This window comes from Gammaproteobacteria bacterium, from assembly GCA_015709635.1.
In the GTDB taxonomy this organism is placed as follows: domain Bacteria; phylum Pseudomonadota; class Gammaproteobacteria; order Burkholderiales; family Nitrosomonadaceae; genus Nitrosomonas.
The window spans coordinates 288,356-346,026 of the sequence record CP054180.1 but is presented as its reverse complement, the minus strand read 5'-3'; the positions used below and the strand labels follow the sequence as shown (position 1 = coordinate 346,026).

General features: G+C 49.1%; 48 protein-coding genes, 1 tRNA gene and 1 pseudogene (2 of these 50 running past the window's edge). 21 read left to right on the top strand and 29 right to left on the bottom strand.

The window, feature by feature from the left end; all coding sequences use genetic code 11:
* The 3 genes from HRU78_01580 to HRU78_01570 form a co-directional block, all read right to left on the bottom strand.
* On the bottom strand, positions 1 to 477 hold the start of the coding sequence (locus tag HRU78_01580; GenBank protein ID QOJ22494.1) for a glycosyltransferase family 2 protein. It extends 849 nt beyond the left edge of the window; 477 of the gene's 1,326 nt are visible here — the first part of the coding sequence; its start codon is at positions 475 to 477; its stop codon lies off the left edge, out of view.
* 3 nt (positions 478 to 480) lie between these two features.
* A complete protein-coding gene (locus tag HRU78_01575) occupies positions 481 to 1,863 on the bottom strand; it encodes a GGDEF domain-containing protein (protein QOJ22493.1) in 1,383 nt (460 codons plus the stop codon).
* A gap of 643 nt (positions 1,864 to 2,506) precedes the next feature.
* Positions 2,507 to 2,593: transfer RNA gene (locus HRU78_01570), tRNA-Leu, on the bottom strand.
* 109 nt (positions 2,594 to 2,702) lie between these two features.
* Here HRU78_01570 and queA point away from each other — a divergent pair.
* The 5 genes from queA (at position 2,703) to secF (ending at position 8,432) form a co-directional block, all read left to right on the top strand.
* The gene (gene queA, locus HRU78_01565; GenBank protein ID QOJ24862.1) at positions 2,703 to 3,737 is read left to right on the top strand and encodes a tRNA preQ1(34) S-adenosylmethionine ribosyltransferase-isomerase QueA; all 1,035 of its coding nucleotides are present in this window, start codon (positions 2,703 to 2,705) and stop codon (positions 3,735 to 3,737) included.
* A complete protein-coding gene (gene tgt / locus HRU78_01560; protein QOJ22492.1) occupies positions 3,734 to 4,819 on the top strand; it encodes a tRNA guanosine(34) transglycosylase Tgt in 1,086 nt (361 codons plus the stop codon). Before queA ends, tgt begins: the two co-directional genes overlap by 4 nt.
* Positions 4,820 to 4,866: 47 nt before the next feature.
* Complete coding sequence (gene yajC, locus HRU78_01555; GenBank protein ID QOJ22491.1) at positions 4,867 to 5,310, top strand: preprotein translocase subunit YajC; 444 nt, start codon at positions 4,867 to 4,869, stop codon at positions 5,308 to 5,310.
* Positions 5,311 to 5,411: 101 nt separating this feature from the next.
* A complete protein-coding gene (gene secD / locus HRU78_01550) occupies positions 5,412 to 7,466 on the top strand; it encodes a protein translocase subunit SecD (protein QOJ22490.1) in 2,055 nt (684 codons plus the stop codon).
* Between the two features lie 27 nt (positions 7,467 to 7,493).
* Entirely contained in the window at positions 7,494 to 8,432 is a 939-nt protein-coding gene (gene secF, locus HRU78_01545; GenBank protein ID QOJ22489.1) for a protein translocase subunit SecF, read from the top strand.
* A 154-nt stretch (positions 8,433 to 8,586) separates the two neighbouring features.
* Here secF and HRU78_01540 read toward each other — a convergent pair whose 3' ends face one another.
* The 10 genes from HRU78_01540 to HRU78_01495 all read right to left on the bottom strand — a co-directional run bounded on the left by HRU78_01540 (position 8,587) and on the right by HRU78_01495 (position 18,118).
* A complete protein-coding gene (locus tag HRU78_01540; GenBank protein QOJ22488.1) occupies positions 8,587 to 9,159 on the bottom strand; it encodes a hypothetical protein in 573 nt (190 codons plus the stop codon).
* Positions 9,160 to 9,224: 65 nt separating this feature from the next.
* Positions 9,225 to 9,809 carry a hypothetical protein gene (locus HRU78_01535; protein QOJ22487.1) on the bottom strand — a complete coding sequence of 195 codons (585 nt, stop codon included), beginning with the start codon at positions 9,807 to 9,809 and terminating at the stop codon, positions 9,225 to 9,227.
* A gap of 161 nt (positions 9,810 to 9,970) precedes the next feature.
* A complete protein-coding gene (locus HRU78_01530) occupies positions 9,971 to 11,233 on the bottom strand; it encodes a methane monooxygenase/ammonia monooxygenase subunit B (protein QOJ22486.1) in 1,263 nt (420 codons plus the stop codon).
* Positions 11,233 to 12,057 carry a methane monooxygenase/ammonia monooxygenase subunit A gene (locus tag HRU78_01525; protein QOJ22485.1) on the bottom strand — a complete coding sequence of 275 codons (825 nt, stop codon included), beginning with the start codon at positions 12,055 to 12,057 and terminating at the stop codon, positions 11,233 to 11,235. Before HRU78_01525 ends, HRU78_01530 begins: the two co-directional genes overlap by 1 nt.
* Before the next feature lie 167 nt (positions 12,058 to 12,224).
* Positions 12,225 to 13,031 carry a methane monooxygenase/ammonia monooxygenase subunit C gene (locus HRU78_01520; protein QOJ22484.1) on the bottom strand — a complete coding sequence of 269 codons (807 nt, stop codon included), beginning with the start codon at positions 13,029 to 13,031 and terminating at the stop codon, positions 12,225 to 12,227.
* Positions 13,032 to 13,386: 355 nt separating this feature from the next.
* Positions 13,387 to 13,815: a response regulator gene (locus HRU78_01515; protein ID QOJ22483.1), complete on the bottom strand. Its 429-nt coding sequence runs from the start codon at positions 13,813 to 13,815 to the stop codon at positions 13,387 to 13,389.
* Between the two features lie 24 nt (positions 13,816 to 13,839).
* On the bottom strand, positions 13,840 to 15,297 hold the full coding sequence (locus HRU78_01510; GenBank protein ID QOJ22482.1) for a TrkH family potassium uptake protein: 1,458 nt from the start codon (positions 15,295 to 15,297) through the stop codon (positions 13,840 to 13,842).
* A gap of 11 nt (positions 15,298 to 15,308) precedes the next feature.
* Positions 15,309 to 16,760: a Trk system potassium transporter TrkA gene (gene trkA, locus HRU78_01505; protein ID QOJ22481.1), complete on the bottom strand. Its 1,452-nt coding sequence runs from the start codon at positions 16,758 to 16,760 to the stop codon at positions 15,309 to 15,311.
* A 9-nt stretch (positions 16,761 to 16,769) separates the two neighbouring features.
* Positions 16,770 to 17,558 carry an inositol monophosphatase gene (locus tag HRU78_01500; GenBank protein QOJ22480.1) on the bottom strand — a complete coding sequence of 263 codons (789 nt, stop codon included), beginning with the start codon at positions 17,556 to 17,558 and terminating at the stop codon, positions 16,770 to 16,772.
* Positions 17,559 to 17,560: 2 nt separating this feature from the next.
* Positions 17,561 to 18,118, bottom strand: a complete 558-nt coding sequence (locus tag HRU78_01495; GenBank protein ID QOJ22479.1) for a thioredoxin family protein — start codon at positions 18,116 to 18,118, stop codon at positions 17,561 to 17,563.
* Positions 18,119 to 18,279: 161 nt separating this feature from the next.
* Here HRU78_01495 and HRU78_01490 point away from each other — a divergent pair, with 161 nt between their 5' ends.
* From HRU78_01490 to HRU78_01480, 3 genes are all read left to right on the top strand, one after another.
* Positions 18,280 to 19,026, top strand: a complete 747-nt coding sequence (locus tag HRU78_01490) for a 16S rRNA (uracil(1498)-N(3))-methyltransferase (GenBank protein ID QOJ22478.1) — start codon at positions 18,280 to 18,282, stop codon at positions 19,024 to 19,026.
* Positions 19,027 to 19,064: 38 nt separating this feature from the next.
* A complete protein-coding gene (argA, locus tag HRU78_01485; GenBank protein QOJ22477.1) occupies positions 19,065 to 20,381 on the top strand; it encodes an amino-acid N-acetyltransferase in 1,317 nt (438 codons plus the stop codon).
* 253 nt (positions 20,382 to 20,634) lie between these two features.
* Entirely contained in the window at positions 20,635 to 20,913 is a 279-nt protein-coding gene (locus tag HRU78_01480; protein QOJ22476.1) for an oxidative damage protection protein, read from the top strand.
* Between the two features lie 69 nt (positions 20,914 to 20,982).
* Here the strand turns inward: HRU78_01480 and HRU78_01475 are convergent, their stop codons facing one another.
* The 13 genes from HRU78_01475 to def form a co-directional block, all read right to left on the bottom strand.
* On the bottom strand, positions 20,983 to 21,630 hold the full coding sequence (locus HRU78_01475; GenBank protein ID QOJ22475.1) for an S-adenosylmethionine-binding protein: 648 nt from the start codon (positions 21,628 to 21,630) through the stop codon (positions 20,983 to 20,985).
* A 2-nt stretch (positions 21,631 to 21,632) separates the two neighbouring features.
* A complete protein-coding gene (locus tag HRU78_01470; protein QOJ22474.1) occupies positions 21,633 to 22,223 on the bottom strand; it encodes a restriction endonuclease in 591 nt (196 codons plus the stop codon).
* A gap of 179 nt (positions 22,224 to 22,402) precedes the next feature.
* Positions 22,403 to 23,467 (bottom strand): fructose-bisphosphate aldolase class II, encoded by a 1,065-nt coding sequence (locus HRU78_01465; protein QOJ22473.1) that lies wholly within the window; start codon positions 23,465 to 23,467, stop codon positions 22,403 to 22,405.
* Positions 23,468 to 23,596: 129 nt separating this feature from the next.
* On the bottom strand, positions 23,597 to 25,048 hold the full coding sequence (gene pyk, locus HRU78_01460; protein ID QOJ22472.1) for a pyruvate kinase: 1,452 nt from the start codon (positions 25,046 to 25,048) through the stop codon (positions 23,597 to 23,599).
* Positions 25,049 to 25,063: 15 nt separating this feature from the next.
* Positions 25,064 to 26,242, bottom strand: a complete 1,179-nt coding sequence (locus HRU78_01455) for a phosphoglycerate kinase (GenBank protein ID QOJ22471.1) — start codon at positions 26,240 to 26,242, stop codon at positions 25,064 to 25,066.
* Between the two features lie 135 nt (positions 26,243 to 26,377).
* Positions 26,378 to 27,376, bottom strand: coding sequence for a type I glyceraldehyde-3-phosphate dehydrogenase (gene gap / locus HRU78_01450; GenBank protein QOJ22470.1), 999 nt, complete (start codon positions 27,374 to 27,376; stop codon positions 26,378 to 26,380).
* A gap of 80 nt (positions 27,377 to 27,456) precedes the next feature.
* A complete protein-coding gene (tkt, locus tag HRU78_01445) occupies positions 27,457 to 29,472 on the bottom strand; it encodes a transketolase (protein ID QOJ22469.1) in 2,016 nt (671 codons plus the stop codon).
* Positions 29,473 to 29,662: 190 nt separating this feature from the next.
* On the bottom strand, positions 29,663 to 30,925 hold the full coding sequence (locus tag HRU78_01440; GenBank protein QOJ22468.1) for a sigma-54-dependent Fis family transcriptional regulator: 1,263 nt from the start codon (positions 30,923 to 30,925) through the stop codon (positions 29,663 to 29,665).
* Between the two features lie 141 nt (positions 30,926 to 31,066).
* A complete protein-coding gene (locus HRU78_01435) occupies positions 31,067 to 33,259 on the bottom strand; it encodes a HAMP domain-containing protein (protein ID QOJ22467.1) in 2,193 nt (730 codons plus the stop codon).
* Positions 33,259 to 33,888, bottom strand: a complete 630-nt coding sequence (locus HRU78_01430; GenBank protein ID QOJ22466.1) for a DUF4390 domain-containing protein — start codon at positions 33,886 to 33,888, stop codon at positions 33,259 to 33,261. Before HRU78_01430 ends, HRU78_01435 begins: the two co-directional genes overlap by 1 nt.
* Positions 33,866 to 35,143: a 16S rRNA (cytosine(967)-C(5))-methyltransferase RsmB gene (gene rsmB / locus HRU78_01425; protein ID QOJ24861.1), complete on the bottom strand. Its 1,278-nt coding sequence runs from the start codon at positions 35,141 to 35,143 to the stop codon at positions 33,866 to 33,868. Before rsmB ends, HRU78_01430 begins: the two co-directional genes overlap by 23 nt.
* Positions 35,136 to 36,092 carry a methionyl-tRNA formyltransferase gene (locus HRU78_01420; protein QOJ22465.1) on the bottom strand — a complete coding sequence of 319 codons (957 nt, stop codon included), beginning with the start codon at positions 36,090 to 36,092 and terminating at the stop codon, positions 35,136 to 35,138. Before HRU78_01420 ends, rsmB begins: the two co-directional genes overlap by 8 nt.
* A gap of 116 nt (positions 36,093 to 36,208) precedes the next feature.
* Positions 36,209 to 36,712 (bottom strand): peptide deformylase, encoded by a 504-nt coding sequence (gene def, locus HRU78_01415; protein QOJ22464.1) that lies wholly within the window; start codon positions 36,710 to 36,712, stop codon positions 36,209 to 36,211.
* 96 nt (positions 36,713 to 36,808) lie between these two features.
* Between def and HRU78_01410 the strand changes: the two genes are divergently transcribed.
* The 4 genes from HRU78_01410 (at position 36,809) to HRU78_01395 (ending at position 42,170) form a co-directional block, all read left to right on the top strand.
* On the top strand, positions 36,809 to 37,846 hold the full coding sequence (locus tag HRU78_01410) for a LysM peptidoglycan-binding domain-containing protein (protein ID QOJ22463.1): 1,038 nt from the start codon (positions 36,809 to 36,811) through the stop codon (positions 37,844 to 37,846).
* A gap of 17 nt (positions 37,847 to 37,863) precedes the next feature.
* Positions 37,864 to 38,964: a DNA-protecting protein DprA gene (dprA, locus tag HRU78_01405; GenBank protein QOJ22462.1), complete on the top strand. Its 1,101-nt coding sequence runs from the start codon at positions 37,864 to 37,866 to the stop codon at positions 38,962 to 38,964.
* Between the two features lie 61 nt (positions 38,965 to 39,025).
* Positions 39,026 to 39,484: a DUF494 domain-containing protein gene (locus tag HRU78_01400; GenBank protein QOJ22461.1), complete on the top strand. Its 459-nt coding sequence runs from the start codon at positions 39,026 to 39,028 to the stop codon at positions 39,482 to 39,484.
* Between the two features lie 175 nt (positions 39,485 to 39,659).
* Entirely contained in the window at positions 39,660 to 42,170 is a 2,511-nt protein-coding gene (locus HRU78_01395; GenBank protein ID QOJ22460.1) for a DNA topoisomerase III, read from the top strand.
* Between the two features lie 195 nt (positions 42,171 to 42,365).
* Here the strand turns inward: HRU78_01395 and HRU78_01390 are convergent, their stop codons facing one another.
* The gene (locus HRU78_01390; GenBank protein ID QOJ22459.1) at positions 42,366 to 42,614 is read right to left on the bottom strand and encodes a hypothetical protein; all 249 of its coding nucleotides are present in this window, start codon (positions 42,612 to 42,614) and stop codon (positions 42,366 to 42,368) included.
* Between the two features lie 205 nt (positions 42,615 to 42,819).
* Here HRU78_01390 and HRU78_01385 point away from each other — a divergent pair.
* The 5 genes and pseudogenes from HRU78_01385 to pyrF all read left to right on the top strand — a co-directional run bounded on the left by HRU78_01385 (position 42,820) and on the right by pyrF (position 48,320).
* A pseudogene (locus tag HRU78_01385) lies at positions 42,820 to 44,859 on the top strand (bifunctional 3-phosphoshikimate 1-carboxyvinyltransferase/cytidylate kinase).
* A 134-nt stretch (positions 44,860 to 44,993) separates the two neighbouring features.
* On the top strand, positions 44,994 to 46,706 hold the full coding sequence (gene rpsA / locus HRU78_01380; GenBank protein ID QOJ22458.1) for a 30S ribosomal protein S1: 1,713 nt from the start codon (positions 44,994 to 44,996) through the stop codon (positions 46,704 to 46,706).
* Between the two features lie 9 nt (positions 46,707 to 46,715).
* Positions 46,716 to 47,006, top strand: a complete 291-nt coding sequence (locus HRU78_01375; GenBank protein ID QOJ22457.1) for an integration host factor subunit beta — start codon at positions 46,716 to 46,718, stop codon at positions 47,004 to 47,006.
* 393 nt (positions 47,007 to 47,399) lie between these two features.
* Positions 47,400 to 47,609 (top strand): LapA family protein, encoded by a 210-nt coding sequence (locus tag HRU78_01370; protein QOJ22456.1) that lies wholly within the window; start codon positions 47,400 to 47,402, stop codon positions 47,607 to 47,609.
* A 15-nt stretch (positions 47,610 to 47,624) separates the two neighbouring features.
* Complete coding sequence (pyrF, locus tag HRU78_01365; GenBank protein ID QOJ22455.1) at positions 47,625 to 48,320, top strand: orotidine-5'-phosphate decarboxylase; 696 nt, start codon at positions 47,625 to 47,627, stop codon at positions 48,318 to 48,320.
* Between the two features lie 73 nt (positions 48,321 to 48,393).
* Here pyrF and HRU78_01360 read toward each other — a convergent pair whose 3' ends face one another.
* Both HRU78_01360 and HRU78_01355 read right to left on the bottom strand, forming a co-directional pair.
* Positions 48,394 to 49,929 carry a methyltransferase regulatory domain-containing protein gene (locus HRU78_01360; GenBank protein QOJ22454.1) on the bottom strand — a complete coding sequence of 512 codons (1,536 nt, stop codon included), beginning with the start codon at positions 49,927 to 49,929 and terminating at the stop codon, positions 48,394 to 48,396.
* Positions 49,930 to 50,251: 322 nt separating this feature from the next.
* Complete coding sequence (locus HRU78_01355; protein QOJ22453.1) at positions 50,252 to 52,639, bottom strand: hypothetical protein; 2,388 nt, start codon at positions 52,637 to 52,639, stop codon at positions 50,252 to 50,254.
* A gap of 619 nt (positions 52,640 to 53,258) precedes the next feature.
* Here HRU78_01355 and HRU78_01350 point away from each other — a divergent pair.
* The 4 genes from HRU78_01350 to HRU78_01335 form a co-directional block, all read left to right on the top strand.
* On the top strand, positions 53,259 to 54,017 hold the full coding sequence (locus HRU78_01350) for an ABC transporter permease (GenBank protein QOJ24860.1): 759 nt from the start codon (positions 53,259 to 53,261) through the stop codon (positions 54,015 to 54,017).
* The gene (locus HRU78_01345) at positions 54,007 to 55,293 is read left to right on the top strand and encodes an ABC transporter ATP-binding protein (protein QOJ22452.1); all 1,287 of its coding nucleotides are present in this window, start codon (positions 54,007 to 54,009) and stop codon (positions 55,291 to 55,293) included. The genes HRU78_01350 and HRU78_01345 overlap by 11 nt, the downstream gene beginning before the upstream one ends.
* Positions 55,277 to 57,100 (top strand): GNAT family N-acetyltransferase, encoded by a 1,824-nt coding sequence (locus tag HRU78_01340; protein QOJ22451.1) that lies wholly within the window; start codon positions 55,277 to 55,279, stop codon positions 57,098 to 57,100. The genes HRU78_01345 and HRU78_01340 overlap by 17 nt, the downstream gene beginning before the upstream one ends.
* Positions 57,101 to 57,305: 205 nt before the next feature.
* A protein-coding gene (locus tag HRU78_01335; protein ID QOJ22450.1) for a glycosyltransferase family 4 protein crosses the window boundary here: on the top strand, positions 57,306 to 57,671 show its 5' end (the start). It continues 804 nt past the right edge of the window; 366 of the gene's 1,170 nt are visible here — the first part of the coding sequence; its start codon is at positions 57,306 to 57,308; the stop codon falls past the right edge of the window.

The window sequence follows — 57,671 nt, the reverse complement described above, 5'->3', positions numbered from 1 at the left end:
TGCAAAAAAAATCTCACCCTGCGCCCGGTTCAAGCCGGCATTCAATGACGAGACTCTGCCGCCGCGTTGAATTTTTGGGATAATGATCAACGAGCGCTTGGTGTAATTCGCAGTCACGGGTGTGAGTTCCTTCAACGCTTGATAGGTCGCGATATTTTTTTGCACGCCATCGACCATCGCAATGACTTCAATATGTCCCGGATAAATTTGCTCCAGCAAAGAAATCACCGTACCTTGCACCGCCTTTCCTTCCGCGTAACAGGTAATCGCACAAGTAACCTTAGGATAATACGGAAGGGACACCGGTGCCTCTGCCGATTTCCTGAACAAATAGCGGAAAACGCTCATCCAATTGAGAAAATACAGCGGCAATTCAAAAAACAGTACGAACGGAATCAGCATGAATACATACTGCACATCTTGATAACGCGATGTAGCAAGAAGGAAAAACGACCATGCCTGATGCAAACTATCCATGAACTATAGTAATTCACCGGAAAGACGCGCCAGAAGAAGCTCGGCATTTTCCTTGCCGGTAATATTTTGCGAAGAAATGCTGATAAAGCGGAAATCCAATTTATGCTCACTTTCTTCCAGCAGTACTTTCATGCTGTTCTCAATACGCCGGTGAAAACCGATCAACCCCTGTTCATCGGTATTCGGTAACAGCAGCCACAGCATGTTCTCTGCCGTTCGCGTGGAAAGATCGGGGGTACGCAACAAGCTTCGCAAACGTTGCGCAAAGGATTCGAGCATTTGCAGCAAGCGCGCATGGTTAAACAGCTCCACCAAATCCGGCAAATTGGCAAAATAGATGCCGAATAAACTGAAGTGCACATTGGGATAACGCTGCGACGTCACCATCATCCAATCGAGGTCATGAATAAACAGCTCGCGGGAAACGAAGTCGAGTTGATCGAACCCCGAAGACAAATCGAATACTTCACCGCGAAAAGCAATCGTCCTGCCTTTATCGCTCAAGCGCCAGCTGTGCACCTCATTCAGAATGAGATCACCGGGCTTCATCTCTTTTTCACACATCGCGCAGCGCACCTGCACATCGCCTTCTATGAAAGTTTGGCTGCACGATTGACAGCGATAGTTTTCGATCGGCCGGTCATAATCGCTGCCGATATGCCGCAGATGCGTATGGCACTTGGGGCAAACCAAGGTACCGCTATGCATGAATCTATCCTGCACATCGACGCAGCCACAGGTGAAGCAATGCAAAGAAGCTTGCAGTTTGATGTCTATCGACAGACAGTTGGGACATACATCGATAAAACTCAAATGCGCCGAGCGGCAATAAGCGCATTCGCGCTGCCGGTCAAGCATCATCAAAGCTTCGATTATTTTGCTATTGGCGAGATTACGCAACCATTCGAAAGAATCGGATCCGTCCTGACTCAACGCTTCCAGCAACGGATAACGGTAGAAACGCGGATACTGCCACTCATGGTGCGGCTGCAGAATAAAATCCGGGCGCAGCCATAAATATTTGATCAGCCGCCCTTGGTGTGTGATATAGGTCTCATTACTCTTCAGCGATTTCTGCAAATCTTCAACTTGATTGACCGCTTCCAGCAAAACCGATGGTTGCGGTAATTGACCGTCCAGTAGCAAATTATCGAACGGGGCAACCGGATCGGTTGCAAAACACAATGATGCAAAAATTTCGTTATCTCTGCGTATTTTTGCGAGAACTGAAGAAATGAATTGTTTATCTTTCCCTACGATGACAAACGCGGAGGGATTGACTCTATTTTGTTCCCAATCTGAAAAATCACTGAAATGGCAAACTTCGAAATGATCTTTGTAATGATCCGGTAAGTCGTTCTTTTCTCGGGAGAAGAAAATAAGCATCGTTAGCTTTGAATAATCTTAAACTATTTATCTGGCTGATTACGCAAGAAATATTTAAGATTAATTATATATCATTATCTTATACAAACAATCTAGCGCATTTTCTTACCATTATACTCAAATATTCCTACATGGATATTTTGAATAAAGCAAATATTCGGCTTTATTTCGATGGATTGAAAAGAAAATTTTTCTGATATGCGATGCAAAAAATACTCATGCAATTGCAGCCACAACTCATCGTGTCTCTTGGCTGATAATTTTTTCCTTGACATTGCAAATAATCCACAGCCCGGGATGATTATAAAAATTCTTTCCAACAATTTCGCATTAGGATGAGAAATATCCCGTAACTATATGATAAGTGTCACATAATGATTATGTCAGATAATGAGCAAAATCAAAAAAATCCTTAGGAATAGGTAAGTTAAGAACACAAATCAGACAACTATTCACAAAGTTATCCACAATACTTTCAGATAATGAATACTGTGCTTTAAGAAGCAAGAAAAATGTTGGCTATGAAACCGGTGCTTCCGGTGAGAATCGACACTTGGTTAACTAAGTTAACTAAACCAAGATGAACATGTCGTTTGCCTGCAATTTTACCGCACGTTCAATGATTTTTTTGATCACTTCAGAGTGGTGCCGAGAGGGGGAATCGAACCCCCATGATGTCACCATCGCGGGATTTTGAGTCCCGTGCGTCTACCAATTCCGCCATCTCGGCCAAACAATTTGACTGTTTTTGAATAAACAGAAGGCGCAATTATTACTGAAAACCAGTGGTACAGCAAGCCGCATGGGCGGAAAACATCCGTCACCTGTATAATACCGGCATGAAGACTCAGGATTTTGATTTCCACCTGCCCACCGAACTGATCGCACAATACCCCACCGAGCAACGTACCGGCAGCCGCTTACTCTATCTTGATAGCAACAATAATCGCTGGCAGGATACGTTATTTTCCAATCTGCCCGATTACCTGCGTGCCGGGGATGTAATGGTGTTTAACGATACGCAAGTGATCAAAGCACGCTTATTCGGCAAGAAAAACAGTGGCGGAAAAGTAGAAGTCATGGTGGAACGGATACTCGATGACCGCCATGTTTTAGCGGCTATCCGTGCCAGCCATGCCCCCAAACCGGATTCTACCCTCCTGCTAGCGAGTGCCATACCGGTAACCGTCATTACGCGCGAGCAGGAATTTTATACCTTGCGCTTCGAACATGAAAAAACGGTTGCGGAATTACTCAAACGCTACGGCCAACTGCCGTTACCCCCTTACATCAGCCGCCCGGCAACGGCGGCGGACGAGGCGCGTTATCAAACCGTGTACGCAAGGAATACGGGGGCTGTCGCAGCGCCGACAGCCGGGCTGCATTTTGATACCGGCATGATGGATCACCTGCGTGCGATGGGTGTTATCACCACCTACGTCACATTGCATGTCGGCGCAGGCACATTTCAACCGGTGCGGGTCGAAAACATCGCCGATCACGCCATGCACGGCGAAACCTACCATATCCCTCAGAACACCGTGGACGCAATCCGGCAAGCCAGACAGGCAGGCAAGCGCATTCTGGCTGTCGGTACGACATCGCTGCGGGCGCTGGAATCTTGCGCTGCGCTGCATCACGGTGAATTGGTCGCAGGCTATGGCGATACGCGGATTTTCATTACTCCGGGATATCATTTCCAAGTGGTCGAGCGCTTATTGACCAACTTCCATTTACCCTGCTCGACATTACTGATGCTGGTTTGCGCTTTTGCCGGTATGGACAATATCCAGCGTGCTTATCAGCATGCGGTGGACGAACGCTACCGTTTTTTCAGTTATGGAGACGCTATGTTGATTGATAAAGAATCATGAAATTCCAGCTGCATTGCACCGATAAAGCAGCGCGCCGCGGCACGCTGACCTTGGCGCACGGTACGGTTGAGACACCGGTTTTCATGCCGGTGGGCACCTACGGTGCAGTCAAAAGCATGCCGCCTGCCGCGCTGCAAGCGACACAGGCACAGATTATTTTAGGTAATACCTTCCACCTGTGGCTGCGCCCCGGACTGGAGGTTATCGAAGCGCATAACGGATTGCACGATTTCATGAGCTGGCACGGTCCGATACTGACCGACTCGGGCGGATTTCAAGTTTTCAGCCTGGGTGAGCTGCGCAAAATTACCGAACAAGGTGTTCATTTCAAATCACCCGTCAATGGGGATAACTGCTTTTTATCGCCGGAAGAATCGATGCGGATTCAACGCACGCTCAATTCCGATATCGTGATGATCTTTGATGAATGCACGCCTTATCCGGCGGATGAAACCACTGCGCGGTTATCGATGGAACTCAGTCTGCGCTGGGCGGAACGCTCCAAACAAGCACATCTCGGCAATCCGAACGCCTTGTTCGGCATCGTGCAAGGCGGCATGCATGAGCATCTGCGTGATCAGTCATTCACCGGTTTGCAGTCCATCGGTTTTGACGGTTACGCGATCGGCGGATTATCCGTCGGCGAACCCAAGGCGGATATGCAGCGCATCCTGACCCATACGGCGCCGCTGCTGCCCGTCGATAAGCCGCGTTATTTGATGGGTGTCGGTACACCGGCAGATATCGTGCATGCCGTAGCACAAGGCATCGATATGTTCGACTGCGTGCTGCCGACGCGCAATGCCCGCAATGGCTGGTTGTATACCCGCCATGGCATCATCAAATTGCGCAACAGCCGTTACCGGTTGGATACGTCGCCACCCGACGAACACTGCGGTTGTTATACCTGCCGGCATTTCAGCCGCGCCTATTTGCACCATCTGCAGCGCATTAATGAAATGCTGGGCGCGCATTTAAATACCGTCCACAATCTGTTTTATTATCAGCAATTGATGGCGGAAATCCGTAGCGCCATAGAAAACAATCAATTTGAAGAATATGCACAAGAATTTCTGGCCTAGGGGGTCATCATGCTAATATGTACCCTTTTTAGAAAAGGGAGAGTTTTATGCTGATTAATGATGCATTTGCCCAAGCCGCTTCGTCGGCACAAGACACTGCAGACTGGATGAGTTTGTTGCCGATGTTCGGAATATTGTTGTTATTTTATTTCCTGCTGATCCGCCCCCAGGCCAAGCGCGCAAAAGAGCAAAAACAAATGGTGGATGGCTTGCAACGAGGTGACGAAGTCATCACCAACGGCGGTATTCTTGGCCAAGTTCTTAATGTCAGCGAAAACTATGTCATTATCGAAATAGCACCTGCCACTGAAGTCACCATTCTGAAGTCTTCGGTGCAGACTTTGCTGCCGAAAGGAACGCTCAGAAGTATCGAGCCAAAAGGAAAAACACAAAAAACCAAAACAACCAAAACAATCGCCGCACAGGAAAACACCGAAGCGGCAACTACCGAAGCCTCAGCCGGCAGTGATACTGAAGCTGAAAAAAAATAGTGCAAAGAAAAACTGCGCAAGCAGAAAAAATACCGGTTGCACTACCCGACATTGCATGTCTTTCTTATCCTTGATCATTTATAAATAGTTAACTGACACCCATGAACCGCTACGCACTTTGGCAATACTTGATTATTGCGGTTTCACTGCTGCTCGGCCTGCTTTACACTCTGCCGAATTTTTTCGGCGAATCGCCCGCGGTACAGATTTCCCCTTTACGGATTTCCGCAAGCACTGACACCGCCTTGTTGCAACGAGTCGAAGACACATTGAAACAGGCCAATCTTGAAACGGACGGAACACTCCTGGAAGAAGGAAGCGTCAAGGTACGTTTCGCCGATACGGATTCTCAAATCAAAGCCAAAGATTTGTTGGAATCCACTCTTGGCAGTGACTATATCATCGCGCTGAATTTGCTGCCTAATTCCCCGCAATGGCTGACGAATCTGGGCGCTTTACCGATGTATTTGGGCTTGGATTTGCGCGGTGGCGTGCACTTCATGCTGGCAGTCGATATGGAAGGCGCGCTCGAGAAATCGCTGGATCGTTACAGCGCGGATATCCGTGCCCGATTGCGTGAACAAAAAATCTCGTACGCCGGACTTGAAAAACATGCCAAGAAGCTGACCCTGAAATTTCGCGATGCCGAGTCACGCGCAAAAGCCGAGGCTGAATTAAAGTCGAATTACCCGGATCTTGGTTTAAAGGAAGAGAATCTCGACAACCGCTATCACCTGGTCGCGACGATTAAAACCGAAGCACTCGCCCGCATGCAAGAATCGGCCGTGCTGCAAAACATTACTACACTGCGCAACCGCGTCAATGAATTAGGTGTTGCGGAACCGATTATTCAGAAAGCCGGAGTGGATCGCGTCATCGTGCAATTGCCGGGCGTACAGGATACCGCCAAGGCAAAAGATATTCTGGGGCGAACAGCTACGCTGGAAATTCGCATGGTCGATGACGAAAATGATCTCGATGCGGCACTGCGTGGCAGAGTACCGATGGGTACCGAGCTCTATGAAGAACGCGGCGGCAGTCCATTACTCGTCAAAAAACAAGTATTGCTGACAGGCGAGCACATCACCGATGCACAACCCGGTTTCGACAAGGATAACCAGCCCGCAGTGCATCTCAACTTGGACAATAGCGGATCACGTGTTTTCAAGCAATTGACACGGGAAAATATTGGTAAAAGGATGGCCATTCTGCTGATAGAAAAAAATCAAGCGGAGGTCATTACCGCACCGGTCATTCGTGAAGAAATTGGCGGCGGTCGCGTACAAATCAGCGGCCGCATGAGCAGCAAAGAAGCACGTGATGTCGCGTTACTGCTGCGTGCCGGCGCACTGGCGGCACCGATGGACATTATTGAAGAGCGTACCGTGGGTCCGAGTCTGGGTGCTGAAAATATTGCCCGGGGCTTTAACTCAACCTTATACGGATTCCTGGCGGTAGCCTTCTTCGTTGCGATTTATTACACGGCATTCGGTGTCATCTCGGTTATCGCACTGGCCATGAATTTATTGTTGCTGGTCGGTTTATTATCCATTCTGCAGGCCACATTGACATTGCCCGGAATGGCCGCATTGGCGCTTACGGTGGGTATGGCGATTGATGCCAATGTGCTGATTAACGAAAGGATCCGCGATGAATTACGCAGCGGTGCTTCACCGCAACTCGCCATTCACGCCGGATTTGAGCGCGCATTCGGCACCATCGTGGATTCCAACGTGACTACTTTGATTGCCGGTATCGCGTTATTTGCATTCGGTTCCGGTCCGGTCAAAGGATTTGCGGTTGTGCTGTGTTTGGGAATTTTGACTTCTGTGTTCACGGCAACTTTTGTAACCCGCGGATTCGTCAACTTGATATACGGAAGCCGCCGCAGATTGGATCGCGTTCCGGTTGGAACAATCTGGATACCGAAACAAAATCCGGTAACCGAGAAAATAAAGCCTGAAGCGATCAATACTCAAAGAAATGTGGCTGCGATTAGTGAAAATATTGAGCCGCAAGCAAGTCGTCAACCAGAAACTGAAACTGAGCCTGCGCACGAAACTGGCAGCAATGCCGCAGCCGAATCTGGTGGAAAAATTTCGGGTAAAACAAAAAGTAAACGCAAATCCTCTGATGCCAAACAATCCAAAAACTGATTGGGCAGATTTATAAGGAAGTAGATCATGGAATTTTTCAGATTTAATCACAATATCCCCTTCATGCGATGGAGGCATGTCGGAGCCGTCATTTCAATCGTGACGTTCCTTCTGTCTGTTTATTTTATCGCCGCAAAAGGACTCAACCTTGGCGTCGACTTCACTGGCGGAACGGTATTGGAAGTCAGCTATAGCCAAACAGCTGATCTTGAAAAAGTTAGAGATGTACTGGCCGGCCTCGATATGCCCGATGCCAGTGTGCAAAATTTCGGCACCTCTCGTGATGTTCTTATCCGCTTACCGATTAAACCCGGTATTTCCAGTGCTCAACTATCGGAAACCGTTATGGCGGCACTGAAGCAAGTGGATTCAGCCGTGGCAATGAAACGAGTGGAATTTGTCGGTCCGCAAGTCGGCAGTGAATTACTGGAAAACGGAGCGCTTGCTCTGCTATTTGTATCACTGGGCATCGTCGCATATCTCGCTATGCGATTCGAATGGAAATTCGGTGTGGCGGGCATTATCGCCAACTTACATGACGTTGTTATCATCGTTGGTTGCTTTGCATTCTTTCAATGGGAATTCTCACTAACGGTATTAGCCGCAATCTTGGCCATACTGGGCTATTCCGTTAACGAATCGGTGGTGATCTTTGATCGCATTCGAGAAAATTTCCGCAAATATCGCAAGGCATCACTGACTGAGATCATCGACAGCGCTATCACACAAACGATGTCGCGCACGGTTATTACGCACGGATGTACGCAAATAGTCGTCATTGCCATGCTCTTGTTCGGCGGCGAAGTGCTTTACTATTTCGCACTGGCATTAACTATCGGTATCTTGTTCGGAATTTATTCGTCTATCATGGTTGGCAGCTCGATCATCATGCTGCTGCAAGTTAAGCGCGAAGATCTCGTCAAGATGGAGAAAAAGCCTCTGGAAAACGATGGTGCCGTTGTATAGAAGTGCTTTTACATTCTGACAACAAAAGAGAATTAATAGCTGATAGCGTTGCGCAAAGAAGTATTACTTTGAGCTAGAAATTGTATTCTGAATTTCTGATGATAAAGGCGGAATAAGATATCTTGTTCCGCCTTTTTTTCTTGATTGACGCTATTTAAGCAGCTGCCGCCGGTTTACGCTTACGCAAGAAGAAGAAAGCGGCAACAGCGATGACCAGTATCACCGGTGCAATGATCGCCACTTTCGGAGTCGGACGGCCTTCCCCTACCGAGAACGGAAAGCGCGATACATAGTCCTGCGCTCCACCTGTCACCGTCACCAGCCCTACAAACTTGCCCTTTTCCGGAAAGACATGCTCTACGGCAATCGATGCCGATGGGTAGACTTTCGGTGGTAAATGAAACACCGTAATTTGATCCAAATTCGCTTCCGATCCCGTATCCCGGATAATCCGCACTTCCGTCGTCAGCGGACGTAATTCTTCCTGGATATAGTCCAGCGCTATCACAGTCTTGCCTGTTTCCGGTATGTCTTCACAGAATTCTTCTTCCTGCGATAGCGGTTGATAACCGGTAAAGTGCATCCGGTACGGCCCTACCGTCAGTACGCACATGTCTTCTGCCAGTGCCAAACCACCGTGCGCTTGTACTTGTGTGGTCATTAGCATGCCCGTTGCGAGTATGATCGTTACTATTGCTTGCTTTATATCTATTAGTCTTGCTGACATTGCTTGGATTTCCTGTGTCGATAAATGGTTAGTCTCTATAGTGTCTTAATCCGCCATTGGATCATTCAGTTCTTGTTGGCCCGGCGTGTCGCCAGCCAGTCTCTGAAGCGTCTTGACCGGATGAGTTTATACCCAAGTATGGTGGTCAGCAATAGCCCGACTGCCGGTCCTATGGCAGCTCTGAATACTTCCGCGTAGTTGATCAGTTCCACCCGCAAATGGTATTCATAGTTCAAGGGCGGTACACCTTCCGCTGTAATCTGCACCAGGTACTTCCCTTGCGCCAGCTGACTTTGCGTGCTGATTACTCCGTCTTGATATAATGCCGGACGTACGTTGGTGATCGTTTCCCCTTCACCTGCCTTGCTGCCTTGCACAACTTTTACGCTTATCGGCATATCGCGCAATGCCGGATCCACCAAATCAATAACGAGTATGGCATTGCCTGCTTTGGGTATCTCCGTGCAGTAATGTCCTTCTTCATCGACTTGCGGTTGGTAGGTGCTGAGGTGAATCATGTTTTCGCCAACCCGACGCATGCAGCTGTCCTCTTCCATGGCTACTTTGCCATGAGCGCCAGCTGTGCCCGCATACAGTGCCATGACAAGTATCAAGACCGCAATCCCCGTTGGTGCTATTTGCCTGATCACGACAAATCCTCCTCTTGGATGGGTGCCTCTAATGTTGCCAGTTCTTGTGTCTGCATTCTCTTACTGCCCTAAATTTTTACTTTATTTCTTTGCCAAAAAAAACCGGTACACCGGCTGTCTTGCGACAGTGGTGTACCGGTGTTGATGCCTAACTTCTCTTATTACAGTTTGGTAAAGACTGGAATTACCGCACCAGCAATACTGTTGATGTAACGATTGCCTGCTTGGTCCCAGGTCATCAGCAAGCCACCAAAGCGGCTTTCCGGGTCACCCAACAGCGCCATCAAACGTTGTACTTCCCACAACGCGTCTTTGGCTTCCATCTTAACTTCACGGGTTTCTCCAGGTTGAACACCTCTGTCGCCATCCACCGTCAAACCAGTTGCTACCAGTTCTCTTGGATAGTCAGGATCCAGGTGTTTGCGGCCCAGTTCGTTCACAAAGCGTACGCCCGCTGTCGTGAATTCACCGATGTTGACTTCTGAGTCACCGTTGTTGGTGATTTCCATCGTTACACGCAGTGCACGGCCCGGTACGTCGTAGTTAGCGTGCGTTACTTTGATCGCAACAGGGTTCGGTGCAATCGGTAACGGTGCTACTTTCGATTCGCCCGCTTGGATCGGTACTGTGTATGGGTGTACGCTTTCGGTGTAACGATAGCCGCCCCAAACGATCGCGCAGGTCAGAATAGCTACTGCAAGACCTACTTTTCTGTCGGTTGGAGAGGTTAATAATTCGTCACCATACGCCAGCAGTACACGGCTACGCGGTAGGAACATCGGTTTCGCTACAAAGTAGCCAATCCAGAAGCAACCTAAGCCCAGCCATACGATGTGCCAGAATATGCCGTTGCTGAAGTTGAACGTTTCCAGGTCAATGGTTTTACCGGTCAGTGTGGTCACTGGGTTGGTAAAGTCATCCCAGCTGCCGGAGATGTTCATCCAAGAAGCCGGACCTGCAATAGGACCTGCATCTTTAATGTTCACCATCGCATGCATGTGATGGCGTCCAGGGATACGTGCTTTCAGTCTGACTTCAAATGCATAGTCACGACCGATTTCCAGCGGGCCGGAAATAAACGTCGGTTCGCCGTTCAGTTTGGTGCTTAAACGTACAAACACCGGGCTTGGGCTACCTACGTTAAAAAATGCACGGGTTGGCTTACCTACCGCACGGGGCCAGTCTTCCGCTAAGTGGAAGTTACCGGTCATCGTCGCAATGTCGTTCACTTTGGTGACTTTCGGTTGCCATTTCAAGTCGTACCATTGAATACTACGCATGCGCAGGAACGGTTCTTGTGAGCGCTCACCGTGTGCCGCTGCCGTCTTGACGTCTACCGTCAGCGTCATCGCCAGCGATGCCGCTCCAATCGCTGCTCCATACAGGCCTAATACGCCCAGTTTAAATATGCTTCTTATGTTCATTATCTAATCCCCTGTGCAAAGCCTTTTTCACCAAACGCGGTTACGTCGTTCTTCATTGATATGCGTCCTCTTTCGCCTTTAACATAGTAGAAAGCGGTGCAGTACAGTTTACCGAAGTACCACCATACGCAGAACATCAGCATGGATACGAATGCTGCGAAGAACGCTGCAATCACTGTGGTGTGACCACCAAAGGTACGCAGTGAGCCTTGCTCAATCAGGCGAACGTATTCAGGTGTACCCGTACGTACGTACAGAAAACCTGTGTAGTCAGCTACTGACAGCAATACGCCTTCAACAACCACCGGTAAGTGGGTTGGGCCAAAAATCGGCCAGTTGCCCGGGTAGAAGAATAAACCAAAGAAGCCGCCGCCTAACAGGGCTGTGATCAGCCAGTTACCCGTCAACAGTAAAATCGTATCCATCATCAACGCACCTGGAATCATGGTCGATGGCAGTACAAAGTTGAGCGGATAGTGTGACCACCAGTAGAAGCCCCAGTAACGGGTCAGCCATTCACCTACTAACAGGCATACGATACAGAGTGTCGCGCCAAATGGCAGGCGATAGTTTACCCACAGGTAATACATCAGTGCTGCACAGTACATGATACCTACAATCGGTGTCACTACCGGCCACCATTGACGGTCTTTCCAATCCAACCAGAAATCCCAGTCTCCTGCTAACAGCATGAAGTGCATGTGATAGGTTCCTACCAGCAATATACACAGAATCGGAAAATATACCGCATCTATGTATCTGGACATCTTGACCGCTTCCGGCACCATCTTCGCCGCTGCTAAAATTTCGTCTGTTCTACTCACTAGACCCTCCCTTCTTCATTTCGTGTGATATTAAATTATGAAAACTTGACGATTCCCTTGCTTCTTTTTGTCGTCAGCCTATCGGCCGTTTTCATGACTGCTGCTAATCTTTCTTAAATTCTTCTATCCTTCCCGCCCAGCCGGGCAGGAAGAATTAACCTCAAGAATTAAGGTACGATTCTGTTGTTCAGAATCTCTCTGCTTTGACCATTCCAGGTTACGTCGGTCAGGTTCGAGTAACGGGTGATGATTTGTGCTGCAATACCGCCCGAGAATAAACCTGCCCAGCCCAGAATTACAAAGCCCCAGTGCAGTGGCGCGCTAAACAGTTCTTCCATGAACCAGAATGCGTGACCCCATTCGTTCAAACCAACGTTCGGCAGAATCATCAGCGGGCCGGCAATCGCCATAACCAGCGGGAATGATGTACCGCGGCTGTATAACGGCAGACGGGTCATCGCGTACAGGTAGGATGCTACGCCACACACGATGTACATCGGGAATGAGCCGTAGAACACCACTACGTGACTTGGTGTGAAGCTGGTGTCACGAATAATCACTTGGTGCCACGATGCGTCTTGCTCGGTGAAGAAGCTACCGCCCCAGTAAACACCAAACAGATACACACCCAGCCACATCATCCAGTAGAAATAACGTTTAATTTCCAGTTTGGTGTCCAGATTGTCCAGTTGTTCTTTGGTGTCGCGGGTCTTCAGTATCCAGCCCCAGGTTACCAACGCAAACAGCGGCATCAGGGTCATGTGAACGCGCCACAGTCCCATCCATACCTTGTCAAATTCCGGTTCCATCGAGTCCATACCGTGTGAGTATGCAAACGTCCTTTGGTACCAGATCCAGAATATCGCTACCAACAGCATTGTTAACATGCCCAGCTTGTAGTACTTCGAGTCGTACCACAGCGACATGTCATAGCTTGCGCTTGATGCACTTGACGTGCCATAGGTTGTTGCCATGTTTCTACCTCCTAACTGTTAATCAAAACTACTTCTCGTTCTTTTACTCTCTACTTCTTCTAATACTAATTAATTAGTACTGCTTTTACTTTTATCTCGGCAGCTAAATTAGCCTATTTTTCTCCCCTAATTTAACCACACCTCTCAGGCTAGTCGACCTTACCCCTCTAAGTCAAGTCATTTGTCATAAAATCCCACACTCCCCCTCAGGGATTTTCACTTATGATATGCCTGATTCTACTTCACATACAAATATTAAGAGAATAATCTTCAGGTATATTCAACATAAACTTAATCTCCTTTATTAAACTCAATTGAAGATAAGCATTACATTCTCAATACTAAATTACACTACTCAATTTGGTTGCAAAGTATAGCTACGTATTATGCTCAATAAACCTTCTGCGGTAAATGGTTTTGTTAGATAATCATTCGATCCTGCCATCCGCCCTCGTGCTTTATCAAATAATCCATCTTTGCTGGATAACATGACTACAGGAGTTGATTGATAAATAGGATTATTTTTAATCAGTTTGCACGTTTGATAACCATCGAGCCGCGGCATTGTGATATCAACAAAAATAATATCAGGCTGGTTCTCTACAATTTTCGACATCGCTTCAAAACCATCTTCCGCCAGAATCACCTGACAACCGAAAGGCCTCAGAAAAATCTCAGCACTTTTCCGGATGGTATTACTGTCATCAATCACCATGACTTTAATACCTTTCAATACACCGGTATTTTCCACCTGAACTCCTTCTGAAAATTGACACATGCTCATAAACCCGGCATATCGCTATGAATTTTATTTCCTCCAAAATGCCGGAGTAAAAATCGCGAGCACCGTAAAAAATTCCAATCTACCCAACAGCATGGCAAAGCTGCAAATCCATGTTTGAAAATCCGTTAGCGATGCATACGTGGTTGCCGGCCCGATATCGCCAAGACCCGGCCCCAAATTATTGATACAAGCTACTGCGGCAGAAAAGGATGTAATGACATCTAACCCACTAAGAGTCAATGCAAACGTCATCAGTACGATGCTCACCGAATATACAAACAGAAATACTAATACCGCAAGAATGACGCGATTTGCCAGCACATTTCTGCCCAATTTGGCCGGAATGACAGCACTTGGATGCATGATCGTGATAATTTCACGATAGACCTGCTGATACAGAATTCGCGCCCGAATCATTTTAATACCGCCGCCGGTAGAGCCTGAAGAAGTGCAGAAGCCGGACAAAAATAACATCCAGAGCGGAACAAACACCGGCCACAAGCTGTAATCGGTATTACTGTAACCGGTGGTCGTCGCTACCGAAACTATGTTAAAAGCGGCGTAACGCAATGCAATCAGCGGCTCCGCATAAACACCGGAAAACCACAAATACAATGCCAGACCAATGCAACTCGCGAGCACGATCAGAAAATACGCCCCTACTTCGGAGTCATACCAATAAAAAATCAAATTCTTTGCCCGCCAAGCCAGAAAATGCGTCGCAAAGTTGATCCCGGCGATTAGCATAAAGAAAATCGCGACCGATTCAATGAGCGGAGAATCCCAGTAAGCATAGCTCGCGTCATGCGATGAAAAGCCGCCTAATCCCAAGGTCGTGAAAGCATGCATCACCGCATCGAACCAATCCATGCCGGCCCACTTGTAAGCAAAAACACACGCCACTGTCAGGCTAGCGTAAATCGACCACAATCCTTTGGCCGTTTCAGCGATGCGCGGCGTCAGTTTGTTCTCCTTCATCGGTCCCGGTATTTCGGCATTCAGCAATTGCCGGCCACCCACGCCTAACAATGGCAGAATCGCGACCGCCAATACGATCAACCCCATACCGCCAAGCCATACCATCTCGCCACGCCATAAATTGATGGAGGGCGGTAGCGCATCCAGGCCTGACAACACCGTGCCACCCGTGGCGGTCAAGCCCGAAGCCGCTTCAAAATAAGCCATGCTGAGATTAAGTTCCGGAAGTTGCAGCAGCAGCGGCAACATGGCGAATGCCGGCAGTGCCGACCACACCAGCACAACCAGCAAGAAACCATCCCGTGTCTGCAATTCGCGTTTAAAGCGCTGTGTCGCAGCCGACATCATCAATCCGCAACCCAGCGTAAAGATTATCGATTTGCCAAAGACCAAATGCGTGCCGTCATTACTCCACAACGCCAAGCCCAGCGGAATCAACATGGTCAGACCAAATACCAGCACCATCTTGCCGAGCACATTAACAACAGCAAACAAACGATTCATACGGTTATTCGTTACAGAAAGCCGACATTAACCTGAAACAGTTTTTCCACTTCACGGATCATTTTGCGATTGATCACGAATAGGATCACATGATCCTCCGATTCGATCACCGTATCGTGATGCGCAATGATGACGCGCGCCGCGTAACTCGATTCCGGTAGTTCCGTTTCCTGCCCGAAAGCTGGACTTGCACCGAACAACGCTTCCGATCTCGGCAAGCCGCGCACGATGGCGCCGATGGTTGCACCTTTTGGCAGTTTGACCTCTTCAATCTTGCGTCCGACCACTTTGGACGAGCGCGCATCGCCATGCGCAACCAGCTCCAATGCCTCCGCCGCACCGCGCCGCAAGCTGTGCACCGCGGCAACATCGCCGTGACGCACGTAGGCAAGCAATGAGCCGATTGTCACTTGCGCCGGCGAAATCGCGATATCGATGCGGCTGCCTTGCACCAGATCCACATAAGCGCGGCGGTTGATCAAGGCGATGACTTTATGCGCCCCCATGCGCTTTGCCAACAGCGCCGCCATAATATTATTCTCTTCGTCGTTCGTCAGCGCGCAAAACAAATCCATTTCGGCGATATTCTCATCGTCCAGTAGATCTTCATCCGTGGCATCGCCATGCAGCACCAGCGTGCTACTCAACTCACCGGCCAAACGCTCACAAGTTTGATAATTGCGTTCTATGATCCTGACTTGATAATCTTTCTCCAGTGTCGTCGCGAGCCGCTTGCCGATTCTTCCACCACCGGCAATCATTACATGCTCAACCGGTCTATCCATTTTGCGCAACTCCCGCATCACCGTACGGATATCTTCGGTTGCAGCGATAAAAAATACTTCGTCCTCCGCTTCGATTACGGTATCGCCTTCCGGTATAATCGGCCGATCCTGACGGAAAATAGCCGCCACACGGGTATCCACGGTGGGAACATGTTTACGCAGTTGCTGCAACTCTTGCCCGACCAGCGAGCCGCCTTTTAGTGCGCGCACCGCAACCAGGCTCACTTTCCCCGAGGCAAAATCCAGCACTTGCAAGGCTTCGGGAAACTCGACCAGCTTCTCGATATATTCGGTCAGAATCTGCTCCGGGGAAATGGCAAAATCGACACAGAAGTTTTCCGTCGAAAAAATTTCCGGGTGTGCCAAGTATTCGGTAGAACGGATACGCGCGATTTTAGTCGGCGTATTAAAAAGGGTAGCGGCCAGTTTACATGCCACCAAATTGGTTTCATCGTGCTCGGTGACTGCCAGCACCATATCCGCATCGGGCGCGCCGGCATTGACCAATACCGATGGATGCGAAGCGTTGCCGACGACGGTGCGTAAATCAAAACGATCCTGCAGTAATGCCAAGCGCTTCGGATCGACATCGACCATGGTGATGTCGTTGGCCTCGCTGACCAAGCTTTCCGCCACCGATGAACCGACTTGACCAGCCCCCAGAATGATAATTTTCATTGGAACGGTTTATCCTTTCCGGTTCGCGCGCACCCAGTCGCGCCATTGCGCAAATAACCCGGGATTCAGTGCCGCTATCACAGACCGTTGCCACGGCGATCCCGCCCAGTAGTCGTCCTGTTCGAAGCCGCACATATGTCCGCCCGCTTCAGCGAGAATCAAGGAACCCGCGCCGTAATCCCACGGCTTCTGCCCGCCGTGCAAATACAAATCAAAATAACCGGCGGCGGTATAACACCATTCCAGTGCGCACGCACCGAAGTTGCGCTGCGAGGCAAACGGCGGATAGGCAGCCACTATGGCGGCAAATTTCCGGTCCAGCCGCTTCAAGTCCACATTGGCCATGGCACCGGATAATGCCGGCACATGCTTCTTTAACGGTAATGCGACGCCGTTCAAGAAAGCACCGCCGCCTTTGGTGGCGTAAAACATTTCGTCAGTCACCGGGTTGTAAATCACCCCCAGAACACTTTTACCCTGTTCCATGAAAGCCACGGAAATGGCGAAATAAGGCAATCCATTGAGAAAATTGGACGTGCCGTCAATCGGATCGATACTCCACAATCCGGACTGCCCCTTGGTCCATTGTGCCTTCTGCTCCGCTTCGGTCATTTCCTCGCCCATCGCAGCGGCGGGATGGATCGCCTGCAATTTACCCAGCAACGCTTTTTGCGCTGCCACATCCGCTTCGGTAAAAAAGCTGCCGTCCGATTTGATCTGCCGGTCTACTTGCAGATAACGCGGCATGACGTCTTGCTGCGCGACTTCTTTTACCGCCGTGATCACTTTTTCCAGCACATTTACTCCGCACGCCACTTGATCGAACAACCGATGCTCGGGATTTGCTCCGCCGGACCGCGGCCGGTTTTGGCCACTTGCAGCATAGCTTCGAACAAATCGCGGCGCACATCGGCAGGCGCGGCTTCCTTACGCGACGCATCCAGCCGCCCGCGGTACTGCAACTCCAATTTGCTGTTAAAACCAAAAAAATCGGGCGTGCATACCGCACCATATCTCTTCGCTATGTCTTGCGTTTCGTCCCACACATAAAGAAAAGGATAATCCAGTTTTTTCGCGATCAGCGCCATATTCTCGAACGAATCTTCCGGATAATCGGCCGGATCGTTTGACATGATGGCGATAGCATTGATGCCGTGCGGCTTCAACTCATTCACATCGCGGATAATGCGATCCTGCACCGCTTTCACATACGGGCAATGGTTGCAGATGAACATCACCAGCAAACCGTTCTCGCCTTTTGCCGAAGCCAGGTTATAGCGCTTGCCGTCGACGCCCAATAAATCAAAATCAAGCGCTTTCCAACCGAAGTCGCAGACGGGTGTTTCCAAACTTGCCATGTCTTTTTCTCCTACAATTGATGATATTCTTAAAAATCGTTGTTCCAGCTTGCCGCGTTCAAGAAACGAAACAGCGGTCAGACAATGCCGGATGCATAACGTGCTATATTATCATGAGTCTATTTATCGAATTGGTTACTTACCCCGGCTAAACTCCCATCATGCATGCGCGCTTCTATCACCCCGATGAAATCGCCACCGGACAACTCGTCGCGTTATCCGATACCAATCAGCGTCATGCCGCACAAGTACTGCGGCTAAAAAAAGGCGACGCGGTTACGCTGTTCAACGGGCGCGGCGGTGAATTCTCGGCGCACATCGACCAAGCCAACAAATCTGGCACGACGGTTCTGGTCGGCACCTATCACGACACCGACTGCGAATCGCCATTGTCGATCGAGCTTGCGCAAGCAGTCTGCGTCAATGAAAAAATGGATTGGATCATACAGAAAGCGGTGGAGCTGGGTGTGACACGCATACAACCGGTTTCCACGGCGCGCAGTATCGTGCACCTATCCGGCGAACGCGCCAGCAAGCGTCAGCAACATTGGCAAAAAATCGCCGTTTCCGCGTGTGAGCAATGCGGCAGAAATTATGTGCCGCCAGTATCGCCATTGATGACGCTGCCCGAGTGGTTGAGCCGGAAAAAAGCGGACAAATCGCCCAACGATCTGTCCCTGATGCTATCCACAACAGCCACACAAAGCTTACACAGCATTGCAAAACCTTCTGCCGATGCAAATCTGGCGCTCGTGATCGGCCCCGAAGGCGGGTTTACGCCGGAAGAGGAAGCGGCCGTTTTGCACACCGGTTTCATTCCAGTGCGTTTGGGAAAACGCATCCTGCGTACCGAAAGTGCCGCTTTGGCGGCAATCGCCGCATTACAGACTTTATGGGGCGATTTTTAATCGATCTGATGAACAGAAACTCCCAATCTTCAATCACCATGAACACACCCGCCGAATTTGTCGCCTGGTTCCGCTCGGTCGCCCCATATATCAACGCGTTCAGAGGAAAAACCTTCGTCATCGGGTTCAGCGGCGAAATGGTCACGAATGCAACTTTTGTCAATTTCATTCATGACGTCAACTTGCTCGCCAGTCTCGGTGTTCGTTTGGTATTGGTGCACGGTGCGCGTCCGCAAATTCAACTGCGCCTGGATGAGTCGCAACTGGAAACGCAAACCGTCATGGGCATGCGCGTCACCGACCCCGCCGCGTTGCAGTGCGTCAAGGAATCGGTCGGGCGCGTGCACCACGAGATCGCCGCCTTGCTGTCGATGGGTTTGCCCAATTCACCGATGGCCAATGCCGCCATCCGCGTGACCAGCGGAAATTTCGTCACCGCTTGTCCATACGGCGTCATTCAGGGCATCGACCTGATGCATACCGGCAAAGTGCGCAAAATCAACGCACCGGCGATTCACTCGCGCCTGGAACAAGGCGATGTAGTGCTGATTTCGCCGCTGGGCTACTCGCCCACCGGCGAGATTTTTAACTTGACGATGGAAAATGTGGCGTCTGAGACCGCCATCGCACTCCACGCCGAGAAACTGATTCTTCTGCTGGATAACGCCGATACCGCTGTATTGCCGCGCGAACTCACCTTGCCGGAAAGTAAATTGCTGCTGGAAAACAAAGCACCGGCAGCAGCAGCGCCAATACCGGATGCGATCCGGTCATCGCTGCAATACGCGACCAAAGCCTGTGAATTGGGTGTGACGCGCGCGCATCTGGTCAGCCGGCATATCGACGGCGCCATCATCCAGGAACTGTTTACGCACGACGGCATCGGTTGCATGATCTCGCAGGAAACGCTGCAAGCGCTGCGCAAAGCGCGTATCGACGATGTCGGCGGAATCCTGCAACTGATCGAACCGCTCGAAGCCGAAGGCATTCTGGTCAGACGCGGGCGTGAGTTGCTTGAAATTGAAATCGACCGTTTTACCGTTTTTGAGCACGACGGCATCATCCTCGGCTGCGCGGCACTGTATCCGTTCCCCGAAGAAAATGCCTGTGAACTCGCCTGCTTGGCGATCCACACGGACTACCGCGACCAAGGACACGGCGAACACCTGCTCAAACATATCGAAAACAAAACCATCGCGCAGGGCATCCACAAACTGTTCGTGCTCACCACGCACGCCACGCATTGGTTCATCGAACACGGCTTCAACCAGGCCACCCCTGCCGAATTGCCGAAAACCAAACAGAATTTATATAACTACCAGCGCCGCTCGAAAGTGCTAATCAAGCATTTGTAATGCGCAAAGAAAATTCACCGGGATAGTTTACTCAGCCAAACGAACGTTTCATAATGCCGGTTCTTTTTCTTCCTGAATATCTTTAAGATAGCTCTGAAAAAAGTAGCGAGCGACGGTCAGGGCAAGGCGGAATCAGGCGAGAAGCGCAGTTTACAAGTTGTAAATGAGCATTTTGAGCTTGATCTCAACACAGCAAAACCAAGCGCAGTAGTTTTTCAGAGCTTCCTTAATCGACTTGGAGTGGATACAGCAAATGGCAAGAATGGTGAAATGCATCAAACTAGGCCGCGAAGCCGAAGGCCTGGATTTTCAAACCTACCCCGGCGAACTGGGCAAACGAATTTTTGAGAATGTCTCCAAGGAAGCCTGGAGTCAGTGGATCAAACACCAAACCACGCTGGTCAACGAAAACCGTTTGAATCTCTCAGACGCCAAAGCACGGAAATATCTAGCGGAACAAATGGAAGCGCATTTTTTTGGGGAAGGTGCGGAGCAGGCGGCGGGGTATGTGCCTCCGAAAGAACAATCTTAATTAACGTGAGAATCTTTTAACTAAATGAGAAATTATTGATATTCTTCTAAATTATTTCAGAGGCCGCATTTAAAACAATCGCTTTTGCTTAAGTGAAATAACATTTGATTGCGAATGATTAGAATATGTATCCCAATTAGGTGTGTAGTCATCTGCTTGATTTCCCCACCCAACCCAGCCTTTCCTTGGACCTCTTGCAAAAAGCTCAATGTATGGACCGGGACTGCATGCTTCTATAATCTCATATTGCTCATCCGGTTTCCGGCTATGTTCTCTCTTCTGTGTTGAGATAATGTTTTCTTGACTTCTCCCCGGCTGTAATGTGCGAGCATTCTTCCCTCTTACGCCAAAAAGAATCATTTCAGTGACATTCCTGAAATAAAAACCAACCCCCCTTCTATCCGGCCCACCATCTTTTCTCACTTTATACCAAATCAAGTTTGTCTTATACGTAAAACCCCAATGTTCCATAACCTGCAAACCATCCGCAAGTAAGGCATTTGGAACCCATAGATAAAGATGTGCAGTTTCACTAACAATGGCCTCAACTGGCAAATCTTTGATTTCCTGCAATGTCATTGTCGGATACCTGGAAAGCCGTTTATGTTCAGGTGCCATTTTTCCAGTTCTGTTTTGAAACTGCCAAGGCGGATCCGCTAGAACGGATGCAAATTTTCTCTTTCCAACACTCTCTAAGAGATCATCTGATGCGTTCATAATTATTCATCCTCAATATAAAGTGATTTTGAAATCCCAAACACGAGCAGCGGACAACCTGCTCCACTCCCACCCATGATGCGCGGCAGAAGCTTGCTCATGTGCGTCGTTGAAGCTCCATAGGAACTTCCCCTACCGAGCTCATTGAATATATCCTGAAGATTATCACAGCGCGTGATTATGACGCCCACACTAATTGCACGCAGATCAAAAAGAAGCCGGAAGTTATTCAAATCCCGGTCGAAGAAAGGATCTTTATTGTTCCACTCAATTTCTAGTGCCACACGATTCCGGAAACAATCTACTTTATGCGTCGGCGCATCCATCACATTTTGATCAACGACAACTTGTGTTTGAAATTCTTTCTCAACCCACCCGCGCGCATAGAGATATGTGTCTATAAATTCAGAAACCTTTGATTTTCTACCACCTGGATTTGTAATCCAGCTCTTTTTCAAGCGAAAATCTTTCAGAACTGACAATATGTCATTCCACTCGGTAGGAAAATCCTCCTTTAAGATTGCGCAGGCATGCTTCCATTCGTGCACTTCATACTTTTCTCGAACGAAATCCGGAAGCAATTCAATACCCATGAAATCCCCATTAATTTCATAATCGCCTAGCTAGAACATAGTGAAGCCAGCCATGATGCAAACGAATAATAAAGTTTATGAAGTGCTGCTGAAACAACTTTTTGGCCTTGTTCCATCATGAGCGTACAAATTAAATTCTACAACTCATGATGGTTCTATTGGCTGCTGATGTGATGAGACTACTTAATAACCGCGTTCAATTCGCCTTTAGCATAGCGATTTGCCATACTTTCCAGAGAAATTGGCTTAATTTTTCCGGCCTGTCCGGCGCAGCCGAAGGCTTCGAAGCGTGCTTTACAAATGTCTTTGGCCGCTGCGGTTGCTTCTTTCAAGAATTTGCGCGGGTCGAAATTGCTTTTGTCTTTTTCCAGACTGCGGCGGATCGCGCCGGTCATCGCCAGGCGGATATCCGTGTCGATATTGACTTTACGCACGCCATACTTGATCCCTTGTTGAATTTCTTCGACTGGAACACCATAGGTTTCTTTGATGTCACCGCCGAATTGGCGGATGATTTCCAGCCATTCTTGCGGTACCGAGCTGGAGCCGTGCATAACCAGGTGGGTATTGGGAATGCGCGCGTGAATTTCTTTGATGCGTTGGATCGCCAGAATATCGCCGGTGGGTTTGCGGGTAAATTTATATGCGCCGTGCGAAGTTCCGATAGCGATTGCCAGTGCATCCACGCCGGTTTTTCGCACAAAGTCGGCGGCTTCTTCCGGATCGGTCAACAGTTGATCATGCGATAACACGCCTTCCGCGCCGTGGCCGTCTTCGGCTTCACCCATGCCGGATTCCAGAGAACCCAGGCAACCCAGTTCGCCCTCTACCGATACGCCAACAGAGTGCGCGATGTTAACGACATCGGCTGTAACATTGACGTTGTATTCGTAAGTAGATGGTGTTTTGGCGTCTGTTTGCAATGAGCCGTCCATCATGACGCTTGAGAAACCGCTACGGATCGCGTTAACGCAAACGGAGGGAGAAGCACCATGATCCTGATGCATCACAATCGGTATATGCGGATAGGATTCGACGGCTGCCTCAATCAAATGACGCAAAAATGCTTCACCGGCATATTTCCGCGCACCGGCCGAACCTTGCATGATCACCGGGCTATTGCATTCATCCGCCGCTTGCATGATCGCTTGGATCTGCTCCAGATTGTTGACGTTGAAAGCCGGCAAGCCGTAACCGTTTTCCGCCGCATGATCGAGTAATTGTCTTAGTGATACGAGTGCCATTTAGATCTCCTATATTTACTTGATAAAATTTTATAATCGTTAGTATAGCGATTATGTTGCATGAATACCGCTAGATTGTTTTTGCGTGATCGCCGGTGCGCTTATCCGGACAGCGATGCAACCGGTAGTTCAAGTTGCATCAATGCCTTGTCTCGTTTTCCACTCACCGACCCTGATAATTTTCATCGTATTGGTGCCGCCAGTTTTACCGACCGGTTCACCGATCGTCATCACCATGATATCGCCCGCTCGCACCACACCGCGATTGAGCAATTCCTGTTCCGCCAGATTCAGAATTTCTTCCGGATCGTTCAATCCCGCACCGAACTCCACCGGATAAACGCCGCGGAACAATGTCACCCGCCGGCGCGTTTCTTCATTCGGACTCAATGCGAAAATAGGTACTTTGGAGCTCCGCCGCGACATCAGCAATGCCGTCACACCGCTTTGCGTCAACGCGGCAATGGCGCGAATCTGTAAACCGCTGGCCGTATGCATCGTCGCGCGAGCGATCGCTTCTTCGATCGTGGCCGGGTTAATATTCTGCATCCGTCGGTCGGTATTGACCAGATATTCCTTTTCCGCTTCCAGGCAAACTCTGGCCATCGCTTCGACCGCTTCCACCGGATATTCACCAGCGGCGGATTCCGCCGACAGCATCACCGCATCGGTGCCATCCAACACCGCGTTGGCCACATCGGAAACTTCAGCGCGCGTCGGAATCGGATTGGTAATCATCGATTCCATCATTTGCGTAGCGGTAACAACGGTTTTATTGTTGGCCCGCGCCGAGCGGATCATCCGTTTTTGCAGCGCCGGAACGGCGGCATCGCCGACTTCGACTGCCAAGTCACCGCGTGCCACCATGATCGCATCCGATGCTTCGAGAATATCGTCCAACGCCAGAATGGCTTCGGAACGTTCGATCTTGGCCATGACCATGCCTCTGCCGCCCGCTTCCTGCAACAATGCGCGCGCCTGACGGATATCATCGCCGGAGCGCACAAACGATACGGCCAGATAATCCGCACCCAATTCCGCAGCGGTTTTGATATCTTCCAGATCCTTGCTGGTCAGCGCCGGTGCGCCGAGCCCGCCGCCTTTGCGGTTAATACCTTTATTGTTCGACAGGATGCCGCCTTGCTCGACCACGCAAAATACTTGGTGACCTTTGACATGAGACACACCCAATACAATGCGACCATCGTCGAGCATCAGCGTGGCGCCGGTCTCCAGATCGTTCGGCAGTTCCTTGTAATCCAGCCCGACCCGTTCCTGATTACCCAGTTCACAATTGGCATCCAGAATGAACTGATCGCCGACCTCAAGCCGGATTTTGCCGTGCTCAAATTTGCCGACGCGGATTTTCGGCCCTTGCAAATCGGCCAGCACACCCACCGTAAGTCCCGCAGCGCGCGCCAACGAACGCGTCATTTCGGCAAATTCGATATGCTGTTCGCGCGTGCCGTGAGAAAAATTGATCCGAACAACATCGACACCGGCCCGGATGAGGCGATCCAATATTTTAGGATTGTTACAGGCGGGTCCCAGTGTCGCTACGATTTTTGTTCTTCGAATCATGGTTTCTCGTGCTGATTATTTGGCGCGCATTTCCAGTATTTCCACTGCCGGCAGTTTCTTACCTTCCAAAAATTCCAGGAATGCGCCACCTGCCGTTGAAATATAGGAAACTTTGTCGTAGATGTCATATTTCTGAATAGCTGCAATGGTATCACCGCCGCCCGCTAACGTGAAAGCCTTCGTTTCCGCGATCGCGCGGGCAATTTTCTCGGTTCCGGCGCCGAATTGATCGAACTCGAATACGCCCACCGGGCCGTTCCATACCACCGTGCCCGCTTTCATGATAATGTCCACCAGTTCCTGCGCGCTTTTCGGGCCGATATCAAAAATCATGTCATCGTCCGCCACATTACCGGCATCTTTTAATACCGCCGGTTCGTTGGCATCAAATTTTTTACCGACGACCACATCGACCGCAACCGGAATCGACGCATTGCGTTTCGCCATTTTATCCATCAGTACTTTGGCGGTCGGCACCAGATCATCTTCGCACAATGATTTGCCGACATTTTTACCGGTCGCTTTCAGGAAAGTATTGGCAATACCGCCGCCCACCACCAGTTGATCCACTTTCTCTGATAATGATTCCAGTACCGTCAGTTTGGTGGAGACTTTCGAACCGCCGACAATCGCCACCATCGGACGTGCCGGATTCAACAGCGCTTTGGTCAGCGCATCCAGCTCTTCTGTCAGCAAAATACCGGCGCAAGCCACCGGAGCGTATTTCGCGATACCGTGGGTTGAGGCCTCTGCACGATGCGCGGTGCCGAAAGCATCCATGACAAACACATCGCATAGTTTCGCGTACTTCTGCGCGGTTTCTTCGACATTTTTCTTTTCACCCTTATTAATGCGGCAATTCTCCAGCACCACCAGCTCTCCGGCAGCCACATCAAATCCGCCATCGACCCAATCCTTGATCAGACGCACCGGCTTTCCTAAGCGGCTGGCAATATTATCCGCCACGGGTTTCAGTGAGTTTTCTTCCGTCCATACACCTTCTTCAGGACGGCCCAGGTGAGAAGTCACCATCACCTTGGCGCCTTGCTTAATACAATGATTGATGGTCGCCATGGAAGCGGTAATACGCGCATCCGAGGTCACTTTTCCATCCTTTACAGGCACATTGAGATCAGCGCGTATGAATACACGTTTACCTTTCAGGTCCAGATCAACAAGCTTAATAACAGACACGATAAACTCCAAAATTGTCTTTAAGAAAATATAAAGGATAGCAAACGCTACCCTTTATGTCTCAATAAATGAGCTGGTTAAAACAGGTAGCAAGCAGAATTCCATTTTCCGCATCGCTAACCTGTCCATACAAAGCTATTTGGCGACGGTACGAACCATCTCCAGCACTTTGGTGGAATAGCCCCATTCATTATCGTACCATGCGACCACTTTCACAAAGCTTTTATCCAGCGCCATACCTGCTTCCGCATCAAAAATGGAGGTGCAGCTTTCGCCACGGAAGTCGGTGGATACCACTTTTTGATCGGTATAACCCAGAACGCCCTTCATGGAGCCTTCGGAAGCTTCTTTCATCGCTTTGCAAATTTCGTCGTAGCTCGCTTCTTTTTCCAGCTCACAGGTCAAATCCACGACGGACACGTCCGATGTCGGAACACGAAAAGCCATGCCGGTCAGTTTTTTGTTCAATTGCGGTATCACCACACCGACTGCCTTGGCGGCACCGGTTGAAGAAGGGATGATGTTTTCCAGAATACCGCGGCCACCGCGCCAATCTTTATTGGATGGGCCGTCCACGGTTTTCTGCGTTGCGGTTGCTGCGTGCACGGTGGTCATCAGTCCGCGTTTGATACCCCATTTATCGTTCAATACTTTGGCGATCGGCGCCAAACAGTTGGTGGTGCAGGAAGCATTGGAAATAATGGCTTCGCCTTTGTAAGACTTGTCATTCACGCCATACACGAACATCGGTGTATCGTCTTTGGAAGGTGCCGACATAATGACTTTCTTGGCACCGGCTGCCAGGTGTTTTTCACAAGTTTCCTTGGTCAGGAATAAACCGGTCGATTCGATGACAACTTCCGCGCCGACTTCGTTCCATTTCAGCTCGGCCGGATCTTTAACCGCGGTCAAGCGGATTTTTTTACCATTCACCACCAGCGTATTACCCTCGATGGAAACGTCACCGTGGAAGCGGCCATGCACCGAGTCATGCTTCAACATATAAGCCAGATAATCCGGTTCCAGCAAATCGTTAATGGCAACGATTTCGATATCCGAAAAATTCTGCACTGCTGAGCGGAAAACCATGCGCCCGATACGACCAAACCCATTAATACCAACCTTAATTGTCATACTAAAACTCCTTAAATAAAAAACTTGTTGCTCACCGGCGGATAAGCATCACGCCCAGCTTGCTTTAATCATAATTTGGATCAGAGAATGCCTTTGACTGTTTTGACGACATTCTCGACGGTAAAGCCAAAATGCTTAAATAACACATCCGCAGGTGCTGATTCGCCAAAAGTATCCATACCGATGACCGCGCCGTCCAGCCCGACGTACTTACGCCAGAAATCGGTCACTCCCGCTTCCACCGCAACGCGTTTGACACCCTTCGGCAAGACACTGTCTTTGTAGGATGGTTCCTGACGATCAAATACATTGGTACAAGGCATGGATACCACACGCACGTGTATGCCTTCCTCGGCCAACGCTTTCTGCGCATTCATCGCCAGACCCACTTCCGAGCCTGTCGCTATCAGAACGGCTTGCGGCTTGCCATTACCTGCCTCGGACAGCACATAACCGCCGTTATCGATCAGTTTAATGGTAGCGGCATCGCGTTTCTGGAACGGCAAATTCTGACGGCTGAATATCAATGTCGACGGACCGTTTTTGCGTTCGATGGCATGCGCCCATGATACGGTTGACTCAACCGTATCGCATGGACGCCATACGTCCATATTAGGAATCAAGCGCAATGTCGCAGTCTGTTCTACCGGTTGATGCGTCGGGCCATCCTCACCCAGGCCGATCGAATCGTGCGTGAAGACAAAAATATTACGGATTTTCATCAATGCGGCCATGCGCAGCGCATTACGAGCATACTCGGAGAACATCAGGAAGGTTGCACCGTAGGGAATCAAACCGCCGTGCAGCGACAATCCGTTCATCATGGCGCTCATACCGAATTCGCGCACACCGTAGTACACGTAATTACCGCCGTTCTGTTTACTGATCCCTTTGGAACCCGACCACAAGGTCAGATTGGAACCCGCCAGGTCGGCGGAACCGCCGATCAATTCAGGTAAAACGGACGCCAAGCCTTCAATTGCATTTTGTGAAGCTTTGCGGCTGGCGATGGTTTCCGCTTTCGCGTTAACTTGATTGATAACGCCATCGGCGTGACTACGCCAGCTAGCAGGCAATTCGCCCGCCATGCGGCGATTAAATTCGGCTGCCTCGGCAGGATACTTTTCCGCATACTCAGCAAATTTCTCATTCCATTCGACCTCCAGTCTCTGCCCCTTTGCTCGCGCATCCCAGGCGCTATAGACATGCTGCGGAATTTCAAATGGCGGATAATGCCAGCCGATATGCGGACGCGCTGCGGCAATTTCCGCATCGCCCAACGCTGCACCATGCACCGAGTGGGTATTGGCCATATTTGGCGATCCCATGCCGATAACCGTTTTACAGCAAATCATGGAGGGTTTGTCATTAACCTTCTTGGCAGCCTCAATGGCCGCCTCGATGGCCACCGGATCGTGACCGTTCACGTTAGGCACGACATGCCAGCCATAAGATTCAAAACGCTTCGGCGTATCGTCGGTAAACCAGCCTTCCACATGACCGTCGATGGAAATGCCGTTATCGTCGTAAAAACAAATCAGCTTCCCTAACCCTAAAGTACCCGCCAGAGAACAAGCCTCGTGCGAAATACCTTCCATCAAGCAACCATCACCCAGGAAAACATAGGTATAGTGATCGACAATGTTATAACCGGGACGGTTAAATTCGGCGGCAAGCACTTTTTCCGCCAACGCCATACCGACCGCGTTGGTAATACCCTGACCTAACGGACCGGTTGTGGTTTCCACACCGGGTGTATAACCGTACTCCGGATGGCCGGGTGTCTTGGAATGAAACTGCCTGAATTTTTTGATTTCTTCCATCGGTAGATCGTAACCAGTCAGATGTAATAATGCATAGATCAGCATCGATCCATGTCCGTTGGAAAGAATAAACCGATCACGATCCACCCACCCCGGATTGCCAGGATTATGACGCAGATGGTGAATCCACAGCACTTCAGCAATTTCCGCCATACCCATCGGCATACCGGGGTGACCGGAATTGGCTTTTTGCACGGCGTCCATCGCCAATGCACGAATCGCACTGGTTAACTCCTTAAACACCGGCGCGTCAAAATCCTTGAATGTCCCCATTGATACTAACTCCCTGATATTTTCAACAAAATAGAAAAGACCGACCTGTGCGCTAACTTAATAAAAGCGCATCATACCGGCGCATAAACAAAATGCGATATTATCCTCCAAGATAGAGGATAGGACAACTAGAGATCTTCACTTTTTGCGCTTAAAACCAATCCGCTAGCAGCGGAGTATCCTGACAAAATCAGTTCCCGCGCAATTTAATTCCCAGCAATTTTATTTTGCGGTACAGATGCGTCCGTTCCAAGCCGGCCCGCTCGGCAACTCGTGTCATATTGCCATTTTCTTGATCGATCAAGCGCTCAAAATAAGTTTTTTCAAACAAATCGCGCGCTTCGCGCAATGACAAGTCCAATGGAATCTCCGGTGCGACCGATGTCGTAGCTGATTCCGGAAAAGCCATCGCTTGCTGCACGGCTTCAGCGGAAATCTCATCGCCGGTGCACGTCAGTGCTAAAGAATGCACCACACCGGTCAATTGAGTCAGGTTGCCGGGCCAGTCATAATTGCGCAAACAATTGAGTGCTGCGGTGCTGAACTGCAACGTGGACGGCGCTTCCCCTGCCTCTACGAAACGCGACAAAATTTGATTGGCGAGCTCGGGAATATCCTCCCGATGCGCTCGCAGTGCCGGAATACCGATGCTGAGACTGCTCAATATTTCGTACAACTTGGGATGATAAGCGCCCTGCGCCGTCAGCTCCGCCAATGGTTGAGATGTTGCGCAAACCAGCCGGACATTATATTTTTGCAGTTTGCTCAGCAATAACAGCAAGCCTTTCTGCGCTAATTTGCTGATTTCCCCGACATCCTTAAGAAATAGCAAACCGTCACGCGCATGTTCCAGCAACTGCAGCGGCGACTCGGCCAATGTCGTTAAGGTTTCGGGCTCCACCCAAGGCGTATTCGGGCGATGCATGAAACGCGCACAAATCTCCGCACCCGCACCCGGCTCTCCCATCAACAACACGGGTGTTTTCAAGTTCACCACTTGTTCCAGTCTTTTTCTCAGATCAAGAATCAGAGCGCCTTTACCCAGACTGGCAAGCGAGAGCGCCGATTGCTGCTTATTTTGCGCCCCGCGCAAAGCTTTACTGACAGTACTCAAGAGCTTTTGCAACGGTATCGGCTTTTCCAGATAACCGAATGCACCGATACGCGTAGCTTCCACCGCGGTATCGATCGTACCGTGCCCGGACATCATGATAACCGGCATCGTCAATAGGCCGTTACTGGCCCATTCTTTCAGCAACGTAATACCGTCCGTATCAGGCATCCAAATATCCAGCAGCACCAGATCGGGGCGCGTTTGCGCGCGCCAGATCCGGGCCTGCTCGGCATTTTCCGCCAAAGCCACCCGATATCCTTCGTCACGCAAAATTTCGGACAGCAATTCGCGTATGCCGATTTCGTCATCCACAATCAGTATTGTATTGTTCGTTATCATTTAGTGTTTTCTCCACCACCGAAATCTAATCAGCTTGGCTACAACTGTCAAATTTCACGATCAGTATGGATTCCAAGTTCCTTGATTGACGAATGACCTGGTATCGAAATTTTATTTATCAATTCCGTCATCACCGATTTATTATCCGATCAATTTACTATCAGCCGGATTGTCTGCTGCAGACGCGCTCTTCTCCACCGCCGGCAGGATAATTGAAATTTGCGCACCGTGCGGTTTAATATTTTCAATGTGAATAATGCCTTCATGCTCTTCCACAATTTTTTTCACAATGGGCAAACCCAGCCCGGTCCCTTTCGGCTTAGTCGTGACATACGGTTCGAAAACTCGCGCCCTGATCTCATCCGAAAAACCGCAGCCGTTATCACGCACACTGAATTGCACACCACCGTGTACCTTGTCGGTTTTCACTTCGATCACAGGCTCCGGGGTGTCAATCAGCGCATCCTGCGCATTCTGCAACAAATTATGCAACACCTGACGCAATTGCGCCGAATCGCCTCTGATCAGCGGTAAATCATCCATCAATACCTGTTTGATGTGCACATGCGCATGCTGGTTATTTTCAGCCGCCATATTCGCCGTTTCATAAAGCGCCAGCACTTCGTGCACCAGCCGGTTCAAGTCCAGCTGGCGCAATTCCAGCTCAGGAACGCGCGCATACTGATTAAATTCGTTCACCATTTTTTTCAGCGCTTCCACCTGATTGACAATGGTTTCGGTTGAGCGCCGCAAAAACTTGGCGTCTTCCTCGTTCAGCTTATTGATCAATTTGTGCTGCACGCGCTCGGCGGAGAGCTGAATCGGCGTCAGCGGGTTTTTAATTTCATGCGCCAACCGGCGCGCAACCTCACCCCAGGCGACCGCGCGCTGTACTTGCAATAGATTGGTAATATCGTCAAAAACCACCACACCGCCGCCGCCCGACAGTTTGGGCAGACGCGTCCCTCTGAGCAACAAGACCTGATTGCGGCCGTCTTCCGAACGTGTCAATTGGCGCTGCCAAACACCGGCTTCCCCGGAATTAAAACCCGCTTTGATCTCGGTAATCAAGGCATTCAGTTGCGGTTCATTGTTCACGCAACCTTCGATAATCGAACCATCCAAACTGATCAACGGTATTTGCAGTATCTGCTCCGCACTGCGATTTGCCTTGGACAATACCAGCTGATCGTCAAATACCAGCACACCCGATGACAAATTCGCCAGAATACTTTCCAGGTGCGCGCGCGCTCTCTCGACCGCCCGCTGATTATGCTGCGCAGCCGCTTGCGCTTCTTCCAGTTGTTGCGTCATCAAATTGAAGGATTCCGTCAGAACGCCCAACTCATCGCGGCTTTGAACCAGATGACGGCGGCTGTAGTCGCCTTGCGCAATCGCGCGCGTACCCTCGGCCAGCATACCTAAAGGCGCGCTTAATTTTTCACTGAGCAACGAAGCCGTCGCCAATGCCGAAAACAACGATAACAACAACGCCAATGTCAAGGTGACGCTATACAGCCGGGTTAACCCGTGCCGCGACAAAGAAAGCTCCTGGTAATCCTGATAACCCGCCTGTACCCGTTCCGCGTCTTTTGCCAGCTGCAGCGGAACCGGCTGCAGCAGCTGCAGTATCCGGATGTCCTCTTTCAAACTCAATACATTGACAGGTGCAACCACACGCAAATACAGCCCTTTCCCGGCAATCGATTCAATCGCGCCATACGCTTTCTGCATGCGGATATACCGCATGATGACGGCATTGGGTATTCCGGGAAATAACGCCAGATTGCTCTCGCTGGAAAAGGCGATCACCTTGCCATCCTGATTAAACAAAGTCGCTTCTCCAATCTGCGATTGCAACAATAATTCATTCAGCACCGATAGAGGCGGATTGGCAGGATCGGATAAAATCAATGCGGTGGCTTGCGCTTTCCGCTGCAACTCCTCCAGTAAATTATCCAGCATGGTATGCCCCAGATTCAAACCGCCCTCCAGCGCGCGATCCACTTTCACATCGAACCAGGATTCGATACTCTTCCCGAGAAACTGAACCGATACGGCGTACACCAAAACACCGGGGAGTATCGCCATCAAGGAAAAAACCAGCATTAAACGCAACGCCAGCCTGGATCCGAAAACGCCCGATTTGAGACGGCGCCTGAAGCGCCACAACAAAAACCCCAGAATCGCCATGAGAAACACCACGAAGGCGATATTGATGCCCAGCAATAAGCGGTATTTCCGTTCAAAAAACTCGGTATTGGCACCCGCAGTGGCCAGCAGAAAAAGCATCACCGCTCCCACACCGGCCCCCACAATGAGCACGTATTTCATTACTGCCCCTTAATCAGCACCGGTTCCTCTGGTGTGGGCAGTTTCATGTGCCACTCCAGTTTGTCCGAACTCAAATCCCACTGGCTGGAACCGATCGTCTCCACCTGAAATGGCTTGGGCATCCGCGTCAGATCCAGCCACACTCGAACGGATGCCACATAATCGGCATCGGGTTTTAATACGGATTTAACAGTCAACGGCAGATCGCGTATCCGTCCCAGTGCTTGCAATGCTTCTTTTAATGAATAATAGCTTTGTGAAAACACCGGATGATTCAGGTGATATTGCCGTGTCAGCGCATAATAGCGCAAGCCGACCACAAACTTACTGCGTGCCACTTCCTCATTCAGCTTATACCAGCGCGCGTCAAACAGACTGAATTTGGCAACAAAATACAGCACGATGCCTTTCTCAAGCGCTTGTTCCAGTGTCTCATTGAGCGCAATCTCGGTATCCATGTTGATTTCATACCCTGTTTCCGCCGCTACCAGACTGACAGACTTTATCTGTATGCCTTCCGCACGAACCGCGGATATCGGCAACAGCAAAATCAATAATAAAGCGATAAGATTGATATATGCTGGTTTTACTCGACGCGCATGACGATCAGACTTTTTGCAATAGCGCATAGAAGAAGCCATCGTGTTGAATATCCGGTAACAATTGTCCCTCGTTCATTGCCGCAACCGAAAACGGCAATAATTGCGCGTCCGGCCGACATCTAAGAAATCTCTCTATCTGCATGGTATTTTCTTCAGCAAAAACCGAGCAAGTCACGTAAAGCAACTTACCACCCTTAGTTAGAACTTTCCACAGCGCATTCAAAATTGCCTGTTGATTTTCCGCAAACTTAGCCAAATCACTTTCACGCCGCAGCCATTTGATGTCCGGGTGGCGGCAAACCACACCGGATGCCGAACACGGCACGTCCGCCAGAATACGGTCATAAGGACGGCCATCCCACCAAGCATCGGGATTCGCCGCATCGCCGCACACAACCCTTTCTGCCGTCATCCCCAAGCGCTGCAGATTCTGTTGCACCCGTGCAAGCCTTGCCGCCTCATTATCCAGTATCGTCAACGCCACATCGGCCAATTCCAATATATGCGTGCTTTTTCCTCCCGGCGCTGCGCATGCATCCAATACCCGCATGCCGTCATGCACATCCAGGAGCGGTGCGGCAAGCTGCGCACCGGCGTCTTGTACGGTCACCAAGCCTTCGGCAAAACCAGGCAAATCCTCCACCGCCACCGGCTGATGCAGTTGCAGTGCATCGGCCCACAGCGATTCCGCCGCCATCGCTTTTTCCGTCAATAGATCGCGGTAAGCCGCCACGCTTATTTTGCGCCGGTTCACCCGTAACGTCATGGGCGGATGTTTGTTGCCGGCTTCCAGTATCGCACGAAATTTTTGCGGATACTGCCGGCGCACGGTATCAATCCACCAGCGCGGATACGAATAACGCCCTTCTTCTTTTTCAATCGCTTGCTGCAACAAGCTTTCGCGCTGCCGGATAAAATTGCGCAACACGGCATTCACCAGCCCTTGCATTCCTTTGCCACGCGCCAAAGCACGTGAAGCTGAAACGGCTTGATCCACCACGGCGTACGGCATCGCTTTACTGTACTGCAATTGGTATAAGCTGACCAGCAACAAATGCTGCAATTCTTTATCGTGCAACGGCTTTTTCAGTAACAATCCGAGCAGCGCTTGCAATTGACCGTAAAAGCGCAGCACACCGTAGCTTAAATCCTGGATGGCGCCTTTTTGCTGTTTCGATAATGCCGGATCAGCGCGCCGAACCTCCTGCAACACGTCCGTCAAACTTGATCCGTGCAATACCTTACCGATTGCAGAAGCCGCAGCCAGTTGCGTTTTAATCATGCAATGCAGCGGCATGATGCACAGCAATAAAGCATTCACCCGGCTGTATCTGATTGCCGGCAAGAAAATCCGCTGCGCTCATTTTCTTACCGCCGGGTTTCTGCACCGTTTCGAGCCGTAACCAGCCGGAACCGCAGGCGACGATGATTCCTGTCCGGTCAACCGCGACAATTTCCCCCGGCTTCCCGGTATTGCTGCTCATCGTTTTGACTTGCCATATCTTCAACGCCGTATCGCGGAAATGTGTATAAGCACCCGGATTAGGATTGAATGTCCGCACGAGCCGGTCTATCTGCTGCGCGCTTTGTTGCCAATCGATCTGCGCTTCGGTTTTGGTTATTTTGGCTGCGTAGCAGGCTTGCATCTCGTCTTGCGCCGCAGGAACCAGTTTTCCCTGTTGCAATAACGCCAGTGCTTCAACGATGCTCCGCGCACCGAGCTGACTTAATTTATCATGCAGAGATTGCGTCGTGTCGTCCGCCGCGATCTCCAAACCGTGCGTCAACAAAATAGCACCGGTATCCAATCCGGCGTCCATCTGCATGATGGTGATACCGGTTTCACGATCGCCCGCCAGAATGGCACGTTGAATCGGTGCGGCACCGCGCCAGCGCGGCAACAGTGAAGCGTGAATATTCACACATCCCAGACGGGGAATAGCGAGCACCGCTTGCGGCAAAATCAATCCATACGCCGCCACAACCATCACATCCGCGTGTAATGCCTGCAATTGCTGCTGTATTTCGGCAGCTTTCAGAGTCAAGGGCTGCAATAACGCGAGATGATGCTGTTCTGCAAGTAACTTGACCGCACTGGCGGCCGTTTTCATTCCTCTGCCCGCAGGCCGGTCCGGTTGGGTCAAGACCATGACAATTTCATGATCCGCCTGAATCAGCGCATCCAGTGCCGCAGCAGCAAATACTGGAGTTCCAGCAAATAGGATTTTCATGCTAACGCATTGATCACTTATTAATTAGAAGATGGGGATTTGATTGCGTCGATGAAATCCGTGCATTAATCCGCAAGCACTGTACGGATCGCAGCTTGATTCATGCCCGCATAACGCTACATGGTGCTGCGCTGTTTCTTTTTTAGTCTTGCCAGCGTACGCACCTGTTTGAGCCGTGACCAGTATTCCACGAACACCTTACCCGCCAAATGATCCATTTCATGCTGAATACATACCGCCAATAAGCCATCGGCATCCAGCACAAACGATTCACCATGTTCATTCAAAGCCTGCACGGTAACCGACTCGGCTCGTTGCACTTTGCCGTAGATACCGGGCACTGACAAGCAACCTTCCTCATAATCCGACAGACCGTGACTGGCGGTAATTTCCGGATTGATCAAAATGAGCAATTGATCGCGCGTCTCGGAGGTATCGATCACGATCACACGCTCGTGCACATCCACCTGCGTCGCAGCCAGCCCTATGCCCGGTGCGGCGTACATCGTTTCGGTCATATCCTTTATCAGCAAACGAATTTTATCAGTGACTTGCGCAACGGGAACCGCTACAGTATGTAGCCTTTCATCCGGATATTGTAGTATTTTTAAAATAGCCATGAAAAAAATGTATAGTTTAGTAAACCGAACAGCGCATTTAGACCGTATCATTCAGCAATCATTCTGTACGCATCATCACCGCCTTTGAGATCATCCATGCGAAAGCTTATTATAACTATGATTTTATTTCCGGGCCTGCTTTCCATCACGCCGGTCAAAGCGGAAGAGATTGCATTGCGAAATGACTCACCCGACCGTCATGTGGTTGTGCCGGGCGATACATTATGGGGAATTGCTTCCCGGTTTCTTAAAGATCCTTGGCGCTGGCCCGAAATCTGGGGGCTTAACCGCGTGCAGGTAAAAAACCCGCACAAGATTTATCCGGGCGATATCGTGATACTGGAAAAAACGCTGCATGGAGCCCGGCTGCGTCTTTCGGACGAGGAAGAATTTGGCATCAAAACCGTCAAATTATCACCAAAAATCCGCGCAGAACAATCGGGCACCACTGCAATTCCCAGCATCCCGGCAGCTGCAATCGAGCCATTCCTGAGCCAGCCGTTGGTCATCGAAAAAAATGGTCTCGACAATGCGCCCTATATCCTGGGTTCCAGTGACGCGCGAGTCGCCTTAAGCACGGGCAATATCGCGTATGTCAGCGAACTACCGAAAGACAAAGGCGCGGCATGGCAAATTTTCCGCCCCGGTAAAGCATTGAAGGATCCTGATCAAAACGGCTTGGTTCTCGGCTATGAAGCCGTTTACCTGGGAAACGCGAAAGTGACCGCATTTGCGGATGCCAGCACAATACTCATCACGCACGCTTCGGAAGAAATATTAACAGGCGATCGCTTGGTTCCCGCGCCCGGTACTATTTTCAATAACTACGCGCCACACGCACCGGATTTTCCGGTCAATGGGCGGATTATTTCGGTCTATGGCGGTGTCATGGAGATCGGCAAGGGTAATATTGTCACCCTGAATAAAGGGGAAGCGGATGGCTTGGAAATGGGGCATGTGCTGGCTGTTTACCGCAGAAGCCAAGCAAAATCCCTGAAAGGGGAAGTGACGCAATTGCCCGATGAAAGAACCGGACTGGTATTCGTATTCCGTGTCTTTGATAAAATAGCATATGCTCTGGTCGTGCAAAGCACACAGTCCATCAAAATATCGGATGCTGTCAAAACCCCTTGAAATCAGCTGGTATCACCATGAAACATGCTCCGGATCTTGAGGCATGGTTAAGTCTTAATCTGATTGACGGTGTGGGCGGCGAATCCATCCGCAGGCTTCTGATTGCTTTTGGCAATCCCGCAGCAATCCTTTCGGCATCAACCGGTGCGTTGGAGCGCATCGTAAAAAAACCGGTTGCCCAGCGCATCATGCAAGGCTCGGACCGTAACAAAATCACCGGCGCGTTCAAATGGCTGGAAGATCCGGTCAATGCGGTCATCACTTTGGCTGATTCGGATTATCCCGCGCAGTTACTGAATACTGACGATCCCCCTCCGCTCCTGTACTTCAAAGGGCGCCGGGAGCTTTTGCAGCAACCTGCGTTAGCGGTCGTCGGCAGCCGCAATGCCACGCCGCAAGGTTTAACGAACGCGGAAGCTTTTTCCGAAGCCGCCAGCAACGCCGGACTTTGCATCATCAGCGGTCTGGCGCTAGGGATTGATACAGCCGCGCATCAAGGCGGTCTGCGCGGCTCCGCCGCCAGCATCGCCGTTGTCGGTACCGGTCTGGATATTGTCTATCCGGCAAAGAATCACCCGCTTGCCCATAAACTGGCAAAAGAAGGGGCATTAATTTCTGAATTCCCGCTGGGTACCCCTGCCATCGGCAGGAACTTTCCGCGCAGAAATCGTATCATCAGCGGTATGAGTCACGGTTGCCTGGTGGTGGAAGCGGCACTACAAAGCGGATCACTGATCACCGCGCGTCAAGCGCTGGAACAAGGACGCGAAGTGATGGCGATCCCGGGTTCCATTCATTCGCCCTTATCCAAAGGCTGCCATGCCTTGATCAAGCAAGGCGCAAAGCTGGTTGAAAATACTCAGGACATTTTGGATGAATTGAATCATCTGTCCTTAACACGGCATAAGGAAGTTACCGCAAAAAAAGAATTTGCCGTCGAAGAAGCAACTGAAAACGCAATACTACTCAAACACCTCGGCTATGACGCCGTTGATATCGACACACTTTGCGTACGCAGTGGCTTGACGGCTGAAGTTGTATCAGCCATGCTATTAACGCTTGAGCTTGACGGTCGGATCAGCAGTTTACCGGGAGGATGTTATCAGCGAATTCAGTGATAGCGGCAGTATTAACCAAAGGTACTCATCTGTAAACATACTCGCTTTTTTAAATACCATTATGTTCGATATACTCGTTTATTTATTTGAAAATTTCTTTGACTCAGGCAGTTATCCGGACTCTGCGACACTGACGCGCAAACTGACAATGGCCGGCTTTGCCGATGAGGATATCAGCGAAACTTTAAATTGGCTCTCGGAACTCGAGCGCCACGACATTGGCAGCTATCCGGCCAGCTTTGCTGACAACGATTCTTTCCGCTGTTATACCGAATATGAAATGGAAAAAATCGATACGGAAGGGCGGGGATTTATTTTCTTCCTGGAACAAGCCGGAATCATTAACCCGTTACAACGTGAATTGTTGATTGATCGCGTACTGGCCATGGATGAAAATTCATCCAGTCTGGAAAAAATCAAACTGATTGTTTTGACGGAACTGTGGATTCAGAATCAACTTACGGATGATACCGTTCTTGAGAAATTGCTGATCGTCAGCGACTCGCATTACCGGCACTAAGGCAAAATCTATTTCTCATTAGCCCCATCTAACCCGATGGCTGCTGAAGTGAATAGCTTCGAATAGACTCACTACACTTTGATCATGTTTGCAATTCTGACACATTACCCTGATTTTGTAGCGGCACAGAAACTTGGAAATCCGTTGCCGGTGAATGATTTCTTTAGGGAAATTAATGAGTAAATCACTGATCATTGCAGAAAAACCTTCTGTCGCGGCCGACATTGCGCGCGCATTGGGCGGCTTCACCAAACACACAGATTATTTCGAGAACGATCAATATGTTATCTCTTCCGCAGTAGGTCATTTACTGGAACTTGTCATTCCGGAAGAATATGAAGTGAAACGCGGTAAGTGGAGTTTCGCCAATCTGCCGGTGATTCCGCCGCATTTTGATTTGAGCCCGATCGAAAAAACTTCCGCGCGTCTGAAACTCCTCAGCAAACTGATCAAACGCAAAGATATCGAGACACTGATCAACGCGTGTGACGCGGGGCGCGAAGGAGAGTTGATTTTCAATTACATCCTGCGCCATGTCGGCAGCGGCAAGCCGGTCAAACGCCTCTGGCTGCAATCGATGACACCTGACGCCATCCGTCAAGGATTCACCCGGCTATTGGATAATGCAGCGGTACAATCGCTGGCCGAGGCGGCTGTCAGCCGCTCGGAGTCGGATTGGCTGGTCGGAATTAACGGTACGCGCGCCATGACTGCATTTAACTCCCAAGAAGGAGGATTTCACAAAACCACCGTGGGCCGGGTACAAACCCCGACATTGGCGATTCTGGTCGAGCGCGAAGAAAAAATAAAGAAATTCCGCCCGCAGAATTACTGGGAAATCCATGCTACGTTTGCGGCCGGAAATGGCAACTACACCGGCAAATGGTTTGATGACAAATTCAACAAGGATAAAGCCCATCAGGAAGCGAAACCTGAACGGCTGTGGGAGCAAAAACAAGCCGAAGCCATACGCGACAAATGCCGGGGAAAACCCGGTCAGGTCAGTGAAGAGAGCAAACCCAGCAAAGAAATCTGCCCGTTGCTTTACGACTTGACCAGTTTGCAACGCGATGCCAACGGCCGCTTCGGTTTCTCCGCCAAAACAACGCTCGGCCTGGCACAAGCTTTGTACGAAAAACACAAAGTGCTGACATACCCGCGCACGGATTCGCGCGCGCTGCCGGAAGACTATATCGCGACCGTTAAAGATACATTGCTCAGTCTGGAAAATACCGATTACGCAAAATTTGCCCGGCACATTCTGGCATCGAATTGGGTTGTACCGAACAAACGCATTTTCAACAATAGCAAGATTTCAGATCACTTCGCCATTATTCCGACGTCGTTAAATCCGTCCAAGTTAAACGAAGCCGAAGCAAAGCTGTACGATTTGGTGACCAAACGTTTCTTGGCTATTTTCTTTCCCGCCGCCGAGTTTCTGGTCACTACCCGCATTACCCGGGTTGAAAGCGAACCATTCAAAACCGAAGGTAAAGTCATGATCAATCCGGGCTGGCAAGCGGTTTACGGCAAATCCGTCAAACCGGATGATCAGACAGAAGACACAACACTTGTCGCCATTACGCCCGGTGAATCCGTGGCCACCGAAGCTATCGAAATTATCGCCAATCAGACCCGGCCGCCCGCACGGTTTAATGAGGCAACGCTGCTTTCCGCCATGGAAGGTGCGGGCAAGCTGGTGGAAGATGAAGAATTGCGTGAGGCAATGAGTGCCAAAGGTTTGGGAACCCCGGCAACGCGTGCCGCAATCATCGAAGGTCTAGTATTTGAAAATTATATCCAACGCATTGGCCGTGAACTGCATCCGACGGCCAAAGCTTTTTCCTTGATCACATTGTTGCGCGGCCTCAAGATCCCTGAACTGATTTCGCCTGAATTAACCGGCAACTGGGAATTCCAGTTACGCCAGATTGAGCAGGGCGATCTTAAACGCGCTGCATTCATGGAAAAAATTGCCGAAATGACGCGGCATATCGTGGAGCAAGCCAAAACGAATCGCGGCGAAACCATTGCGGGAGACTTTGCGACACTCAAATCTCCTTGCCCGAAATGCGGCGGCACTGTGCACGAAACCTATAAAAAATTTCAATGCCAGAAGTGCGATTTCGCACTGTGGAAAATTCTGGCCGGCCGCCAATTCGAAGTAGAGGAAATGGAAACCCTCATCACGCAACGTGAAGTCGGACCACTACAAGGCTTTCGCAGCAAAATGGGACAGTCGTTCAATGCCATTATCAAGCTTACCGATGCTTTTGAAATGAAATTTGATTTTGGCAATAGCGATGAGAACCATGAAGAAGTCGATTTCAGCGGTCAAACAGCCTTGGGTAAATGCCCGAAATGCAATCACGCAGTGTATGAACACGGCATGCAATATGTCTGCGAGAAATCGGTCGGCGCTAACCGCACCTGCAATTTTAAAACGGGCAAAATCATCCTGGAGCGTCCGATAGAACGCGAGCAAGTCACCAAGCTACTGGAAAATGGAAAAACCGATCTGCTGACAAAATTTATCTCCAAGAAAGGCAAGCCTTTCTCAGCTTATCTGGTGAAAAGTACGGATGGAAAAATCAGCTTCGAGTTTGAACAGAAAGCTCCTAAAAAAACCACCGCAAAAGCTAAAAAACAAGCAAAAACTGAAGCTTCCGGTGATGCCACTCAGTGACACACAGTGATTAGGAATGGTGACTTAAGGTACTTTACCGCCAGGAAAACTCTGAAAAACTACTGAGACTCGACCATGCAGCGTTGAAATCAGGCTCAAAATGCTCATCCAGTACTCGTAAACTGCACTTTTTCACCTGATTTCGTCTTATCTGCCCGGTCGATCGCTACCTTTTTCAGATCTGCCCTAAACTCGTTATGAGTTATAAAAATTAAGAACATACTTGAGCACACCGCTGGAGCCCATGATAATCATGATGAGCCCGCCGACGATAGCCGCACCTTCCAGGATAATCGATGCGAACGCCCGCGCTGTATTTTCAAATTCCTCTTCACCTAAATCATTCCTACGTTTTTCCCTGCGATTTTTTACCCACAGTTGTAACCAGACAGCAACTGGAATCATCAGCAAGGAGAACATTAAAACAATTTCTGCATCTTCCATTCATCAACCTCTTTTTATATAAAGTGTCTTTTTTGTAAAAAAGATAGATTACCTTAAACGGGGCACTTTAATAAAGATTTTTCCAAATGCAATAAATCTATCCGAATCGCTTCCATAGAATTCGTAGCTCTGAAAAATCAATAAAATTACGCCTCGGATATTTTTATGGGATATTATCTAGCAATTTTTATCACAGCACACAACCATGAAATGGCTTGATCTCCCGTTTGCCAAGAGTGCTCGTGGCACAGTGCAGCTGCCTGGATCAAAGAGCATTTCGAACCGGATCCTGCTGCTTGCCGCATTATCGGAAGGCACTACAGAGATTCACGATTTATTGGCTTCCGACGATACCGCACGCATGCTGGATGCGCTGACTCAGTTGGGCATTGCTGTCACACCAACGGATAAAAACGATTACACGATCACCGGCGGCAATGGGATTTTTCCGGTCAAGCAAGCGAACTTATTTCTCGGTAATGCCGGTACCGCTTTCCGCCCTTTGGTTGCCGTATTGTCCTTAATGCGGGGAAATTATCGTTTATCCGGCGTACCGCGCATGCACGAGCGGCCCATTGCGGACTTGGTGGATGCATTGCGGCAACTGGGTGCGAACATCAATTATTTGGGAAATCCCGGTTTTCCGCCTCTGAAGATTAAACCGGCAGCTTTGCGCGAGCAAGATGGCACGCATACGGTTACTGTCAAAGGCGATGTTTCCAGTCAATTTCTCACCGGATTGCTGATGGCATTGCCGTTGAGCGGAAAGAAAGCCATCATTAACGTATCCGGCACACTCATTTCGCAACCTTATATCGAACTGACGCTCGCGCAAATGCGCCGTTTTGGTGTGCAAGCCGAACACACCGGCTGGCAACAATTTGTGATACCGGCACAGCAAAAATACCGCAGCCCGGGCCACATTTTTGTCGAAGGCGATGCATCCTCCGCATCCTATTTCCTGGCAGCCGGCGCCATCGGACATGGCCCGGTGCGTGTTCAAGGCGTAGGGCGCGATAGCGTGCAAGGCGATATCCGCTTTGCATCCGCGCTGGAATTGATGGGTGCAAAAATAGCAATGGGAGAAAATTGGATCGAGGCCAGCGATACTAAAAACGAAAATGGCACAACATTTCTGCGCGCTATCGATTTGGATTGCAATCATATTCCCGATGCGGCCATGACATTGGCAGTTGCGGCATTATTTGCCGAAGGCACGACCACACTGCGCAATATCGCCAGCTGGCGCTTGAAAGAAACAGACCGTCTCGCGGCAATGTCGGCTGAGCTGCGCAAGCTTGGCGCAGTGGTGGAAGAAGGTGCAGATTATTTGCGCATCACGCCACCCGCACACGGCCTAATCCCAAATGCGGCGATCGATACTTATGACGATCACCGCATGGCCATGTGCTTTGCTCTGGCATCCTTTGGAGCACCGGTGCGCATTAACGATCCCGGTTGTGTCGGCAAAACGTTTCCCGATTATTTTGAAAAATTTTCACAAATAATTCACCCGGAAATGAAATAATTCCCGCCTTGGTCATTTAAATAACAAGCTTGCTTGATGAATACGAACAACATCCCCGTTATCGCTATCGATGGTCCATCCGCATCCGGTAAAGGCACTATCGCCCAATTAGTCGCTCATCAACTCGGATTTCATTACTTGGACAGCGGTGCGCTATACCGTCTGGTGGCATTGAAAACGATGCAATTAAGCGCCGATATGCAAAATTCCGGTCAGCTCGCGGAAATTGCCAGGAATCTGAATGTCTTTTTTAAGGATGAGCAAATTTACCTGGACGGTAAAATTGTCACGAACGACATCCGCACGGAACAATGCGGTATCCTGGCTTCTCAGTTGGCTGCTTATCCGCAGGTTCGCGCAGCGCTCACCGAGCGTCAGCGTGCTTTCCGGCAAATGCCAGGATTGGTCACGGATGGACGTGACATGGGATCCGTTATCTTTCCGGACGCCATGCTTAAAATATTTTTGACCGCCAGTGCGGAAGTACGCGCACAAAGGCGATATAAGCAGTTGATAGAGAAAGGAATGAGTGCTAATATCGCCGACTTATTGCAGGATATCCGGAAACGGGATGAACGCGACAGCAATCGCAGCATCGCGCCTTTACAACAAGAGGCTGACGCCAAATTGCTGGACACGACTTCATTGACCATTTCCCAGGCGCAAGATGCCGTTCTCTCCTGGTATAATGAGAGTTTTGCAAAAACCCGCGTTTGAACACGAAATAAAGCCGCTTTTCTTAGCACTCCCATGTAGAAAAGAAAACGGAGCGATTGTTTCAAACATTTTATTAACCAACCCTATCCGCAGGATAATAATCCGAACGGAATGATAAATCAGGTATTTTTATAATGACTAATGCTTCCACTGCAAACCAGAAATCTCCCGAAAGTTTTGCCGCACTCTTCGAAGAAAGCCTCGCGCGCCAGGAAATGCGTGCCGGCGAAGTAATTACTGCCGAAGTCGTTCGTGTCGACTATAACATCGTTGTTGTCAACGCCGGCCTCAAATCCGAAAGTTTTATTCCCGTCGAGGAATTTAAAAACGATCGCGGTGAAATCGAAGTTAAACCGGGTGATTTTATCAGCGTTGCCATCGAGTCTCTGGAAGACGGTTATGGAGAAACACGACTTTCCCGCGATAAAGCCAAGCGCCTGACTGCCTGGCATGATCTGGAAGAAGCTATGGAAAGCGGCAAAATCGTCACCGGCATGGTCAATGGCAAAGTGAAAGGCGGCTTGACAGCCATGATCAACGGCATCCGCGCGTTTCTTCCCGGCTCGCTGGTGGATATCCGCCCTGTCAAGGACACCACGCCTTATGAAAACAGGGAAATGGAATTCAAGGTCATCAAGCTTGACCGCAAACGCAATAACGTGGTGGTTTCACGCCGCGCAGTACTGGAAGCGACACAAGGCGCCGACCGCGAAACCTTGTTGTCCAATTTGCAGGAAGGTGCAATCGTGCACGGTATCGTTAAGAACATTACCGACTATGGTGCATTCGTCGATCTCGGCGGTATTGATGGCCTGCTGCATATTACCGATCTGGCATGGCGCCGCGTTAAGCATCCTTCGGAAGTAGTCAATATCGGTGATGAAGTTACCGCCAAGGTTCTCAAGTTTGACCAGGAAAAAAACCGCGTCTCGCTGGGCATGAAACAATTGAGCGAAGATCCGTGGGTTGGTTTGTCGAGGCGTTATCCGGCACGCACCCGCTTGTTCGGTAAAGTCACCAATTTGACCGATTACGGTGCATTTATCGAAATTGAGCAAGGCATTGAAGGCTTGGTGCACGTATCGGAAATGGACTGGACCAACAAAAATGTCTATCCGTCCAAGATAGTACAATTAGGCGACGAAGTTGAAGTCATGATTTTGGAAATCGATGAAGAACGCCGCCGCATATCACTGGGCATGAAACAGTGCCAAACCAATCCATGGGAAGAATTTGCCGCCACGCATGAAAAAGGTGATAAAGTTCGCGGACAGATCAAATCGATCACCGATTTTGGCGTATTTATCGGTTTACCCGGCAATATCGATGGTTTGGTCCATCTGTCCGATTTATCCTGGAATCAGCCTGGCGAAGAAGCCGTTCTTAATTACAAAAAAGGTGACGAAGTTGAAGCCGTCATTCTCTCGATCGATGTTGAGCGTGAACGTATTTCACTTGGCATCAAGCAAATGGAAGGTGATCCTTTCACCAGTTTTGTCGCTGAGCATGATAAAAACAGCATTATCGAAGGCACGGTAAAATCCATTGACGCCAAGGGTGCTGTGATTGCCCTGACAAACGATGTGGAAGGTTATTTACGCGCTTCCGAAGTTTCGCGTGATCGCGTTGAAGACATTCGCACGCATTTGAAAGAGGGCGATAAGGTCGAAACCATGATCATCAACATCGACCGCAAAAATCGCACGATCAATCTTTCAATCAAAGCCAAGGACAAATCGGATGAATCCGCTGCGATGCAAAAAATCAAAACACCTGCTAACGCTGGAACAACCAGCCTGGGTGCTTTGCTGAAGGCCAAAATGGATAGCAAGAATACAGAGCAATAAGGAATATTAATGACGAAATCTGAATTAATTACGCGGCTTGCGGCACGATTTCCGCAACTGGTAACTAAAGATGCCGAGCTCTCAGTCAAAATGATTATCGATGCCATGGCGAAAAGCTTGGCAAAAGGTCAGCGCATTGAAATACGCGGTTTCGGCAGTTTTGACTTAAATTACAGACCGCCGCGGATTGGGCGCAATCCAAAATCGGGAGAAAAGGTCAAGGTGCCTGAAAAATACGTGCCCCATTTCAAGGCAGGAAAAGAAATGCGTGAACGCGTTGATTACAAGGAAAAGAAATAAAGTAAAGTGCAGAGAGTGCTTCTAAGGAAACTCTGAAAAAAGTAACGAGCAACAACGGTCAGGCAAGTGAAATCAGGTGAAAAAGTGCAGTTTACGAGCGGTAAATGAGCATTTTTAACCTGATTCTAACGCCGTATGGTCAAGCACCGTAGTTTTTCAGAGCTTCCTAAACATTTGAAGTATATTCTCGAAGACTGATTAACGCTTATAAATTTTCATTGTTATCGCCGATCGGAATATAAAATTCTGTAGACGTTTGAATTCTAATTAACGATAGGAAAATAGTCTGCTCAATCATGATATATCGTGGACTATCTCATCAATAATTGTGCATTTGCTTGTTTTATCGGTTTAAACAATTAAAGCATCTAACAACTCATAGGCTAATTCATTATGATCAATCTAATTACCTGGCTTTTGCGTATTGCAGTCTTTGTTATTCTCGCCGTATTCGCTTCCAAAAACTCTCAACCTGTAACACTTCACTATTATCTGGATCAATCCATTGAACTACCCTTTAGCGTAGTACTTTTGATCTTTTTCGCTCTGGGTGCTTTAATCACCGTATTATTTGTGCGGTGCCGATGCCATTCCAGCGAATAATCAACATAGCTCTCCATGCACGATCCACGCATTATTGTGGCGCTGGATTTCTCCAGTGCCGAACATGCATTGCAACTATCCAGAAAACTTAAACCTGATTTATGCCGTCTGAAAGTTGGCAAAGAACTTTTCACTGCTGCCGGCCCACAGCTCATTGAAAAGCTAATGGCCATGAATTTCGAAGTATTTCTTGATCTAAAATTCCACGACATTCCCAATACCGCCGCCAGCGCTTGCAGGGCGGCTGCTAATCTCGGTGTATGGATGGTCAATGTGCATGCGCTGGGCGGACGAAAAATGCTGGCTGCGGTACGGGATGCGATTCCGCACGGTTCAACCAAACTTATCGCCGTTACTTTGCTGACCAGTATGGATCAAAATGACATTGCGGACATCGGTTTGCAAGGAGAGCCGGAACAAATCGTTACGCGCCTGGCAAAACTGACCAAGGACTGCGGATTGGACGGCGTGGTCTGTTCAGCGCTGGAAGCAGTCAATTTACGGCAACAATTCGGCGCTGATTTCTGCTTGGTCACGCCCGGCATTCGCCCGGCAGACAGCCAAGCCAATGACCAGAAAAGAATCACCACACCGCAACAAGCCGTCCGGAATGGAGCCAGTTACTTGGTAATCGGACGACCGATTACGCAAGCCAGCGATCCGCTTCTCATGTGCCAACGATTGAATGCGGCAATTGCTGATATTGGTTAGAATCCATTTCCGGATTTCCTCGCCTTTATTCTTCGTTACTGCTTTTTTATCCAAATAGTGGCCGCGGCAAGCATTAAATGACTTGCAATGCTTTTAAAATAGGCAGCTGTTTCTCTAAGAAAGCTTTGGCTTGCTCGGTCAATTCGTTGATATTCTCCGCATCGGTTTCCAGTCTTTTGCCTTCTTTAATAACTTTCTGTCCTAGTGCGGAAACTATTTGCCAAGCAAATTGCGCAATATCTTCCGCTTGCTTCAATTCTTTTCCCAACCCTACCAGAAAGAGCTGTTGAATACGCCCGACCATTATACCGCCGCCGGTCACGGGACTTGCCAGATAAGAAATTTCTCCGCTGCTACTCGCCTTGCGCAAAATATAGTTATTCAGCTTTTCAGTTTGTTTCTTCGCTTTAACAATGATATTTTCTTCCTGCGCCAATGCCATTTGACCTGAACCGATGAGAAACATAGCCGACTGGATAATCTGCGGCAGCGTAATGCCTTTTTCCTTCATCGCCTGCTCAATCTGCCCCAATGCTTTGATTTTATGATCGCCCAAATAGTCCAGAATAGGAACATAGATAGGCTCACTAAATGTCGCCGTGCCGAGCACACCGGTCACTTTCAGTTCTGCATCGGCGCGCCGCACGGTCAGAACGACCCGGATAGCACGTGATCGATCCATTTGCTCTGCGGCTGATAGTTTGCATAACCCCCTGCCCCAGTAATCGCGCCGGAATTGTTGATTCACGATAAAATCCCGCACACTTTCGCGGAACGTTGTGTCAGGAATGTCGTTCAAGAATGCTTGCTGCTCATTTGATAAGTTGATGATATCCAAATGATCCGACTGATGTGCCGAACATGCATAAGTCAACTTTGTCGGCGCCAGCCAATCTTGCATGATCGAAAAATGGATGGGATGCCAATCGCGATTAAAATATTCATGCGCCAAATAATGCCGATTCTGCTCTTTTAGCTTTTTCAGCCGCTCCGGAATAAGCGGATTAACCCGCAAGAATCCCGGATTTATGGCTTGCAATCTTTCCGTGAAGTCCAATGCGCCATTAATGCGATTGATGATGCCATGCCCTTCTGTCCCAAAAACTCTTGCATGTTCGGTCATCAAATGCCGCATGGGCGCAAACGACGACCAGCCTGGCAACGTGTTATAGCTGATATAAAGCACCCCGCCAACTTTCAATTTGCGGCGAATAAAATCTACGATAACTGCGCGATTTTCGTCATTGATCCAACTCCAGATGCCATGCACGCCAATGAAATCAAAATCCGGCAAATCGGTACGCCTGGCAAAACTTTCAAAGCTATCATCATATAACGTTGCGCCAGAACCACAGGCAGCCGTCATTTCTTGCGCGAAAGCCGCTTGCGTCGGGTTGAAATCCGTTCCATACCACTTTATGGTCGATGCTGCGGCATGCAAATTGACACTCGCTCCTTGACCAAATCCTAATTCGCAGGCAGTTCCTACCTCAGGATATTTCAGACCGGCAAATGTAAGAATTTGCTTGATTCTCAATGGATTTAGTTCAGAATAATAACCAAACGTATAACCGATATCCGCTACATAACCATCAGTCCAATCGTTCATATACTTCCTTGCTTTGAATTTTCTATTTTCTCCAACCGAATAACTAAAGCTAGCAAAGCCGCCAGTTAGACTTTGATCCTCTTTTGCTCGAGCTGGAAACGATATTGAGCCAGATGCTCAGTAAGCTTTATGCAGATTCGTCATATAGCTTGTTTCATGAATCGCTTTTTTGTCGAATACAAGATTTATTGTAATATCTGACTCTTCAAGCACAAGAAATTCTTGCGACCGTGTTCTTCCATAAACAAAAAGGCCAAATCAATTGAGATTTGGCCTTTTTATTAGAAACAGTTTCTAAAAAAACTGTTTACTTATACCTTCCTTAAACTACTGTGAAGACTAACGTATCGGTTGCTGCGTTGTAAACCAGCGTATCATCTGTACCGGTACCAACCAAGCGAATTTGCGCATCATCAGTTGCGCTGTAGACACCGTCTCCGTTTAAGTCAAACTGTAGATCCATATTACCGCCGGCTTGGTTCGCTGCAATATTCGTCGTAGCGCTCAGGCTCGTGCCATGAATATTGATGTTACCACCGGTTGCTGACAGCAATGTACCACCGCTCTTCAACAAACCTTCCAGTGCGGAAGTCAGATCAATGGTTACTTTGTCGCCTGCGGCAACACCGGTAATGTTGACAACTGTCGAGTCACCAGCCTTCAGATCACCAGCATTCAATGCGGTAGCGGTAAATTTCATCGTATGATCAGCTGTACCACCGCCAACAACCGTAACAGTATCAGAACCACCGCCTGTGTATAGTGTTGAAGTCAATGTCGCTGCGTTATCGATCTGAATCGTGTCATTTTTACCTGTGCCCTTAACCAGCAATGATGCACTGGCTGATGCATTGGTATTAATTGAAACTGCAGCGTCATTGGTCAAGCCGGATGCATCGATTTCGGTCAGTTTGGTTGCAGCCGCTGTGGTCAATGCCAATGCTTCATCACCGGTAATTACAACTTTCTCTGCATCCGATGCAACCAGCGATGCGATTGAATTTTCTTCAGCACCACCGACCACTTTAGTGGAAGAACCGTCACCCAAAGATTTCAGGTTGATAACGTCAGCGTTGGCAAACGTCAGAGAAGCTACATCCACACCGTTCGCATTTTTTACTACACTGTTATCCAAGCTGATCGTTGTGGTATCGCTAGTGCCACCTGATACAAAATCCGGAGCACTTAATACAACTGTGGAAGCATCACCATTAATCGTGATGTTGCCAGTTGTCGCTGCATTGATATTTGAAACCGTAACGGTACCACCACCGCCTTCGCTGATAACCAAACCAGAAATGGTATTTTTGGCGCCAATGATAGCTAGATTATAAGTCGTTGCATCCGCAGCCGCAGCTTCGAAAATTTCGAATCCGGTGATACCGATCACTTCAGCTGCCGTATCCACGGTATCTGCATCAGAAACGCTTAAGGTATCCTTACCATCACCGCCGTTCAGCGTATCGGCAGCCGTAATCGTTGCACCCATTACAATCTTGTCGTCACCTTTACCGCCGGTAAACGTCAGATCGGAAGCAGCTACCGCGGTAGGACCAACCGTTACACTACCGGTCGCCGCACTTGCGTCAATTGTTGTGACTGTTCCTATGCCTGACGTATCCAGTTTCAAATTCTTATCACCGGTTATATTGACTGTTGCAAGCTTACCGCCGGCATTAGTCAATGTAACATAGCTATCATTTCCCGAAGCGGTCGCACTTAATGTGGTCAGTGCCGTTCCCGTCAACGCCACTGTCGCATTGCCTGTTTTGCTACCCGCTTTATCCAAAGTCAATCCCAGGCTTGTCGGTGTGTTACCGGCGATGGTAGCAGTTGAGCCGGCGGCTTGATTGGTCAGCTTAACTGCCTGATCGGATCCAACAGTAACCGTGTTTGAACCAAACGTATCCAGTTCGATCGATTTCACATCCGATTTGGTTGAGTAATCAATAGCAGCACCAGGGTTGTTGTAGTACACCTGCTCAATACCCGAAAGATTTGGAACGATGTCCGTTCCAAACATTCTCAACGTATCGGTACCGTTACCACCAACCAGAGTATCGCCCGCACTTGCCGAAGTATCATCACCAATGAAAATATCATTCTTGGAAGTACCGGTGATGTTATCCGTTGAACCCGTAAGTGTGAATGTTTGACCGACTTCTCCAGGATTACCGCCCGGATTCGCGATTGCTGCCGCTTCATCGGCGGTATATGCATGATCTCCTGTCACTGGGCTCAATATGCTTTGCAATGTATCCAAGTCAGTGCTAGTTGCTGTCTTTGAATAAATGGCGGCCACCATAGCTTTGTTTTCCAGCAATGTTTTTGCTGCTGCAAACGCGGTATCCGTGGTGGTCGACAGGAATGTCGCCGCATCAAAAACAATTTTACCGAATCCAACACCATTGGTCAGTTGCTCAGTAAAATACGCTTTTGCTTGAGAACCCGCGCTGGCAGGATCGCTATCAGCAGTCACACCGAAGTTTTTCATCAGAACGTCGACCTGATCATCAACCGTAACTTTACCCGCCAAAATTCCAGTCGTGAATACTGGGCTCGCAGCCAAAGTATCGGCCAATTGGCTTGTAGTCATTCCACCTTCAACCAGTGCCGCCAATTCGGACAGATAGACACCGCCCGGTGCCGCATTAAACAAACCTGCAACAACCTTCAAAATTTCAGTTTGCTGTGTACTCGATATAGCCATGGGAGCTCCCTTGATAAAAATTAAAAATAGTTACGAAAGTAAATTACTTGCAAGTTTTTCACTTTTCACTTTGTCTCTATGTAACCCCTGCGCAATAATTAATTCTTTTACCAGAAGCTACCACAAAAGCCAAGTTAAAGCGCATTCTGCCCAAAACAATCCCGCTTTGCAAGTATGCAGTTGAAGTTTCTATTTAATATGTTGCTTATTTGCAACAATATAAAACATTTAATACTTTAAAAGATTATCTTCATATTTTAAATCTAAAATAAGCACTTAAAACGTGTCTTTTCTCACATAAATGGGAAATTTATTTATAAAACTGCTTACAAATATACGCATCTCATCGAATGCGAATATCGCCCTCTGGCAGAAAAAGCCAAACTTAAATGAAATTAAATTTTCATTCTCGATTGTTTTTCAATGCAATCGAATTTAATTACTACCTTTAAGATGAAGCGGCTTTAGCCGCGCGATTGCTTTCCGTTTATCATTTTCTGCTAATATTCTGCGATAATGTTCGCGTCAATTTTTCATATTCCAATTCTTGCCGTTATTCAATATCCATTTTCTCAATAATTTTCTCAGCTTGTGGCAGCACAATCCCCTGATTCTGCAAATGACCAAGCGGGAAGTGATTGGCCGGTACCGGGGTTCGTTCCTGGGCCTGCTATGGACGTTTGTCAATCCCGTTCTGATGCTGTCCATCTATACGTTTGTTTTTGGCGTGATATTCAAAGTCCGCCTGGATCCCCACAATAGCCATATACACGACGATCAATTTGCTTTTGCCATGTTATTGTTCACTGGACTGATCCTGTTCAACTTATTCTCCGAATGCTTATCCCGCGCGCCCGGACTGATCCTGAATAATGTAAACTATGTCAAGAAAGTCATTTTCCCTTTGGAAATATTGCCCTTAGTATCTCTCGGTTCCGCACTGTTTCATGCCGGAATCAGTTTTTTGGTATTATTTTCTTCTCTATTGATCATCGAACATCCGCTCCAATGGACAGTCATTTTACTGCCGCTCATTCTGTTGCCGCTCATTATGCTTACCGCAGGATTGTCCTGGATACTGGCTTCAATCGGGGTTTTTGTTCGTGACATCGGTCAATTTATTGGTTTGATCTTAACCATGCTGTTATTCCTCAGCCCAATTTTTTATCCTGCTTCCGCGTTGCCGGAAGCCGTGCGGGATTATCTCTTCCTCAATCCGCTGACTCTCATAATCGAACAGGCGCGAGCAGTGATTCTCTATGGGCAGTTGCCGGAATGGAGCAGCCTCGCTTTATACTATCTGATCGCCTTTTTCGTCGCGTGGTCTGGTTTGATGTGGTTTAAAAAAACACGTAAAGGATTTGCTGATGTCCTTTAGTACCACAAATTCCGAACCAGCCATTAAAGCGCTTAATCTCTCAAAATCTTATCAGTTGTACCAACGCTCCTCCGACCGTTTAAAGCAGTTTTTATGGCCGCATCGCTGGTTGGGTTTACGCCAATATTATCGCGAGCTGAAGGCATTGCAAGACATCAGTTTGCTGGTGATGCCTGGGGAAGTCGTTGGCATTGTAGGACAAAACGGCTCTGGAAAATCGACACTGCTACAATTGATTTGCGGTACTTTGACACCCACACACGGCGAAGTACGGATAAACGGCCGTATCGCTGCATTGCTGGAGCTGGGCGCCGGATTCAATCCGGAATTCACCGGGCGTGAAAATATTTTCATGAGTGCGGCAATCTTGGGGTTCAGTTCAACCGAAATTGCCGATCGCATTGAATCCATCATTGATTTCTCCGGTGTGCGCGACTTCATCGACCAACCGGTAAAAACCTATTCCAGCGGCATGTATGTGCGCCTGGCATTTTCCGTTGCGATTAATGTCGATCCGGATATTCTGGTAATCGACGAAGCCTTGTCTGTCGGTGACGGCGCTTTCGCCCGCAAATCATTTAGCCGTATTATGCAAATGCGCGATGCAGGCAAAACAATATTGTTCTGCTCACACTCGCTATTTCAAGTTGAATCTCTGTGCACCCGTGCAATCTGGGTTAATAAAGGTCAGATCGTATTGGATGGCGAATCGGCACAAGTAGTATCGGCTTATCAAGCCTTTCTGGATAAAACCGCCTCTGATATGGCACCTGAAACTCCCATCCCAGATTTGACCATTTCCGCAGCACCCCATACAAAATCCGCAATGGGAAGCGCGCATTTGGAAAAAGTAAAATTGCAGATAGACGGCAACGATGTGCAGCATGCTATGATCACCAGCGGCCAATCGAGTATCATGCTGCGGATAGCTTTTGTTTCGGATCCTTCATTGCCTTGTCCCACCGTTGCCATGACATTGCAGACACAGGATGGGCGTACAATCACCAGTGCAGCAACATGGGAAGACCAATTTACCGTGCAACGCTCACCGGCCGGCACGGGCCGGATTTGCCTCAAGCTGGATCAGCTGCCGCTGCTTAAAGGCGAATATCTGATTAATATCTATTTATTATGCGAACGTGGCTTGCATCTCTATGATTCGGCAGTGGGTGTCGCAAGCTTGCAAGTAAAGCAGGCGGGACGCTTGCAGGGATTCTTTTCAATTCCTCATCAATGGGAAAATAATACGATCATTCATAATGACCCAATCAGCTAATCACAATCACATACAGGATATTCGGCACTATCGCCAAGCCGACCCTATCGCCGCCACTATCGCATCAGCATCACCCTCGCCGTTCAAGGATTTGACTTTTCCATTGAATGTATATGCACATGCATTGCTGCTGCAGGAAGGTAAAGCCGCTTATTTACACTATGGATTGTTCCAGGATGATAAAACCAGCCTGAAGGCGGCACAGCAATTTTCTACCGATCTGCTGCTGGCGAAACTACCGCCGCCTCCATGCCGCATCCTGGAAGTTGGCATTGGCCTGGGCACCACTTTTTCTTTGCTGCAGCAGCGCGGTTATACTGTTCATGGCATCACACCTGACGCCCAACAAATTGCGTATATCCAGAAATCGCTTGGCACAACCACCCCTGTCAGCTGCCATTCTCTGGAAACATTTTCAGCCGCAGCGGGAAGCTTTGACGTGGTTCTATTTCAGGAATCAGCGCAATACATTGAACCGTTGGTGATTTTTAATCAAGCATTGGATCTGCTGTCGCCGGCGGGGCAATTATTTATTATTGACGAATTTACACTGCAACATGATGCAGCAAGACCGGGCGGGCTTCACCTGATCAATAATATGATCACACTGGCCGAACGATTTGGTTTTGAATTGCTTGAAAAGATGGATTTATCCGCCATGGCGGCACCGACATTGGATTATTTGCTGGCAGCGACCCGGACGCACCGGCAAAAATTGCTCAAAGATCTTGCATTGAGCGATGAACAATTGAATCAACTCGATGAATCCAATCGCACTTATCGAGAAAAATATGCCAGCGGTCATTACGGCTACGCTCTGCTGCACTTCAGAAAAAAAGCCCCCCTTAAATGGCGCTTGCGGCTGCTGGAAAAAAATCAGACCCCGGAAATATTCAATTTATTCAAAAAAACATTCCATCAGGACATAACCCCCTCTTTCTGGCACTGGAAGTATGGTTCGAATGCAAGCCGCGCAATCGGCGTGTGGCGGGAAAATGAACTCATCGCCCACTACGGCGGCATTAGCCGGAAAATTCTGTTCTTCGGTCAACCTCAAACCGCCGTACAAATCGGGGATGTCATGGTTGATGCCAGCGAACGTGGCACATTGACTAGAAAAGGTCCTTTTTTCTTGATGGCGGCAACCTTTCTGGAACGTTATATCGGTTACAACAAACCTTATCTGATAGGCTTCGGTTTTCCCAATGTACGAGCGATGAAAGTGGCGGAACGGCTTGGATTGTACGCAGAAGTCGGGCAAATGGTTGAGTTTTCATGGACACCGTTGGCGAAATGGCCGCGCGTAAAAACCCGGCTACATCCGATCGACCGAGCAGACGATCCCCGGGCTGCCGCTGCAGTCGAAGAATGCTGGCGGAAAATGGCTGAAAATTTGCGTACAGCGCTGGTCGGCATCCGCGATTGGCCTTATCTGCAGCGCCGCTACCTGAATCACCCCACGCAACGTTATCAACTGATGCTGGTAAGAAACCGCTTCGGCGGCCGGGCGCGAGGTATTCTGGTATTGCGTCACGATACTTTCGGTTGCGAAATCGTTGACATCATTGCACCGCTGTCCGAAATTCCTCTACTCGTTTTGCACGCCAGAAGGCTGGCCGGCATCAATGGCCATGATCGGCTGTTTTGCCGCATCACAGAAAATTTCGCCGCATATTTCGCTGCCGCCGGCGGGACAAAACAAGCGCTGGATATCCGTATCCCCGCGAGCATTTGGGATGCGGCTCCATCGGTTGATTCGTTGCGCAATCATTGGTGGCTAATGTCTGGTGATACAGATTTCCGGTAATAACTATCCAGCCCAGCTAAATTAATAATGCAATGCGTACATTTACAAATATGCCTTAAATGAAAATAGTGGTGAACCTCAATCGACATGAACTTGCTGTGAATGCCCCAATGCCTCAACCATATCAGATAGAAGCAAATAGAGAAATTTTTCAATCTCAGAATAAAATCCCTCAACAGAAAAATTCATCACCATGAAAATTCTTATGGTTACCCGCGAAACCCGCTCAGACCAACGCTACGGTCTCGGTCGCAGCCTAGCTCCCTTGGTCGAAGAGCTTCGTCGCCGTGGAATCGATGTTGATTATCTTTGCCAAGCCGATTTAGGTCAACGTGCACTACTTTGGCAAATACGAATTGGGCACTTTCTGGCAAGCTTAACCAGGAATAGCAAAACCGCCACAGATTTTCCAGCTCTACTTTATGGAATATTCGAGCGCTTCAATATGGGTCGGCTTGCCGCAAAATTGGCCGTAAAACAAGATTACACTCATGTACATTGCCATGATCCTCTCATCGCAGCCGGCTTACGTTTTTTCTTGCGATTCAACTTTGGAAGTCATGTAGCCTGG

Excerpts from the sequence above, each read along its gene's own strand:
- pyrF (QOJ22455.1), top strand. The coding sequence starts at position 47,625 with ATGCACGATCCACGCATTATTGTGGCGCTGGATTTCTCCAGTGCCGAA.
- HRU78_01340 (QOJ22451.1), top strand. The coding sequence starts at position 55,277 with ATGACCCAATCAGCTAATCACAATCACATACAGGATATTCGGCACTAT.
- queA (QOJ24862.1), top strand. The coding sequence starts at position 2,703 with ATGAAGACTCAGGATTTTGATTTCCACCTGCCCACCGAACTGATCGCA.
- HRU78_01510 (QOJ22482.1), bottom strand. The coding sequence starts at position 15,297 with ATGAATCGTTTGTTTGCTGTTGTTAATGTGCTCGGCAAGATGGTGCTG.
- pyk (QOJ22472.1), bottom strand. The coding sequence starts at position 25,048 with ATGATTCGAAGAACAAAAATCGTAGCGACACTGGGACCCGCCTGTAAC.
- HRU78_01390 (QOJ22459.1), bottom strand. The coding sequence starts at position 42,614 with ATGGAAGATGCAGAAATTGTTTTAATGTTCTCCTTGCTGATGATTCCA.
- HRU78_01495 (QOJ22479.1), bottom strand. The coding sequence starts at position 18,118 with ATGGCAAGTTTGGAAACACCCGTCTGCGACTTCGGTTGGAAAGCGCTT.
- HRU78_01395 (QOJ22460.1), top strand. The coding sequence starts at position 39,660 with ATGAGTAAATCACTGATCATTGCAGAAAAACCTTCTGTCGCGGCCGAC.
- secD (QOJ22490.1), top strand. The coding sequence starts at position 5,412 with ATGAACCGCTACGCACTTTGGCAATACTTGATTATTGCGGTTTCACTG.
- HRU78_01345 (QOJ22452.1), top strand. The coding sequence starts at position 54,007 with ATGTCCTTTAGTACCACAAATTCCGAACCAGCCATTAAAGCGCTTAAT.
- tgt (QOJ22492.1), top strand. The coding sequence starts at position 3,734 with ATGAAATTCCAGCTGCATTGCACCGATAAAGCAGCGCGCCGCGGCACG.
- gap (QOJ22470.1), bottom strand. The coding sequence starts at position 27,376 with ATGACAATTAAGGTTGGTATTAATGGGTTTGGTCGTATCGGGCGCATG.
- HRU78_01480 (QOJ22476.1), top strand. The coding sequence starts at position 20,635 with ATGGCAAGAATGGTGAAATGCATCAAACTAGGCCGCGAAGCCGAAGGC.
- HRU78_01520 (QOJ22484.1), bottom strand. The coding sequence starts at position 13,031 with ATGGCAACAACCTATGGCACGTCAAGTGCATCAAGCGCAAGCTATGAC.
- HRU78_01435 (QOJ22467.1), bottom strand. The coding sequence starts at position 33,259 with ATGAAATACGTGCTCATTGTGGGGGCCGGTGTGGGAGCGGTGATGCTT.
- HRU78_01475 (QOJ22475.1), bottom strand. The coding sequence starts at position 21,630 with ATGAACGCATCAGATGATCTCTTAGAGAGTGTTGGAAAGAGAAAATTT.
- HRU78_01400 (QOJ22461.1), top strand. The coding sequence starts at position 39,026 with ATGTTCGATATACTCGTTTATTTATTTGAAAATTTCTTTGACTCAGGC.
- HRU78_01465 (QOJ22473.1), bottom strand. The coding sequence starts at position 23,467 with ATGGCACTCGTATCACTAAGACAATTACTCGATCATGCGGCGGAAAAC.
- HRU78_01515 (QOJ22483.1), bottom strand. The coding sequence starts at position 13,815 with ATGAGCATGTGTCAATTTTCAGAAGGAGTTCAGGTGGAAAATACCGGT.
- HRU78_01370 (QOJ22456.1), top strand. The coding sequence starts at position 47,400 with ATGATCAATCTAATTACCTGGCTTTTGCGTATTGCAGTCTTTGTTATT.
- trkA (QOJ22481.1), bottom strand. The coding sequence starts at position 16,760 with ATGAAAATTATCATTCTGGGGGCTGGTCAAGTCGGTTCATCGGTGGCG.
- HRU78_01440 (QOJ22468.1), bottom strand. The coding sequence starts at position 30,925 with ATGATAACGAACAATACAATACTGATTGTGGATGACGAAATCGGCATA.
- def (QOJ22464.1), bottom strand. The coding sequence starts at position 36,712 with ATGGCTATTTTAAAAATACTACAATATCCGGATGAAAGGCTACATACT.
- HRU78_01575 (QOJ22493.1), bottom strand. The coding sequence starts at position 1,863 with ATGCTTATTTTCTTCTCCCGAGAAAAGAACGACTTACCGGATCATTAC.
- HRU78_01530 (QOJ22486.1), bottom strand. The coding sequence starts at position 11,233 with ATGAACATAAGAAGCATATTTAAACTGGGCGTATTAGGCCTGTATGGA.
- HRU78_01470 (QOJ22474.1), bottom strand. The coding sequence starts at position 22,223 with ATGGGTATTGAATTGCTTCCGGATTTCGTTCGAGAAAAGTATGAAGTG.
- secF (QOJ22489.1), top strand. The coding sequence starts at position 7,494 with ATGGAATTTTTCAGATTTAATCACAATATCCCCTTCATGCGATGGAGG.
- rsmB (QOJ24861.1), bottom strand. The coding sequence starts at position 35,143 with ATGATTAAAACGCAACTGGCTGCGGCTTCTGCAATCGGTAAGGTATTG.
- tkt (QOJ22469.1), bottom strand. The coding sequence starts at position 29,472 with ATGGGGACATTCAAGGATTTTGACGCGCCGGTGTTTAAGGAGTTAACC.
- yajC (QOJ22491.1), top strand. The coding sequence starts at position 4,867 with ATGCTGATTAATGATGCATTTGCCCAAGCCGCTTCGTCGGCACAAGAC.
- HRU78_01490 (QOJ22478.1), top strand. The coding sequence starts at position 18,280 with ATGCATGCGCGCTTCTATCACCCCGATGAAATCGCCACCGGACAACTC.
- HRU78_01350 (QOJ24860.1), top strand. The coding sequence starts at position 53,259 with ATGACCAAGCGGGAAGTGATTGGCCGGTACCGGGGTTCGTTCCTGGGC.
- HRU78_01410 (QOJ22463.1), top strand. The coding sequence starts at position 36,809 with ATGCGAAAGCTTATTATAACTATGATTTTATTTCCGGGCCTGCTTTCC.
- dprA (QOJ22462.1), top strand. The coding sequence starts at position 37,864 with ATGAAACATGCTCCGGATCTTGAGGCATGGTTAAGTCTTAATCTGATT.
- HRU78_01375 (QOJ22457.1), top strand. The coding sequence starts at position 46,716 with ATGACGAAATCTGAATTAATTACGCGGCTTGCGGCACGATTTCCGCAA.
- HRU78_01360 (QOJ22454.1), bottom strand. The coding sequence starts at position 49,929 with ATGAACGATTGGACTGATGGTTATGTAGCGGATATCGGTTATACGTTT.
- rpsA (QOJ22458.1), top strand. The coding sequence starts at position 44,994 with ATGACTAATGCTTCCACTGCAAACCAGAAATCTCCCGAAAGTTTTGCC.
- HRU78_01430 (QOJ22466.1), bottom strand. The coding sequence starts at position 33,888 with ATGCGCTATTGCAAAAAGTCTGATCGTCATGCGCGTCGAGTAAAACCA.
- HRU78_01355 (QOJ22453.1), bottom strand. The coding sequence starts at position 52,639 with ATGGCTATATCGAGTACACAGCAAACTGAAATTTTGAAGGTTGTTGCA.
- HRU78_01420 (QOJ22465.1), bottom strand. The coding sequence starts at position 36,092 with ATGAAAATCCTATTTGCTGGAACTCCAGTATTTGCTGCTGCGGCACTG.
- HRU78_01540 (QOJ22488.1), bottom strand. The coding sequence starts at position 9,159 with ATGTCAGCAAGACTAATAGATATAAAGCAAGCAATAGTAACGATCATA.
- argA (QOJ22477.1), top strand. The coding sequence starts at position 19,065 with ATGAACACACCCGCCGAATTTGTCGCCTGGTTCCGCTCGGTCGCCCCA.